This is a genomic window from Streptomyces viridosporus T7A, from assembly GCF_008704515.1.
Classification (GTDB): Bacteria; Actinomycetota; Actinomycetes; order Streptomycetales; family Streptomycetaceae; genus Streptomyces; species Streptomyces viridosporus.
Window position 1 is genome coordinate 3,251,897 of sequence record NZ_CP023700.1, and the last position, 56,569, is coordinate 3,308,465.

Below are 56,569 nucleotides of genomic sequence, written 5' to 3' on the forward strand. Positions count from 1 at the left end.
TTCGAGTCCCGTCACTCACCCTCACCGTTCAGCCGGTGATCTCGTATCGAGGTCACCGGCTGAACACGTTTCCGGGCCGTCCGACGGATCCGGGCGGGCCCCGGGGCTCGCCGGAGCCCCGGGATCTCGGGACCCGGAGCCCCGGGACCTCAGGACGAGGCCCGCTCCACCAGTTCCGTGGCCAGCACCACCTGGCTCCGGCCCAGTTCCCGGGAGGCGGGCGGGCGGCGGTCGGCGACCTCGGCGAGCAGCAGGTCGATCATCCTGCGGCCCATCTCCTCTATGGGCTGGCGCACGCTGGTCAGCGGCGGGTCCATGTGCCGGGCGATGGCGGAGTCGTCGTACCCGACCAGGGCCACGTCGTCCGGGATGCGGCGGCCCGCCTCGCGCAGGGCGTGGCGGGCACCGGCCGCGGTGACGTCCGAGGCGGCGAAGACCGCGTCCAGGTCGGGGCGGCGCTCCAGCAGGGCCTCCATCGCGCGCCGGCCCTCGCCCTCGGAGAAGTCGCCGGGCTCGATCAGCAGCTCGTCCACCTCGTGGCCCGCCTCCCGCAGGGCGTCCCGGTAGCCGTCGACGCGCCGCTGGGCGCCGTACACGTCGAGGCGGCCGGTGATGTGGGCGATGGTGCGGCGGCCCCGGCCGATCAGGTGCTCGACGGCCTGGCGGGCACCGCCGTAGTTGTCCGAGTCCACCGAGGTGAGCGTCTCCGCGGCCGACCGGGGACCGCTGATCACCGCCGGGATCTCCAGCTGGGACAGCATGTCGGGCAGCGGGTCGTCGGCGTGCACCGAGACCAGCAGCACCCCGTCCACGCGGTGGGCGGCCAGGTACTGGGCGAGCCGCTGCCGCTCCCGGTCGCTGCCCGCGAAGATCAGCAGCAGCTGCATCTCGGTGTCGGACAGCGCGGCCCCGACGCCCCGGAGCATGTCCGAGAAGTACGGCTCGGCGAAGAACCGGGTCTCCGGCTCGGGGACGACCAGGGCGATGGCGTCCGTGCGGTTGGCGGCCAGGGCGCGGGCGGCGGTGTTCGGGACGTAGCCGAGCTCCGCGACCGCGGCCTCCACGGCGGCCCGGGTGGCGTCGCTCACCCGGGGTGAGCCGTTGATCACCCGGGAGACCGTGCCGCGGCCCACGCCCGCGCGCGCCGCCACCTCTTCAAGGGTGGGCCGGCCGCCGCTCCGGCCCCGCACTCCGTGGCTCGCCATCGGCCCCGCCTTCCCTCGTGTGTCACGCTGGCCTGGAATCTAACAGCCTCGTGGCCGCTCGTGACCGCCGCCGGGAGGGCGGCACACGGACCCCAGGCTTCCGGGGGCGGCCCGGGGGCGTCCAGTTAACAGCCCGATAACTGAACGCACTTTGCCGTGTCTGCTCCCTTGACACCCCCGCCCGGACCCGGGACTCTTCAACACATCACTTGTGGGAGCGCTCCCACAGTACCTGACACATACACAACCCGCACGTTCCCCGCCCGAGCCGCAGCGAGCAAGTCACGGGCCCAACAGAGCCGTTGGCCGGGGGGTCGGCACGTCAGGGCAACAGGAGGACGCAATGCGAGCACGTACCCTCCCCCTCTCTCGGCAGCGCTCGGGCGGGGGGAAGCCCATCGTCCGCAAGGCACTGGCCGTCGCGGCCGTGGTGTCGCTGGGCACCGGGCTGCTGGCCGGCTGCGCCGACGACGGCGGAGACGACTCCGACTCCTCGTCGGGCGGTGAGGGCAGGACGACGGTCACGCTGGGCCTGTTCGGCACCTTCGGCTTCAAGGAGGCCGGCCTGTACGCCGAGTACGAGAAGCTGAACCCCGATATCAAGATCGCTGAGAACGTCATCGAGCGGAACGAGAACTACTACCCCGCCCTCCTCAACCACCTGACCACCAACAGCGGCCTGCAGGACGTCCAGGCCGTCGAGGTCGGCAACATCGCCGAGATCGTCGCCACCCAGGCCGGCAAGCTCGAGGACCTCTCCAAGGCCCCGGGCGTGAAGAAGGACAACTGGCTGGGCTGGAAGTGGCAGCAGGGCACCACCAAGGACGGCCAGACCGTCGGCCTGGGCACCGACATCGGCCCGATGGCGATCTGCTACCGCAAGGACATGTTCGAGAAGGCGGGGCTGCCCACCGACCGCGCGAAGGTCGCCGAGCTGTGGGCCGGCGACTGGGGCAAGTTCGTCGATGCCGGTGAGCAGTACAAGAAGAACGGCCCCAAGGGCACCACCTTCCTGGACTCCCCCGGCGGTCTGATCAACGCCATCCTGAGCAGTGAGGAGGAGAAGTTCTACAACTCCTCCGGCGAGGTGACCTACAAGAGCAACCCGGCCGTCAAGAAGGCCTTCGACCTGACCGCGGAGGCCGCCGAGAAGGGCCTGGTCGGCGCGCAGACGCAGTTCCAGCCGGCCTGGGACCAGACGATCGCCAACAACAAGTTCGCCGCGATCGCCTGCCCGCCGTGGATGCTCGGCTACATCAAGGGCAAGTCGCAGCCGGACGCCGCCGGCAAGTGGGACGTGGCCGTGGCGCCCAGGTCCGGCAACTGGGGCGGCTCCTTCCTGACCGTGCCCAAGAGCGGCAAGAACGTCGAGGAGGCCAAGAAGCTGGTCGCCTGGCTGACCGCGCCCGAGCAGCAGGCGAAGCTGTTCAAGGTGCAGGGCAGCTTCCCGAGCGCCCAGGCCGCCTTCGACAGCCCCGAGGTGACCGGCGCGAAGAACGACATGACCGGGGACTCCCCGATCGGTGAGATCTTCTCCGAGGCCGCCCAGCAGATCCCCGTCCAGCCGATCGGCCCGAAGGACCAGATCATCCAGCAGGGCCTGACGGACAACGGCGTCATCCTGGTGACCAAGGGCAAGTCCCCGGAGGAGGCCTGGGAGACGGCCACCAAGACCATCGACAACAACCTGGACAAGTGACCCGCATGGCCACCCGCTCCGACACCGCCGCGTCCCCCGTCGAGGGGGGCGCGGCCCCGGGCCGTCCGCCCAAGGGCCCCCTGCCCGCGGACAAGGAACGACGACGCCGGGCCAAGCTGTCCCGGCGCTGGCAGCGCGACGTGCGCTGGAGCCCGTACGCGTTCGTCTCCCCCTTCTTCCTGCTGTTCCTCGCCTTCGGCCTGTTCCCGCTGATCTACACCGGCTGGGCCTCGCTGCACCAGGTGGAGCTGACCGCCCCGACCGACATGAACTGGGTGGGGCTGCGCAACTACACCCGGATCTTCGACGACGACTTCTTCTGGAACGCGGCGCAGAACACCCTGACCATCGGCATCATCTCGACCGTTCCGCAGCTGCTGATGGCCATGGGCATCGCCCACATCCTCAACTACAAGCTGCGCGCCTCGACCTTCTACCGGGTCGCGATGCTCGCGCCGTACGCCACCTCGATCGCCGCCGCCTCCCTGGTGTTCGTGCTGCTCTTCGGGCGCGACTACGGCATGATCAACTGGGCGCTGGACTTCGTCGGGATCGACCCGGTCGACTGGCAGGGCGACAAGTGGCCCTCGCAGTTCGCCGTCTCGACGATCATCATCTGGCGCTGGACCGGCTACAACGCGCTGATCTACCTGGCCGCGATGCAGGCGATCCCGCAGGACCTGTACGAGTCGGCGGCGCTGGACGGTGCCAGCCGCTGGCAGCAGTTCCTCCACGTGACGCTGCCCTCGCTGCGCCCGACGATCCTGTTCACCGTGGTGGTCTCCACGATCGGGGCCAGCCAGGTCTTCGGCGAGCCGCTGCTGTTCGACGCCAACAAGGGCGCGTCCGGCGGCGCGGAGCACCAGTTCCAGACCCTCGGCCTGTACCTGTACGAGCAGGGCTGGGTGAACCAGCACCTGGGCCGGGCCTCGGCGATCGCCTGGACGATGTTCCTGATCCTGATCGTCATCGGCATCATCAACCACGTCATCTCGCGCCGGCTGCGCGCCAGCAGTTAAGGAGTGGTGGCCGTGACGACGACTGTGACGCCCCCCGAGACCCCGCCCGTCAAGGAGTCCAAGCGCTCGCGCCTGCCGAAGTCGGCACGGGCCGGCGGAACGCTGCACGGCGGTCCGATCGCGTACGCGATCCTGATCGTGTTCACCCTCGTGTCGCTGTTCCCGCTGGTGTGGACCGCGATCGCCGCCTCCCGGGACAACCAGCGCCTGGCGCAGACCCCGCCGCCGTTCTGGTTCGGTTCCAACCTGTTCAAGAACCTGGAGATCGCCTGGAAGGACGCCAACCTCGGTGAGGCGTTCCTCAACACCACCATCGTGGCGGGTGTCTCGGCGGCGACCATCGTCGTGCTGTCGACGATCGCCGGGTTCGCCTTCGCCAAGCTGCGCTTCAAGGGCCGCAACGCGCTGATGCTGATCGTCATCGGCACGATGATGGTGCCGCCGCAGCTCAGCATCATCCCGCTGTACATGATGGTCGCCAAGCTCGACTGGACCGACCAGCTGCAGGCGGTCATCTTCCCGTCGCTGGTGAGCGCGTTCGGTGTGTTCTTCATGCGGCAGTACCTGCTCCAGGCGCTGCCGGACGAGGTCATCGAGGCCGCCCGGGTCGACGGCGCGAGCAGCTGGCGCGTGGTGTGGCACGTGGTGTTCCCGGCCGCGCGGCCGGCGATGGCCGTGCTCGGCATGCTGATGTTCGTGCAGACCTGGAACGACTTCCTGTGGCCGTTCCTGGTGCTGACCCAGAACGGCAACCCGACCGTGCAGGTCGCCGTCGCGGCCCTCGGCCGCGGCTACACCCCGGACCAGTCCCTGATCATGGCGGGCGCGCTGCTGGGCACGCTGCCCCTGCTGCTGGTCTTCGCGATCTTCGGCAAGCAGATCGTGGGCGGCATCATGCAGGGCGCCGTCAAGGGCTGACGCCCACTCACCTCCGTACCCTCGGGGCCGGGTGACCGCCGTCCCGGCCCCCCTCATCCCCCTTCCGTCATCCGTCGGTCTTCCACGACCTGCTATGGGAGCGCTTCCATGTCTGACTCCGCCACGCCGGCGACCCCGGCGACCTTTCCTCCCGCCTTCCTCTGGGGCGCCGCGACCTCCGCGTACCAGATCGAGGGGGCGGTGCGGGAGGACGGACGTACCCCTTCCATCTGGGACACCTTCAGCCACACGCCGGGCAAGACGGCCGGCGGCGAGACCGGTGACATCGCTGTCGACCACTACCACCGCTACCGCGACGACGTGGCGCTGATGGCGGAGCTGAACCTGAACGCCTACCGCTTCTCCGTCTCCTGGCCCCGGGTGCAGCCCACCGGCCGCGGCCCCGCCGTGCAGCGCGGCCTCGACTTCTACCGCCGTCTGGTGGACGAGCTGCTGGCGCGCGGCATCCAGCCCTCCGTCACCCTCTACCACTGGGACCTGCCGCAGGAGCTGGAGGACGCGGGCGGCTGGCCGGAGCGCGACACCGCGTACCGCTTCGCCGAGTACGCGCAGATCGTCGGCGAGGCGCTCGGCGACCGGGTGGAGAACTGGATCACGCTCAACGAGCCGTGGTGCAGCGCCTTCCTGGGCTACGCCTCCGGGGTGCACGCCCCCGGCCGCACCGACCCGGCGGCCGCGCTGCGGGCCGCCCACCACCTCAACCTGGCGCACGGCCTGGGCACCAAGGCGCTGCGCTCGGTGATGCCGGCCCGCAACTCGGTCGCGCTCAGCCTCAACACCTCGGTGGTGCGGCCCCTCTCGCCCGGCGACCCGGCGGACCGGGCGGCGGCGCGCAAGATCGACGACCTGTCCGGCGGCATCTTCCACGGCCCGGTCCTGCACGGCGCCTACCCGGAGACGCTGCTGGAGGCGACCTCGTCGGTCACCGACTGGTCGTGCATCCAGGACGGCGACCTGGACCTGATCCACCAGCCGCTGGACGCGCTGGGCCTCAACTACTACACGCCCACCCTGGTGTCGGCGGCGGACCCGGACGCGAAGGGCCCGCGCGTCGACGGCCACGGGGCGAGCGACCACTCGCCGTGGCCCGCCGCGGACGACGTCGCCTTCCACCAGGCGCCGGGCGAGCAGACCGAGATGGGCTGGTCCGTCGACCCGACGGGGCTGCACGAGCTGATCATGCGCTACACCCGCGAGGCCCCCGGCCTGCCGCTGCACATCACCGAGAACGGCGCGGCCTACGACGACAAGCCCGGTGCCGACGGCACGGTGCACGACCCGGAGCGCGTCGCCTACCTGCACGGCCACCTCGCGGCGGTCCACCGGGCCATCGCCGACGGCGCGGACGTGCGCGGCTACTTCCTGTGGTCCCTGCTGGACAACTTCGAGTGGGCGTACGGCTACGACAAGCGCTTCGGCGCGGTGTACGTCGACTACGCGACCCAGCAGCGGATCCCGAAGTCCAGTGCCCTGTGGTACGCGCGGGCGGCCGGGTCGGGGACCCTGCCGGAGCCCGAGCGCTTCTGACCCTCCCCGGGAGGGGGCGGGGCGCGGTGCCGCAGGGGGGTGCCGCGCCCCGTACGGGGTCCGGACCTGCCACCGGACCCGCGGGTGCCCCGGCCGGACGGGGAACCGGCCGGGGCACCCGCTCGCCCCGTCGGCGGTGGACCGCGGTGCGGCAGCAGGCCGGCGGTCCGCAAGTCGGACGAAGTTCCCGGTCCGAGGGCCGCCGGTGCTCCCGGGGCCCGTTCGCGGGACGTGTTCAAGGCAGCGAGCGGGAGCGGTGGAAGGCCGGGACCAGCCGGCCGGGCCCGCGCCGGCGCACGGTCCCCCGGTGCCCGCGCCGCCGGGGTGCCCGCTCACGTCCGTCGAGCTGGATCCAGATCCGCACCTCGGTCCCGCCGAGCACCGACGAGCCGATCCGCACGTCCCCGCCGGTCGACTCCGCGAGCCGGCGCACGATGTCCAGGCCGAGCCCGGTCGAGCCGTCGCTGCCCGAGCCCCGGCCGCGGGCCATCGCCGCCTCGGGGTCGGGTATGCCGGGCCCCGCGTCGGAGACGAGCACGATCACCGCGTCGTCGCCGTTGTGCACGTCGACCGCGAAGGCGGTGCCCTCGGGGGTGTGCCGGAAGACGTTGCCCAGCAGGGCGTCGAGGGCGGCGGCCAGATCGGCGCGGGCCACGGGGATGCGCACCGGCCGGTCCGCACCGGCCACCCGCCACTTGCGGCCCTCGTCCTCGGCGAGCGCCGACCAGAACGCCATCCGCTCCCGGACCACCTCGGCCGCGTCGCACCCGGCGCCGGGGCCGGCGGCGGCCGTCTGCGGCTTGGCCTCCCGGGCGGTGCGGATGATGGTGTCCACCTCGCGCTCCAGCTGCTCGACCGCCGCCCGGGTCTGCTCGGCGGCCGGACCGTCGCCGAGGGAGGCGGCGTTCAGCCGCAGCACGGTCAGCGGCGTCCGCAGCCGGTGGGACAGGTCGGCGGCCAGCTCCCGCTCGTTGGCGAGCAGTTGGACGACCTGGTCGGCCATGGAGTTGAACGCCACCGCCGCCAGCCGCAGTTCGGTCGGCCCCTCCTCGGGAACCCGGGCCCCCAGCTTCCCCTCCCCCAGTTCGTGCGCCCCCTCCACCAGCCGCCGGGCGGGCCGCACCATCCGCACGCCCAGCCGGTCGGCGACCGCGACCGAGCCGAGGATCAGCGCGGTCCCGACCGCCGCGAGCACCGCCCAGGCCGTGCCGACGCCGTTGGTGACCTCGGACTCGGGGACGAACACCTCGACCACGGCGATCTCGCCGGTGCTGAGCGCGACCGGCTGGAGCAGGGCCGAGCCGCCGGGGACCGCGGAGGTGGAGGCGCGCCCCAGTTCCCGCACCGCCGCGATGTCCTCGGCGGCGGTCCGCCGGCGTCCTATCTCGAGGGCCTCGCTCCCGTCGCCGGCCGGGATGTGCACGGCCACGGCGGTGTCGGAGCCGGTGGAGGCGACGACCCGCTCGAGCTGGTCGCGGTCGGTGGTGATGGACAGCGCGGGGGCGAGGGCCGCCGCCTCCCGTTCGGCGTTGGAGAAGGCGCGGTCGCGGGCCATCTCCCGGATGACCAGCCCGAGCGGTACCGCGAACGCGATCACGACCATCGCGGTCACCGCCAGCGACACCTTCACCAACGCCCATCTCATCGCGGCGGCTCCCCTCCGGGCGCGGGGGCGGCGGGCGGCTCCAGCTTCACGCCGACGCCCCGCAGGGTGTGCAGATAGCGGGGCCGGGCGGCGGTCTCCCCCAACTTCCGCCGCAGCCAGGACAGGTGGACGTCGATGGTCTGGTCGTCGCCGTAGGACTGCTGCCACACCTCGGCGAGCAGTTCCCTGCGGGACACCACCACGCCGGGCCGCCCGGCCAGGAAGGCGAGCAGGTCGAACTCACGCCGGGTCAGGTCGAGCCGCGAGCCGTCCAGTTCGGCCTGGCGGCGCAGCGGGTCGACGGTCAGTCCGCCGACCCGGAGCACGGGGGACGGCGCGCTCTCCCCGCCGCCGGACCGGGCCCGGCGCAGCACGGCGGCCATCCGTGCCGAGAGGTGTTCCACCGAGAAGGGCTTGGTCAGGTAGTCGTCCGCACCGGCGTTCAGCAGCCGCACGATCTCCGTCTCGTCGTCCCGGGCGGTGGCGACGATCACCGGCACGTCCGTGATCCCGCGCAGCATCTTCAGGGCCTCGGACCCGTCCAGATCGGGCAGTCCGAGGTCCAGGACCACCACGTCGAAGCGGAAGTGGGCGACCTCGCGCAGCGCCTCCAGCGCCGTGCCGACGCTGCGCACGGTGTGCGAGGCGTCGGTCAGCTGCCGGATCAGCGCCGAGCGGACGAACTGGTCGTCCTCGACCACGAGAACACTTGCCATGGGCGGCACCGTACGCCATGCCGGGCGGGCCTCGTGCGGGCCTGTGGACAACTCCGGACGCCCCCGCGGGCGCGACACCGGTGGGGCGGGTGGGGCAAGATGGGCCGACGATGCGCAGAGGACTCGTACACGTGCTGGCCTGGCTGCTCGCCACGGGCGCGGCGGTCACCCTGTCGTGGTGGGGCGTCCACACGGTGATGGCGGGCACCGCCTACGACCCGCCCCGCGCCCTGCCCGTCGCGGCGGCCGACGCGACCGCCCGGGAGTCGGATCCGGTGTCGTCCTCGACGCGGCGGCCGTCGGACACCCCGGCCTCCGAGGTCCCGGGGAAGCCGTCCCCGACGCCGAGCGGGACGGCCGGCGAACCGGCCCCCGAGCCCTCGCGGACCACCCCCACGCACTCCCCCGCCTCCTCCCCCGCCCCTGCCCCCGCCACCACCGCCCCCGGCCGGGTGAGGAGTTACGACACCGACGGCGGGCGGGCGGTCTTCGACCTCGGCGAGACCTCCGCGTCCCTGGTGTCGGCGACGCCGGCGGCGGACTGGTCGATGCAGGTGTGGAAGACGGAGTCGTGGATCCGGGTGGAGTTCGCCTCGGGCGCGGACCGGGTGTCGGTCTTCTGCACCTGGCACGACGGCCCGCCGCGCGTGGAGATCGGGAACTACTGACCGGGACCGGCGCCGCTCACCGGAACACCGAGGGGGGCGGCGCGGGCGAGGCCACCGCCGCCAGGTCGGTCACCGGGGCCGCCCCGCCGGTGAAGTCCGCGAGTTCCCTGCCGTGCTGGACCCGGCCCGGGTGCGGGTCGCAGGCGGCGCGGCGGGTCAGCTCGGCGATCGGCAGGGGCGCGTCGGAGGCGACCAGGACGGCGTTGCCGAAGCGCTTGCCGCGCAGCACCGCGGGGTCGGCGATCAGCGCGAGTTCGGCGAACCGGGCGGCCGCGGTGGCGATCTGGCCGCGCAGATGCGCGAGCGGCGGCCCGTCGGCGAGGTTGGCGGCGTAGACCCCGCCGGGTCCGAGCACCCGGCGGACGTCGTCGAGGAACTCGGTCGAGGTCAGGTGGGCCGGTGTCCGGGCCCCGCTGAAGACGTCGGCGACGACGAGGCCGGCCCATCCGTCCGGCACCTTGGCGAGCCCTTCCCGGGCGTCCGCCGAGCGCACCCGGATCCGTGCCCCGGGGTCCAGCGGCAGCTCGCGGCGGACCAGGCGCACCAGCGCCGCGTCCCGCTCGACGACCTGCTGGGTGGAGCGGGGGCGGGTGGCGGCGACGTACCGGGCGAGGGTGAACGCGCCGCCGCCGAGGTGCACGGCGTGCACCGGCTTGCCGGGCGGGGCGAAGAGGTCGACGACGTGGCCGAACCGGCGCTGGTACTCGAAGGAGAGGTGGGCGGGGTCGTCCAGGTCGACGTGCGACTGCGGGGCCCCGTCGACCAGCAGCGTCCAGGCCCGCGACCGCTCCCGGTCGGGGACGAGCTGGGCGAGTCCCCCGTCGACGCTCTCGGTGACGGCTTCGGCGGCGGCCCGCCGGCGCCCGGGGTTCCTGGACCTTCCCATGGGGACATTGTCCCAGGCGTCCACCGTCGGCCGGACGGGGTCCGTCAGCAGCAGCGGTCCGCCGCCTCGATCAGTCGCTGGGCCTCGTCCAGGGCCGCCCGCAGTACCGCGGGGTCCGTCGCCGGGTCCGCCTCCCCGGGGGGCACCAGCCAGTACGAGCCCTCCACCGGCGGCCCGGGGGAGGGCCGCAGCCCGCGGCCGTCGGTCTCCGTACAGGTGCTGCCCGGCACGTCCCACGCGGCGGCCGTCCCCGGCGGGACCAGGAAGCCGAGCGTGTCGCCACCGTCGTCGTGCAGGACGGGCCCCACCGCTTCACCGGCACCGCGCCGCAGGATGTCGACCGCCTCCAGACCCTGCCGCGCGGGAACCGTGACCACGTCGCACCCGGGGGCTTCGAAGGGCGGTGCGCCGCCTGCCGCGGCCGCCCCGCGTCCGGTCGCCGGCGCGCCCGGCGGTGCGCTCGACGCCGCACCCGGCGGCGTCAGAGGATCGCTGCTCTGGCTGGTCACCATCCCGGCCTCCACCACACACATTCCTGCCTGAACACGAGCGGGTCGGGAGTCGGGGGCCTCCCGGTCCACGGGGTTCAACGCGCCGGGCCGTCAACGGCAACGGTGAAAGTGCGCCGCAAAGGATGGCAGATCATGGCGGATCGCGGATGAGATATCCGGTTTGTGGCCAAACTCCGCGTGGCGGATCCGTCACAGCCGGTACGTTCTTGCCCGCCGGAAACAGGGCGACACTTCGACAACCGGACAACTCGCCTCGAAACCGGCATGGTTCGACGGTTCGCAGAGAGGACCCGGCCATGGCGTCGTCAACGGTGCCCTCGTCCCAGCCCGACCGGCCACCCCGGCCCAACCTCGTCTTCCGGCAACTGCGCGGACCGCGCTCGCCGGCCGAGTTCGCCGCGGCGGTCCGCCGGGCCGCCCGCGAGATCGGTGAGCGGGTCAGCTGTGACGCGCGGTACGTGCACCGGGTGGAGGCGGGCGAGATCCGCTGTCCCAACTACGCCTATGAACGGGTGTTCCTGCACATGTTCCCCGGCCGCACGCTGACCGACCTGGGCTTCGCGCCCCGTTCGTCGGTCCGCGGACGCCGGGCCCGGGAGACCGGGAACACGCCTTCGGCGCGCCCCGGACGCCCGGCGGACGCCACGGGTGAGACACGCGTGGCGGACGAGCCGTATGACACACAGGACCGGTACGACACGTACACCACGTACGACACGCACGACCAAGAGGAGAGCGACGTGCTGCGTCGCGCATTCATGACCGGCGGAGGCGCCACGGTGGCCGCCGCCTCACTGGGCCCTCTCGGGTTCGCCCCGGACGCCTCGACGGCACAGCGCGCCGTGCGCCGCGCCGGGGAGAGCGACGCGGGCGCGCTGGAGGAGGCCGTCCGCCGGATCCGGCTGCTGGACGACCGGCACGGGGCGGACGGCCTCTACCGGCGCGCGGCGGCCCCCCTGCGCGCCGCCTACGCGTTGCTGGACGCCGGCGCGACCCGGCAGCGGACGGCGGACCGGCTCTACGCGGGCGCCGGTGAACTGGCCATCTCGGTGGGCTGGCTGGCCCACGACTCGGGCCGCTTCGACGACGCGCGCTCGCACTACGCGGAGGCGCTGGCGACCGCGCGGGTGACCGGGGATCCGGGCCTGGAGGCGCACGCCTTCTGCAACACGGCGTTCCTCGCGCGGGACGCGGGCCGGCCCCGGGAGGCGGTGCGGGCGGCGCAGGCCGCACAGCGGGTGGCGCGGCCGCTCGGCTCGCCGCGGCTGATGTCGCTGCTGGCGCTGCGCGAGGCGGGCGGCTGGGCCGGGCTCGCCGACCGGGCGGGCTGCGAGCAGGCCCTGGCTCGGGCCCAGGCCTACTTCGACCGCGGGCCCTCGGAGGCGGACCCGGAGTGGATGAGCTTCTATGGGGAGGCCGAGCTGGAGGGCCTGGAGGCGCAGTGCTGGTCGACCCTGGGCGACTGGCCGCGCGCCGCCCGGCACGCGCGGCGGGCGGCGGAGCTCCAGGACCCGCACTTCACCCGCAACATCGCCCTGTACACGGCCGAGCTGGCGGACGACCTGGCCCGCGGCGGACGCCCCGACGAGGCGGCCCGGGCCGGGATGCGGGTGCTGGACCTGCTGACCGAGGTCCAGTCGTCCCGGGTCCAGACGATGCTGGCGGGCACGTCCCGCGTCCTGCTCCCGCACCGCCGCGCCTCGGACGTGTCGGCGTTCCTGGACCGCCACGCCTCGTTCCCCCGCGCGGTCTGAGCGTCCGCGCGGTGTGAACGGCCGCGCGGTGTGAGCGGTCACACGCGGTCCGAGCGGCCACGAGCGGTGCAGGGAACCGCGCGGTGCGGGGGGGCCGCGCGGTGCCGAGCCCCCGGCCCGGCGCCGGCGGCCGCCGCTCAGGCCGCCAGGTGCCCCAGGTCGTTCCAGCTCTCGATGGCCGGCTCCCCGTACGCCCAGCCCAGGACCGACAGGGACGTCGGGTTGAGGCGGATGCGGGCCGCGAAGTCGAGGGGCAGGCCCAGCCAGCGGGCGCCGATGGAGCGCAGGACGTGTCCGTGGGCGAAGACCAGCACGTCCCGGTCGGCCGAGCGCGCCCAGGCCACCACCTCGTCCGCGCGGGCCGTCATCCCGGCGAGGGTCTCCCCCTCGGGGACGCCGTCGCGCCAGATGAGCCAGTCCGGCCGGGCGGCCCGTATCTCGGCCGGGGTCATGCCCTCGTACGCCCCGTAGTCCCACTCCATGAGGGTGTCCCAGGTCTGCGCGCGCTCGCCGAAGCCGGCGAGTTCGCAGGTCTCCCGCGCGCGGACCAGCGGGCTGGTGCGCACCTCGGCCTCCGGCAGCCCGTCGTACGGCGCCCGGTGCAGACGCTCGCCGAGGAGCTTGGCGCCCCGCCGGCCCTCCTCCAGGAGCGGTACGTCGGTCCTGCCGGTGTGTTTGCCGGACAGCGACCAGGCGGTCTGTCCGTGCCGGGCCAGCAGGATGCGCGGTGCCATGGGAGACCTTTCGGGAAATTCGCGGACGGAACTCCTCCATCATCGCCCACTCCGGTCACGGGCAACCCGGCGGGCGGTACCGACGTCTATCAGGGCCGAGGGTGTCTCACCGGGGACGCGCACACCGTAGAGTGACTGGCCGCCGACGGGCGTGAGAACGAAGGGGGAGGGCGATCGGATGCCGCACACCGAGAAACCGGGCATCGAGGCGGCCCCGGCGACCCGGCTGCGCTGGTGGACCGAGCTACCGCTGATCGTCCTGGTGTACGCCTGCTACTCGGCGGGGCGGCTGATCGTCCGGGGCGACGTCTCCGACGCCGTGGACCACGGTCTGGCGATCCTGCGCATCGAGAAGGCCCTGCACCTCAACGCCGAGCACCCGCTCAACCGCCTTTTCACCCGCGAACCGTGGCTGGGCATACCGGCCGACTTCTGGTACGCGTCGCTGCACTACCTGGTGACGCCCGCGGTCCTCGTCTGGCTGTTCCGGTCCCGCACGGTGCGCTACCGCGCCGCCCGCACCTGGCTGATGACGTCCACCTTCATCGGTCTGATCGGCTTCACCCTGCTGCCCACCTGTCCGCCCCGGCTGCTCGACGCGAGCCACGGCTTCGTGGACACCATGGCCCACTACAGCTCCTGGGGGTGGTGGGGCGGCGAGGCGAGCGCCCCGCGGGGCCTGGGCGGGATGACCAACCAGTACGCGGCGATGCCGAGTCTGCACGTGGGCTGGGCGCTGTGGTGCGGGGTGATCCTGTGGCAGTGCGGGCGGACGCGCCTGACGCGGACGGCCGCCGTGGTCTATCCGCTGGTGACCACGATCGTGGTGATGGGCACCGCGAACCACTACTTCCTCGACGCGCTCGCGGGGGCGGCCGTCATGGGCGTCGGACTGCTGCTGACCCCGGCCGTGATGCGGTACGCGGACCGGGTCAAGTCCCGGTTCCTGCCCCGTCCCACACCGGTCGCGGCGGACTCCTCCGGCACCCGTTCCCCGATTGTCAGTGCAGGATGCCAGACTTCCGCGGGTGAGCGATTTCCACGGCAGTGGCAGCACCAGTCGCGGTACGGACCGGAATCCGAGCCGGATGCCTCCCCCTCGGACGCCGGAGAGGAAGCTCCGGCACCGGCTCGCTGAGCTGCGCGGCCCCGAGGTCCAGGCCAAGGCGCTGGACGCGCGTGCCCTGGCCGCCCTCGCCGCCAACCCGGGCTGCAGACGGCGCGCGATCCTCGACGGCGCCGGGGTGAACAAGGCGGCGCTGGCGAGTGCGTTGGGCTCGCCGTCGGTCTTCGGGCAGTCCCAGTTCGCGTTCGTGCGGGGCAACGCGTTCGAGGCGAAGGTCAAGGCCGACGGCGGCACCGAACTGCTGCGGCTGGCCCACGAGAAGCTGGACCGCTCGGCCGAACCGCCCACCGCCGCGCGCGTGCCCGACCTGACCGCTCCCGGCCCCGCGGGGCGCCTGGAGCGTACGCGACTGGCACTGCGCGAGGCCGCGGAGGCCGCCGCCGCGGCCCCGGGCACCTGGACGCTGCTCGACCACCCGATGCTCGCGCTCGACGTCGCCGGCTCCCCCGCCTTCCTGGAGCCGGACGCGGTGGTGGTGCACCCGGACGGCAGTTGGACGGTCGTGGAGATCAAGTCCTTCCCCATGCTGGACGGCGCCGCGGACCCGTCGAGGGTCGGCGCGGCGGCCCGCCAGGCGGCGGTGTACGTGCTGGCGCTCGAGGAGGTGGCCGGCCGGCTCGACCCTCCCCCGCGGGTGCGGCACCGGATCCTGCTCGTGTGCCCCAAGGACTTCTCCAACCTGCCCACCGCGTCGGCCGTGGACGTGCGCAAGCAGCGCGCGGTGACCGCCCGTCAGCTGGCCCGGCTCACCCGGATCGAGGAGATCGCCGACACGCTCCCGGAGGGCACGTGCTTCTCGCCGGAACTGCCCGCCGAGCAGTTGACGGCGGCCGTGGAGTCGGTCCCGGCGACCTACGCGCCGGAGTGCCTGTCGGCGTGCGAGCTGGCCTTCCACTGCCGGGACCGCTCCCGCGCGGCCGGCGCGGTGACCTCCCTGGGCCGTCCGGTCCGCGCGGAACTGGGGGGCCTGACGACCGTCCGGGACGTGCTGGCGGCGGCCCACGGCCAGGCCGGCGACCCCGACGACCCGGTGGTGGCGGCACTGCGGCGCGCGGCGGCCCTGCGCGCGGAGGCGCTGGGCACCGCCGCCGCGGCCGCTCCCGCCGCCGTCCGGGAGGTGGCCCCTTGTCGCTGATCTCCACCCTCGCCCGCCTCGAGGCCGTCAGCACCGGCCGCGCCCGGCCCGCCGCCACCGTCCGGCACCGGCACCTGTCGACGCGGCCCCTGGTGTTCGTGCCGCTCACCACCGCCGGCGAGGCGGGCGCCCCGCTCGGCGCGCTGGTGGGCACCGACCGGGACGCGCCGCGGCTGCTGGTCGTCCCGCAGCCGCGCGACCGCGACCTCAGGTTCGCGTTCCTCGCCGAACTGGCCGACGTGGTCCTTCCCTACGTCGACGGATTCGCCGGCGCCGTGGAGGCGGCCGAGCGCACCGAGACCGACCCGGAGACCGGCAAGCGGGTCAAGGTCGAGGTCGAACTGTGCGCGGACGCGCCCCAGCTGATCGTGCCGAGCCGGGCGGGCATCGACCTCGTACGGCTCCTCGGCCGGTCCATGCGCTTCAGGCGCACGGCGGAGCAGGATCCCGAGACCCCGTTCCCGGCGCCGCCCCGGGTGCCGCTGCTGGGACGGTGGCTGACGCACTTCGGGGAGCGGGCCCGGGTGCCCGGCTCGTCGCTGCTGCTGGCCATGACCGACGTCCTGGCCCGGCACTGGGCGACCGGGCAGTCCACCCTGGAGGACCAGCACCTGGGGGCGCTGCTCGCCTGGATCGCCCCGCCCGAGGGACGCTCCGGCGCCGAGGCCGCGCAGGAGGCCGAGCTGGCGCGGGACGCCGACGGCCAGTTGGTGTGCCCGCCCGCGGGCCCGGCGACCGACCCGGCGTTCGACAACAAACTGCTCGCCCCGGCCATCGAGCGCTACGACCGCGCCCGCACCGCGCTCGCCGCCGCGGAGGACGGGCTGGAGGCCGACGCCCGCCTCGGCGCCCTGACCGCCGCCGAGCGGGACATCCGCGCGCTGGTGGAGAGCCGCACACGTCCCACCTGGGACGCGGTGTGGCGCGGCCTGGACCTGTTGCGGGAACTGCCCCAGGGCGCGCGCGTCGAGGAGCGGTGGACGCGCGACCGCTGGTCGTTCACCGGTCACCGGGACCGCGTCCTGGCCGGCGAGCCGCCGCAGCCGCGCCGCGACGACGCCGTCACCGCGGCCAACAAGCTCGCCGTGCGCGAGCGGGAGCAGGCCCGCCTGGAGGCCCAGGAGGCCCTGGACGATCCGCTGGTGATGGCGGGCCGGCGGCTGGCCGGGGAGGCCTTCGCGGGCGAGGTCGTCGACGTGGTGATGGCGTACAGCGAGAGCAAACGGCCCAGCCCCCGTCCGCTGGTCACCGTCCGCACGGACGACCGCCCGCACCTGGGCGAGCGGACCCGGGTGTACCGCACGCTGGGCGGCAAGCCGCAGACGGCGGAGTTCGCCGGGTACGAGGACGGCGGACCGGACGACGGCGGCGGTGACGACGGCCTCCTGATCGTCCTGCGGATCATGGACAAGATGGGCCGCGGCAAGGAGCCCGAGGAGGGGTCCGTGCCGGAGAAGGGCGACCGCGTGTGCTTCACGCTGTTCGAACACGAACCGCGCGGCGGGGCGAAGCTGCCCGATCCGGAGGAGACGCCGTGGACGCACGGCGGCCCGCCGGGCGAGGAGGCCGCCGTGCCGGAGACCGCCGACCCCGTGACCGAGGAGGACCTTCTTTGATCACCGAGGCCGTGGCCTCCCCGGCCGGTTCCGACCCCGGTGCGGCGGCCGCCCGCGCCACCGACGCGATCCTGGACGACACCCTGCACGGCACCGCGCGCGGTGTCGTCGTGGACTCCCCGCCCGGCGCCGGCAAGTCCACCCTGGTGGTCCGCGCGGCCCTGGAACTGGCCGCGGCGGGCCGCCCGCTGATGGTCGTGGCGCAGACCAACGCGCAGGTCGACGACCTGGTGCTGCGACTCGCCGAGAAGAACCCCGACCTGCCGGTCGGCCGGCTGCACAGCAGCGACACCGACCCGTACGACAAGGCGCTCGACGCGCTGGAGAACGTCCGCACGTCGGCGAAGGCGGCCGATCTCGCCGGGCTGGACGTGGTCCTGTCGACGGCGGCGAAGTGGGCGCACGTCAAGGGCGTCGAGCCGTGGCGGCACGCCATCGTCGACGAGGCGTACCAGATGCGCTCGGACGCGCTGCTCGCCGTGGCCAACCTGTTCGAGCGGGCGCTGTTCGTGGGCGACCCGGGGCAACTCGACCCGTTCGCGATCGTGGGCAGCGAGCAGTGGGCGGGCCTGTCGTACGACCCGTCCGCGTCGGCCGTGACCACCCTGCTCGCCCACAACCCCGGCCTGCCGCAGCACCGGCTGCCGGTGTCGTGGCGGCTGCCGGCCTCGGCGGCGCCCCTGGTGTCGGACGCCTTCTACCCGTACACGCCGTTCCGCAGCGGCACCGGCCACGGCGACCGCGGGCTCACCCTCGCCGTCCCGCCGGACGGTTCGGGCCCGGACCGGGTGATCGACGAGGCGGCCGAGTCCGGCTGGGGCCTGCTGGAGCTGCCCGCCCGGCACACCCCGCGCACGGACCCGGAGGCGGTGCGGGCGGTGGCGACGGTCGTGCGCAGACTGCTGGACCGCGGCGGCGCGACCACCTCCGAGCGGTCACCGGACCCCGTCGCGCTGACCGCCGGCCGGATCGCCGTCGGCACCGCGCACCGGGACCAGGCGGCGGCGGTGCGGGCGGCGCTCGCGGAGCTGGGCGTGACGGACGTCACGGTCGACACGGCGAACCGTCTGCAGGGCCGGGAGTACGACGTCACGGTGGTCCTGCACCCGCTCTCCGGCCGCCCCGACGCCACCGCCTTCCACCTGGAGACGGGCCGGCTGTGCGTGCTCGCCTCCCGGCACCGGCACGCGTGCATCGTGGTGTGCCGGGCGGGGGTGGACGACCTGCTGGACGACTACCCGTCCACGGAGCCGGTCCAGCTGGGCACGCTCGTGAAGTTCCCGGACGGCTGGGAGGCCAACCACGCGGTCCTCGCCCACCTCGCCGAACACCGCGTGCGGTGGCGGCCCTGACCCGGCCTCCGCCCACCGGACGGCGCACACCGGCCCCACCCCTCGCCGGACGGAGCCCGGCACGCCGCCGCAGGCGGCCGGTGAACACGGCCCGGACGGTTGGGGGGCCACCGCACGCGGTCCTTCGCCCACCTCACCGAGCACCGCGTGCGGTGGCGGCCCCGGCGGCGGGGCGAGGCCCTCTTGCGAAGGCGCGGGACAATGGACGGTGGCCCGCTTCCCCGAAGGCGCATCCCGGTGGATCGCCCCGGCGGGTCGACCACGACGTACGAGAAGGAGAGATCATGGCGGAGCCCACGCCGCGCCGGGACGAACCGCGGCTACGCCCCGCGCCCCTGCTGTTCGAGCCCGCGGCGTCGGCCGCCGATCCCGAGCACTTCTTCGACCTGGAGTCGATCGACGATCCGCGCGCGCTGCTGGAGCGGGCGACGGAGCTGACGCTCGCGTTCCGTGCCGCGGCGGACCGGGCGATGGAGTTCCAGGCGGTGGCGGCGGCCCAGCTGGCCGATCCCCGGCGCTTCGACCGGCTGACGACGGCCGACATCGCGGAGCGCGCCGAGTGGACCGAGGACTACGCGAAGAAGATGGTCGAGTTCGGGCGGGGCCTGATGCGCGGCGGCGAAGGCCCGGAGGACACCGACCCGGTGTGAGCCCGGTGGGTCCTGGGATTCCTGTGGGTCCTGTGGGCCCGGTGGACCCACCGCCCCGGGCTTGAACAGACGTGGCATATGCCGGGCGGGCACCCTACCCCCTCTCCCGGCACCGCGTCCCGGATTCCGGCAACCCTGGGAAACCGTTCCCTCACGGCGGGTAGATCTGTGCGGCATGAGCAGTCCACGGAATGCCTCCGACGCCGGTGGCGTCACCCCGGACGGTGCCGCCTGGCTCGCCTCGGCGGGAACGTCTCCGCGCAGCACCCTCTCGCACTGGGCGGAGCGGGCGACCGCTCCGGTCGTCCTGCCCTGCGGCGTGGCCTTCGACGTGGTGAGCGCGCCCGCGATCTTCGGGCGCCGGATGCTGGACCGGATGTGGGAGGAGGGGCCGGGTTCCGGGCCGGTGGCGGAGTTCCGGGGCCGGATGCTGCTGTTCGCGGCGCCGGGTACGGCCCAGCGGCTGCCGGTCCTGCTGGAGTGGGAGGAGTGGGGCGCGCACGACCGCGGGCACGGCCGCGCCGGCGGTGTTCCACCGCTGCTGTGCCACGGCACCGGCGACGCGGTGACGGTCCCGGCCCTCCTCGACACCACGGCCGCCGCGGTCCGCTCCGACTCGCGCTGGCTGGTCGCCCCGGACACGCGTCATCCCTGGTTACCGGGCCCGGAGGTGCTGCTCTGGGCGGCCGTACGGGCGGCTCGCGCGGCCGTGCGGATATCGATTTTTCCTCCCGCCGACCGGGATGCTAATGTCTACGACGTCAGCAGGCGCCGCTAGCTCAGTTGGTTAGAGCAGCTGACTCTTAATCAGCGGGTCCGGGGTTCGAGTCCCTGGCGGCGCACGACACGGAGAAGGCCCCCCGCGAGAGCGGGGGGCCTTCTCCGCATGCGTCCCCGTCGGTGATCACCCCGTGGTGATCTTCACCGTCCACGCCCCCGAGGCCGTGCGCCCCTCCACCTCCACCCGTACGGACTCCCCCGGCACCGTGAAGGTCTCGCCGAGGGCGACCGGGGCGTCGGCGAGGGGCGGGTAGACCGAGTCCGCCCGGCAGGCCTCGGTGTGCGGGTGGGCGTCGATGACCTCGACGGGGCCGCCGCCGGACTGGGTGGCGCTGCGCACCCGGTAGACCAGCACCCCCTGCCGGCAGGTCGCCGCGTCGTTGCCGACCGGGCCGCGGACCTCGAAGGCGAGCACGCTGTCGGCGCCGGTGCGCACGACCGCGAGCTTGACGCCCCCGCCGAGCCCGAAGGACGGCGCCCCGGCCGCGCCCGTCACCGGCACCCCCGGCCCCGCCCCCAGCGGCTCCAGCGTCAGCCGCACCGGATCGGCGCCCCGCACGCACCGCACCTGCCGGGGGTCCAGCCAGCCCAGCTTCCACTTGTGCCAGCCGAACAGGTCGGGTGCCAGCGCGAACTGGCTGCCCATCAGGTCCCAGTCGCCGACGTGGGTGTCCCAGTCGCCCTTGCCGTCCACGGGCCGGTGGTAGAGGTCGGGCAGGTCGAAGACGTGCCCGGTCTCGTGGGCGAGGACCAGCCGGTCCGGGGGGTGGTTCTCGAAGACGGTGACGATCCGGCGGATGTCGGTGCCGTCGGCCCGCAGCGGGGTGTCGAGGTTGACGACCTTCGTGGCGTCGGAGTCCACGCCCGGCGCGTCCGGGTCTGCGACCAGGTACACGATGTCGTACTTCGAGAAGTCGACCTGTCCGTCGGCCACGGCGAGCGCGTCGTGCAGATAGGCCGCCCGGTGGGGGACGGACCAGTCACGCCGTATGGCGTACGCGGTGGAGGGGAGCGGCATCCGGATCCAGTGCCGCAGGGCGTGCGGGCGCAGCGTGAACCTGCCGTAGGAGGCCCGCCGGAAGAAGTCGCTCGTGGCCGGGAAGTGGTCGGCGGCGAGTTCCTCGGGCGTGGTCAGGGGGTGCGAGTCCGGGAAGGACAGGAACACCATCACCGCGTCCAGCCGGCGGGACGGACGGGGATAGGCGGCGTTCCAGGTGTCCAGGCCCTCGGAGTGGTGCGCGTCGGTGCGGGTCAGGACGCAGGGCTCCGCGGAGAAGGGTCCGGCGGAGGAGGGGACGGACACCATCGAGGTCGCCGCGAGCGCCGACATGGTGGTGCACATCGCCGCCGTGCTGCGCAGCCGGGGCCGTACACCCGGACGGCGCAGTGCCCGGAGGGCTTCCCGGCCGAGTGCTCGTCCTCTCAGGGGGAGCTGACGCGGCACGGGGACCTCCGGGAGACGGTTCACGGGACACCGCACCCAGAGTGTGTGTGTTTGTCGTATTACGCCCTGTTCAGCTGCACCGGACGGGTGAGAATGCCGGGTCTTCCCCCGGGGGACGGCACCTGGGACGCCCCGGGCCCGTCGCACCACGCACGGAACGTCATAACTGGTCGGAGGCCTGTCGAAGCCGCCCATCGGACGGACGGAAACGGTCGGGAAGAGATGCGGGACCGCCCCGGAGACCGGACAGTATCGAAAAGGGCCCGATGTCGGCCTCTATGATCGGCAGACTTTCCTGCACGGACAGCGATCGAGTGCACTGCGGGAGCGAGAGGTGAGCGGAACGTCCGAAGGGCCGGCGCCCACAACGGAGCTCGACCGACCAGACGTCACAGAGAGTGAGATCGCTACGTCTTCCCGTACCGAATCCCTGTCGTCCCCGACCTCCCCGGCCTCCCCGGCGTCTCCGGTCTCCTCGCCGTCCCCGGCGTCCTCACCGTCTCCGACGTCCTCCCCGTCCCCCCTGTCCGTCGCGTCCCCTCCGTCCCCGGCGTCTCCGTCGTACCGCGCCGCCTTCGCGGTCGCGCCGCTCGCCATGGCCGTGGTCGACCGCGAGGGCATGGTGGTCAGCGCCAACGGCAGCCTCGCCACCCTGCTGGGCAGCGACCAGGACACCCTGACCGGTGCCGTCGCCGCCGATCTGGTGGACCTCTCCTCCGACGCCCGCATCTGGCACGCCTACCGCGAGGTGCTGCGCGGACGGCAGGCGAAGCTGCGCTGCACGCGCCGGCTGAAGCACCCCGAGGGGCACGCGCCGTGGGTGCGGGTGACGGTCGCCCCGCTGCCCGCCGACGACGAGGGCGTCCTGCTCTCGGTCACCGACCTCAGCACCCGCCGGGAGCTCCAGGCCCGGCTGCGGCACGCGCGGCTGCACGACCCGGTGACCCGGCTGCCCAACCGCACCCTGTTCCTCGAACGGCTGACGGCCGCCCTGGAGGCGGAGTCGTACGAGCGGAGCGGCACCGGCCGGATCGGGCTGTGCCACGTGGACCTGGACGGGTTCAAGGCCATCAACGACACCCTCGGCCACCGCATGGGCGACCGGCTGCTGGCCGCCGTCGCCGAGCGCCTGACGCGCTGCGCGCGGGAGACCGGCCGGAGCAGGACCGGCGCCCCGCTGGTCGCCCGGCTCGGCGGGGACGAGTTCGCCCTGCTGGTGGAGGACTCCACCGGCACCGAACAGCTCGCCGACCTCGCCGAGTCGGTGCTCGGGGCGATCCAGGTCCCCTTCGACCTCTGCGGCCAGCGGCTGTCGGTCTCCGCGTCCATCGGGGTGGTCGAGCGGCACACCGCCGGGACCACGCCCACCGCGCTGATGCAGGCCGCCGACACCACGCTGTACTGGGCGAAGGCCGACGGCAGGGCCCGCTGGACGCTGTTCGACCCGGAGCGCAACGCCCACCGGGTGACCCGCCAGGCCCTCGCCTCCGCCCTCCGCCCGGCCATCGAGCGGGGCGAGTTCGCGCTGGAGTACCAGCCGCTGGTCGGCATGGAGGACGACCGGGTGCACGGCGTGGAGGCCCTGGTCCGCTGGAACCACCCCCGGTTCGGCACCCTGACGCCGAATCGGTTCATCGGGCTCGCGGAGGAGGACGGCTCGATTGTGCCGCTCGGCCGCTGGGTGCTGCGCACCGCCTGCCGGCAGGCCCGCCGCTGGCAGGAGGAGCACCCGGAGGAGCCGCCGATCTTCGTCAGCGTGAACGTGGCGGTCCGCCAGATCCGGGACTCCGACCTGGTGGCGGACGTCGCCGGCATCCTGGCGGACACCGGTCTCGCGCCGCGGCTGCTCCAGCTGGAGCTGACGGAATCGGCGGTGATGGGCTCGTCCGGCCGGCCGCTGCAGGTCCTGCGGGAGCTCAGCGACATGGGCGTGCGCATCGCCATCGACGACTTCGGCACCGGCTACTCGAACCTGGCGAACCTCAGCCGGCTGCCGGTGTCCGTCCTCAAGCTGGACGGCGCCTTCGTCCGGGGCTTCCCCTACGAGGAGCGCTCCGCCGCCCCGCCGAACCCGGCCGACGAGGTGATCGTCGAGGCGATGGTCCAGCTCGCCCACCGGCTCGGCCTCACGGTCACCGCGGAGTGCGTGGAGACCTCGGCGCAGGCCACCCGGCTGCGCCGGATCGGGTGCGACACCGGTCAGGGCTGGCTGTACTCCCGCCCGGTGCCGCCGGACCGCATCTCCGAGCTGCTGGGCGCGTCCGGGGTTCAGGCGGGGGCCGGCAACCCGTAGGAGTCGGCGATGAGTTCGTAGGAACGCAGCCGCACCTCACCGCTGTGCGCGTTGGCCGTGAGCATCAGCTCGTCGGCACCGGTGCGCTTCTGCAGCTCGTCCAGTCCGGCGCGGACCTCGTCCGGGGTGCCGTGGACGACGTTGGCGTTCCAGGAGTCGACGAACTCCCGCTCCATGGGGGTGAAGGGGTACGCCTCCGCCTCCTCCGGGGTGGGCACCAGGCCCGGGCGGCCGCTGCGCAGCCGGACCATGTTCAGTGCGGCGGCCAGCACCTGGCGGCGGGCCTCCTTCTCGTCGTCGGCCGCGAGCGCGGAGACGCCGATCAGGGCGTAGGGCGCGTCGAGGACCTCGCTGGGCCGGAAGGCCTCCCGGTACAGGTCCAGCGCGGGGAGGGTGTTCTGCGCCGAGAAGTGGTGGGCGAAGGCGAACGGCAGGCCGAGCAGGCCGGCCAGCCGGGCGCTGAAGCCGGAGGAGCCGAGCAGCCAGACCGGCGGGCGGTGCGGGGACTGCACCCCGCCGGGCGAGGTGCCCTGCACCGGGCCGGGCACGGCGTGGATCCTGCGGTACGGGTGCCCGTCGGGGAAGTCGTCGTCCAGGAAGCGGACGAGCTCGGCGAGCTGCTGGGGGAAGTCGTCGGCGCCCTCGTTCAGCCTGTCGGTGCGGCGCAGGGCCGCCGCCGTGGCGCCGTCGGTGCCGGGGGCGCGGCCGAGGCCGAGGTCGATCCGCCCGGGGGCCATGGCCTCCAGGGTGCCGAACTGCTCGGCGATGACGAGCGGCGCGTGGTTGGGGAGCATGACGCCGCCGGAGCCCAGCCGTATGCGGTCGGTGTGGGCGGCGAGGTGCGCCAGGATCACCGCGGGGGACGAGGAGGCCACCCCCGGCATCGAGTGGTGCTCGGCGACCCAGTAGCGGTGGTAGCCGCGCGCCTCCGCGAGGCGGGCGAGGGCGGCACTGGTGCGCAGGGCGTCGCCCGCGGTGCTGCCGGCGCCCACGGTGACCAGGTCGAGCACCGACAGCGGAACGGGTGCGGTCCCCCGGGCCGTGCCTCGGATCTCGTCGGCTGCGGTGTCGTCTGCGGCCACGGTGCGGTGCCTCCTGTGTGTCGCCTGCGCGGTCGGCGCGCCGTCCGCGCGTCCTCCTCCGGCCGGCAACAGGGGACGGCCCCCGCTTATTCCGCCCGCGCCGCGGCCCCGCGGCGCGCTCACACCTGCACGATCGGCTCCCTGGTGAACAGCGCGCCCAGTTCCGGGGCGTTCACCCGGCGGTCGGCCAGGCGCAGCCCCTCCCAGACCGTGACCTGGTTGGCGGTGAGGACCGGCTTGCCCAGCTCCTTCTCCAGGGCCGGGATGTGGGCGATCGTGTGCAGGGCCGTGTCCGGCAGGAGCAGCGCCTGGGCGTCCGGGGTGTCGGCCCCGCGGGCCAGGGCGAACAGCTCGGCCTCGCCCCAGGCGCCGACCTCCGCCGCCGCGGTGATCCCGGAGCTGCGCACCCCGGTCACCTCCGCCCCGCCGGTCCGCAGGAAGTCGACGAAGAGCGCGGTCACGTCGTCCGGGTAGGTGGCCCCGACGGCGATCCGCCGCACCTCGATCTCCTGCAGCGCGTGCACGAAGGCGAAGGAGGTGGACGACGCGGGCATCCCCGCCGCCCGGGCCAGGGAGCGCACCTGCTCGTGGGCGCCCTCCCAGCCGTGCACGAAGCTGCCGCTGGTGCAGGCCCACACCACGGCCTCGGCACCCGAGAGCCGCAGGTCCCTCAGCCCGGCCCCCAGCCGCTCGGGCGAGCCCATCTCCCGCAGCACGTCCGCCCGCAGCGCGTCCGCCCGGTGCGCGTCCACGCCGACGTCGGTGTGCACCAGGTCCACCCGGATGTCGCTGCCCAGCAGCTGCTCGATGCGCGGATAGTCGTCCTCTGCGGAGTGGCCCGGGTAGAGGAATCCCAGTGCGGTCATGACCAGCCTTCCTGCTGCTTCTCCTTCTCCGGCCCCACGGCGCCGGACACCTGGCCCGGCAGCGCGGTCCCGGAGCGCGCCGTCACGTCGACCAGCGCCCGATACGGTCCTACCGCTCGGGTACCCAATCGGCGCAATGCCGCCCACCCGGTCACCTGGTTGGCCGAGATGACCGGTATGCGAAACTCTGCCTCCGGCCGCGGGATCAGGTCAGGGGCCGGCAGGTCGGCGCACGACGGGGACCGCACGTCCGCCGCGCCGTGCCGGCCGCGCACCGCCGTCCGCCGGCCCCGGTCCACCACCTCCCGGTGGGTTCCCACGCCCCGCACGCGACGGACCGCGGGAACGGCCGTGTTGACGACGGTGCGTTCGGGTGCGAGCGTGGTCAATCCGTGCGTCCCGGAGCATCCCGGACCCACAAGGACTCCTGGCCCCACGGAGACTCCCGGACCCACGGAGACTCCCGGCCATCCCGGAGGAACGGCGGCCCATGACCACTCCCACGCTGCTCGTCCTGGGCACCGATCCGCTCCCCCGTCTCGGCCGGCTCACCGGTCGGGTCCGGATCGAGCACGCCGACGCCTCGACGCTCGCCGAGCGCCTTCCGCACGCGGACGTGCTGCTGGTGTGGGACTTCACCTCCCACGCGGTCCGCGAGGCGTGGCCCGGCGAGGGCCCCCGCCCGCGCTGGGTGCACACGGCGAGCGCGGGCGTGGACCATCTGCTCGGTCCGGAGCTGGCCGCCTCCGACACGGTGGTCACCAACGCGCGCGGCGTCTTCGACCGGCCGATCGCCGAGTACGTCGCGGCCCTCGTCCTCGCCTTCGCCAAGGACCTGCCGCGGACGCTGGAGTTCCAGCGGGAGCGGACCTGGCGGCACCGGGAGACGCGCAGGGTGGCCGGAACGCGGGCCGTCGTGGTCGGCTCCGGGCCGATCGGCCGGGCGATCGCCGGTACGCTCACGGCGCTCGGCGTCACCACCGCCCTGGTCGGCCGCGCCCCGCGCGCCGGCGTGCACGGCCCGGACGACCTGGACCGGCTGATCGCCGGCGCGGACTGGGTGATCGCCGCCGCGCCCCTCACCGACCGGACGCGGGGCATGTTCGACGCCCGCCGCTTCGGCGTGATGCAGCCCTCCGCCCACTTCGTCAACGTCGGCCGCGGGCAGCTGGTCGTCGAGGAGGCGCTCGCCGAGGCGCTGCGGCGGCGCTGGATCGCGGGCGCGGCGCTGGACGTGTTCGCGTCCGAGCCGCTCACCCCCGACGACCCGCTGTGGCGGGTGCCGGGGCTGGTCGTGTCGCCGCACATGAGCGGGGACACGGTGGGCTGGCGGGACGAGCTCGCCGCCCAGTTCGTGGAGTTGTACGAGCTGTGGGCGGCGGGCAGGCCGCTGGTGAACGTGGTCGACAAGCGACGCGGGTACGTACCCGGCCCCTGACGTCCCCGGGAGGGTGGATGACCGAGCTCGCCGATGATCTCACCGCACTGAGCGCCGTACGGCTCCTCGACGGCTACCGCGGGGGCGGGTTCAGCCCGGTGGAGGTCACCCGCGCGGCGCTGCGGCGGGCCGAGGAGATCCAGCCGGAGCTGAACGCGTTCGTCCGCCTGTTCGCCGAGGACGCGCTGGAGCGGGCCCGGGCGTCCGAGCGGCGGTGGCGGCGCGGGGAGCCGTGCGGGCTGCTGGACGGGGTGCCGGTCACGGTGAAGGACCTCCTGCTGCTGCGCGGCGCCCCCACCCTGCGCGGATCGCGGGCGATCGACCCGGCGGGCGGCCGCTGGGACGAGGACGCCCCCGCGGTGGCCCGGCTGCGGGAGCACGGCGCCGTGTTCCTCGGCAAGACGACGACCCCCGAGTTCGGCTGGAAGGGCGTGACGGACTCCCCGCTCAGCGGCGTCACCCGCAACCCGCACGATCCGGCGCGCACCGCCGGCGGCTCCAGCGGGGGCGCGGCGGCGGCCGTGGCGCGGGGCGCGGGGCCGCTGGCACTGGGGACGGACGGCGGCGGCAGCGTCCGCATCCCGGCGGCGTTCTGCGGGATCTTCGCGCTGAAGCCGACGTACGGGCGGGTGCCGCTCCACCCGGCGAGCCCCTTCGGGACGCTGGCGCACGTCGGCCCGATGACCCGGGACGCGGCGGACGCGGCGCTGCTGATGGACGTGATCGCCGCGCCCGACTCCCGCGACTGGTCGGCGCTCGGACCGGCGCCGGAGTCCTTCGCGGCGGGGCTGACGGGCGGGGTGCGCGGGCTGCGGGTGGCGTACTCGCCGTCGCTGGGCGGGCAGGTGGCGGTGCGGCCGGTGGTCGCGGCGGCGGTCCGGCGGGCGGTGGAGCGGCTGGCCGGACTCGGCGCGTACGTGGAGGAGACCGACCCCGATCTCACCGAGCCGGTGGACGCCTTCCACACCCTGTGGTTCACCGGGGCCGCCCGCGCGGTCCAGCGCCTCTCCCGCAAGCAGCGGGAGGTGCTCGACCCCGGGCTGCGGGAGATCTGCGCCGCCGGGGCCCGGTGCTCGGCGCTGGACTACCTGGCCGCGGTGGACGTCCGCACGGACCTGGGGCACCGCATGGGCCGTTTCCACGACCGCTACGACCTGCTGGTCACCCCCACCCTCCCGATCACGGCGTTCGAGGCGGGCGCGGAGGTGCCGAAGGGGTCGGGCCACCACCGCTGGACGGGCTGGACCCCGTTCACCTACCCCTTCAACATGACCCAGCAGCCCGCCGCGACCGTCCCCGTCGGCACCGACGCCGACGGGCTGCCGATCGGCCTCCAGCTCGTGGCCGCCCGCCACCGGGACGCCCTGGTGCTGCGCGCGGCCCACGCGCTGTACGAGGCCGGGGTGGCGACCGGGGGTTAGGCCCGCCGGGAGCCGGGCGTCTCCCCCGCCGCGCCGGTGTGCCACGGGTCGTTGCGCTCGTGGAACGGGGCCGGGTCCACGACCGTGCCCCCGGGGCGGACCTCGCGGCCGTAGCCGTGGGACCGCGTGCCCGGTGCGGTGCCCACGCGGGAGAAAGAGCGGAGATCCCCCGGAAAGGGGAGGGACGGCCGGATTCTCCGGCGGTGGCCCGGATTCCGCGAAGGGCGGGAAAAGGGCTTGGGTCTCGTTGTGCGCTCATGTGGCGTGATGTGCGCCACCGGTCGGCGGGAGGGAATTCCAGACGGCGGCGCGGGTGCCGGGCACCCGGTCGCCGAGCAGCCGGGCCGTGCCCGCGACATCGCGTCTGACCAGCGCAATCCCGCGGCAGCGGTCAGCCGTGCGTCCCAGGGTCCCGCGCCGGTCAGGACCGCCCGGCCGCCGAACGGGGCCGGAACTGGCCGGAATAACCCGCATCGCATCGGGTAGCCGCGCCGCCATGGCTCCACCACTGCACCCATTCAGACGACACCGGAAACCCTCCGGGCCCTCACGCCGGTCGCTGCTCGCGGGGGTCGCGGCGCTCGGCGCGCTGGGTGCCGCGGGCTGTTCCCGCGTCCCCACCGAGGCCGGCACGAACGGCGGCGACCTGCTGGACCGCCTCAGGGCGACGGGCGTCGTCCGCCTGGGCATCGCCGGGGAAATACCCTTCGGCTACATCAACAAGGACGGTGAACTCACCGGCGAGGCACCGGAGCTGGCCAGGGTCATCTTCAAGCGGCTGGGCGTGGACCGGGTCCAGCCCGTGCCGACCGAGTTCGGCTCGCTGATCCCGGGGCTGAACTCCCAGCAGTTCGACGTCGTGGCCGCGGGGATGTACATCAACCCCGACCGCTGCGAACAGGTCATCTTCTCCGACCCCGACTACCAGATGCTCGACTCGTTCATCGTGCGCAAGGGCAACCCCAAGGGGCTGCACAACTATCAGGACGTCGTCGAGAAGAAGGCGAAGTTCGCCACCGGCACCGGGTACGCGGAGATCGCGTACGCGGTCGAGGCCGGGTACCCGGAGAGCGACATCCTGATCGTCCCCGACCAGGTCGCCGGGCTGAACGCGGTGGAGGCCGGGCGCGTGGACGTCTTCGCCGGCACCGCGCTCACCACCCGCGAGGTGGTGAAGAAGTCGAGCAAGGCCGAGGTCACGGAGCCGTTCCGGCCGATCGTCGGCGGTGAACCGCACGTCGACGGCGGCGGCTTCGCCTTCCGGCCCACCGAGACGAAGCTGCGGGACGCCTTCAACGTCGAACTGCGCAAGCTCAAGGAGAGCGGCGAACTGCTGCGCATCCTCAAGCCGTTCGGGTTCACCGAGGACGAGATGACGGATCTGACCGCGAAGGAGCTGTGCGGCGGATGACCTCGGGACTCTGGGAACTCGTACTCGAAGGCGTCTGGGTCACGATCCAGCTGCTCGTCCTCAGCGCGCTGCTGGCGACGGCGGTGTCCTTCGTGGTCGGTGTCGCGCGCACCCACCGGCTGTGGATCGTCCGCTTCCTCGCGGGCTTCTACACCGAGGTGTTCCGCGGGACCTCGGCCCTGGTGATGATCTTCTGGGTGTTCTTCGTGCTGCCCCCGGCCTTCGGCTGGCAGCTGGTGCCGCTGTGGGCGGGCACGCTGGCGCTCGGTCTGACCTACGGGGCGTACGGCTCGGAGATCGTGCGCGGCGCGCTCGCCGCGGTCGACCCGGCCCAGCGCGAGGGCGGCATCGCGCTGAGCTTCACGCCCTGGCAGCGGATGAGGCTGATCCTGCTGCCGCAGGCGGTGCCGGAGATGATCCCGCCGTTCTCCAACCTGCTGGTCGAGCTGCTCAAGGGCACCGCCCTGGTGTCGATCATGGGCATGGGCGACCTGGCGTTCAGCGGCAACCTGGTGCGTCTCGCGCTGCAGGAGAGCGCGGAGATCTACACCTACATCCTGCTGATCTACTTCGTGATCGCCTTCCTGCTGACCCGTCTGATGCGCGGCCTGGAGAAGAAGCTGAAGGCCGGGGTCGGCAAGGCGCCGGCCCGTGGGGCCGACGTGGAGCCGAAGCGGCCCGAGGCCAGCGGCGTGGGAGGTGCGGTCCGATGAAGTGGGACTGGAGCGCGGTCGTCGATTTCATGCCGTACTTCTGGGACGGTCTGCTGGTCACCCTGCAGATCCTGGTCCTCGGCTCGCTGATCTCGTTCGTGCTGGGTCTGGTGTGGGCGCTGCTGATGCGGGTGCCGACGCGCTGGGTGACCTGGCCGGTCGGGGCGGTGACGGAGTTCGTCCGCAACACCCCGCTGCTGGTGCAGCTCTTCTTCCTGTTCTACGTGCTGCCCGAGTGGGGGATCACCTTCTCGGCGCTGACCACCGGCGTCTTCGCCATCGGGCTGCACTACTCGACGTACACGATGCAGGTCTACCGGGCCGGCATCGAGGCCGTGCCGGTGGGCCAGTGGGAGGCGGCAACGGCGCTGAACCTGCCGCCGCACCGGACGTGGACCGTGGTGATCCTGCCGCAGGCCGTGCGCAGGGTGGTGCCCGCGCTCGGCAACTACGTCATCTCGATGCTGAAGGACACGCCCCTGCTGATGGCGATCACCGTGCTGGAGATGCTCGGTGAGGCGCGGCTGTTCTCCCAGCAGAACTTCCAGTTCACCGAACCCCTGACGGTGATCGGCGTGGCCTTCATCGTCATCTCCTACCTGGCCTCCCTTGCCCTGCGAGCCCTGGAGCGACGCCTTGTCCACTGACACCCGCACCCCGTTCGAGAAGAAGCCCGACAGCCCGCGGAGCACCGGCGAACTGATCCGCCTGGAGCAGGTCACCAAGCGGTTCGGGGACCACACGGTCCTGGACCACCTGGACTTCTCCGTGGACGCCGGCAAGCACGTCACCCTGATCGGTCCGTCCGGGTCGGGCAAGACGACGATCCTGCGGCTGCTGATGACGCTGCTGAAGCCGGACGAGGGCACCGTCACCGTCGACGGGGAGCAGCTGTTCCCCGCGCCCGAGAAGCAGGTCCGCGAGATCCGCAAGAAGATCGGGATGGTGTTCCAGCAGTTCAACCTGTTCCCGAACATGACGGTGCTCAGGAACATCACCGAGGCCCCGGTCACCGTGCTCGGCCTGTCCAAGGACGAGGCCGAGGAGCGGGCGCGGGAGCTGCTGGAGATGGTCGGCCTGACCGACCACCTGGACAAGCACCCCGGCCAGCTCTCCGGCGGCCAGCAGCAGCGGGTGGCGATCGCGCGGGCGCTGGCGATGCGGCCGCAGGTGCTGCTGCTGGACGAGGTGACCTCGGCGCTGGACCCGGAGCTGGTCGCGGGCGTCCTGGACGTGCTGCGGGACATCGCCCGCTCCACCGACATCACCATGCTCTGCGTGACCCACGAGATGAACTTCGCCCGGGACATCTCGGACCAGGTGCTGATGTTCGACTCGGGCCGGATCATCGAGGCGGGCGCGCCGGAGAAGATCTTCAGCGAGCCGGAGCACGACCGGACCCGGGAGTTCCTCAGCGCGGTCCTGTGACCACGGGGCGTACCCGGGCCGCCGTCCCGGCTCTCCGCTCCGGCGCATACCCCTGGCATATGCCAGGGGTTCTGCCGTGCAGTTGGGAGGGCCGCGTTCTTGTCAACCCCCGCTTCCGTGAAGCCGTTTGACGGCTATCGTGGAGGGGATTCGCTGACCGGATTGCGGCCCCGAGAGCGCACAGGGGGAACCGTGGCGCTGAAGCACGAGCCGACCGCCCCGCACCACTCGGTCCAGGACGCCCTGCGCGTCCTGGAGACGGTGGCGCGGCGCACCACAGGAGTCACCGACACCGAACTCGCCCGCGGGACCGGCCTCGGCACGGAGCGGTTGACCGCGCTCCTGCGGATGCTGCGCCGCGAGGCCTACGTCACGCAGACCGCCGACGGCACGTACGCCACCGGGCCGGCCTTCGCCCGCCTCGGCTCGGCCCAGGGACACGAGGAGGCCCTGCGCGACACGCTCCAGCACACCCTGGACCGGCTGCGCGACTCCGTGGGCGCCGCCGTCTACATGAGCCGGTACGTGGACGGCGAGGTCAAGGTCACGCAGTACGCCGACGGCCCGGCCACCCCGAAGGTGAACGAGTGGGTGGACTTCCGCTGCTCGGCGCACGCCACCGCGCTCGGCAAGAGCCTGCTCACCCAGCTCGACCACAACGGCCGCCGCGACCACCTCGCCCGGTACCGGATGGCCCGGCTCACCTCGCGCACCATCACCAGCGACAAGCTGCTGCTCTCCCGGCTGGAGGCGCAGCCGCCCACCGTTCCGGTCCTGGACCTCCAGGAGTACGCGGTCGGCACGGTCTGCGCGGCCGTCCCGATCACGGCCGGCTCCTCGGTGGGCTGCCTGGCCCTGTCCCTGCCGGTCCAGCACGCCCACCGGCTGCGCCGGGCCGCGGACACCCTCAACCGCAACGCGGCCCCGGTGCTGCTCTCGCTGGCGATCTAGGGGGGTGTCGTTCGGATCGTGCCGCGGGGCGCGGGACCCGCCCGTGGCGGCGTGGTCGGGAGCACCCCCGGAGCCGGGTATTATTTACTCCGTCGCCGACCGCGGGAAGCGGACGGCGGGAGTCATGCGCCGCTAGCTCAGTTGGTTAGAGCAGCTGACTCTTAATCAGCGGGTCCGGGGTTCGAGTCCCTGGCGGCGCACACCGAAGGGCCTCTCGTGGAAGCGAGAGGCCCTTGTGCGTTGCCCTCCGGCGCACGCACCGGCGCCGGAGGACCCCCTCAGAACGTGACGTCCGAGCAGGCGTAGAACGCGTTGCCCGTGTCGTGGACCGTCCACACCGCGAGGATGACGTGGTGCCCGCTCAGCCCGGACGGCAGTCGGCCGCTGTGCGAGAGCGTCTGCGGCGGCTGCTGGCCGTTGTAGGGCACCGTCAGGAACGGGGTGAGGTTGAGGTCGGACCGGGACAGCTTGTGGTTCTGGTTCCAGCCCGGCTTGGTGACGTAGTACCTGAAGTCGGTGGTGGCGTGCCTGGCCGTGAACTGCCACCGGAAGGTGTAGCTCTGACCGCCGGTCACCCGGGTGGTGGGCCAGGCCCCGCCCGAGGGCGTCGTCGGGTTGTCGAGCTGGGCGAACCGCGTGTTGTTGGCCGAACAGAGCTGTCCGTCGGCGGGTCCGGAGGCGGGGAAGCCCTTCGGCCCCTCGACGCTCTGCGGCTCCCACTGGATGGCGCCGCAGTTGCTCACTGAGCCGTTCTGGCAGAGCTTCTGCCGGCTGACCGGCAGATCGGTGTAGCCGTGGCCGCTGGCACCGCCGGAGGAGAGCACGAGCGCTCCGGTCGTGGCCAGTCCCACCGCGGCTGCGTACAACTTGGTCCGTGTGCGCATGCTGCCGCTCCTGGAGGACGTGGGGGAAGGTGAGGCGTGCAGGTAGGTCTAGACCAAGTCACAGAGTAGGGTCGTGAGCTGAGCATGTCCATACCAATCACGGGGTCCGTTCCCCGGCCGTTCACGGCCCCGTCTCCCCCCGTCCCGCGCAGAACGCCACCGTCAGGTCCTTCACCAGCACCTTGCGTTCGTAGTCGTCCAGCTCCACCAGCCCCCGCATGGTCAGCCGGGTCACCGTGTCCTCCACCGAATCCACGACCGAGGTCAGCATGCTCGCCCGGTGCTGGGCGTCCAGCGCGGCGATCCGGCGCCGGTGCATCGCGGCGGCCACCTCGGGCGCGTACTCCACCCGCACCGGCCGCACCGCGAACACCTCGAGTCCCACCGGCGCGGTGTCCTGAGCCACCAGCCGGGTCAGCGCGTCCTCCGTCACGTCCGCCGCGCCCTGTCCCGCTCCGGGCGCCGCCACCGGCACCCGGAGCAGCGCCGCCTCCACGCACTCGCGCAGGTACGTCTCGTGGTCCTCGACCACCAGCGTCGCCCGCGCGGTGTCCCGCACCCGCCACACCACCAGGACGACCACCCGCAGCGCCACCCCGCTGCGGTCGGCCGCCCGCACCGGCTCGCTGCGCCAGTGCCGCAGCCGCACGTCGGCCCGGCGGCGCAGCAGCAGCGGGTTGACCCACAGCAGCCCGGTCCGCCGGACCGTCCCCCGGTAGCGGCCGAACAGGCCGAGCACCCAGGCCTGCCCGGTCCGCCCGCGGGCCAGCCCGCCGAACCCGAACAGCCCGAGGGTCCCGGCCGCCGCGTACGCCGCCCACTGCGCGGGACCGAGCCCGGCCGCGCCGCCGTGCGCCGTGCCCCCGAGCGCCTCGGCGGCGAACGGCGGCAGCACCCCCGCCCACCGGGAGGTGGCCACGCAGCCCGCCGCCCCGCACACCCCGGCGAGCACCCCGGCGAGGCCGGGCAGCACCCGGGCGGGCCGCTCCACCAGCTCGGGGTCCACCCGGGGCACGGACCGCCGGGGCCGCAGGGCGGCCGGGCGCCGCAGGTGCGGCCGGTCGCCCGGCCGTTCCTCCGGCCGTTCCCACGGTTGCGCTCCCCCCTGCTCCGCCGCGCCCGGCCGGCGGCCGGGCATCGCGGGCCGCAGCCGCACCGGCTCCGGGCCGGAGTCGTCGCGGAACAGCAGGTGGACGGGGATCTCGGTGGTGGACTCGGTGTGGATGAGCCGGACCGGCCGGGGTGCCGCGGCACCGCCCGCGGGCTGCCCGGACTCGGGGATGTGGGAAGTGGTCGTGGTCACGCGTGCCTCCAGCCTCCGCGCCAGATGCGTCACATCGGGGATGCTCCGGGCCCGGGCCCGTGGGGTCGTGAGCCCGAGGGCCCGGTGGGTCGCGGGCCCGGAGGCCCGGTGGGCCGTGGCCCCGAGGATCCGTGGGTCATGAGAAGGGCCGCCGCCAGGTCTCCGGGCCCGGGTGGCCGTCCGCCGCGCCACCGCGCCGGCCCCGGGCGCGCTGGAAGGCCTCCGCGTCGCGGCGGTGCTCCTCGCTCCGGCGCGGCCCCGGCCCCTCGGTGGAGTACCGGCCGCACCCCTTCTCCGCCCGTCGCCTCCCCAGCCGGGCGACCCGGGCGTGGTCGGCGCCGGGCCGGAACGACGCCCGGCCCGGACAGCCCCGCACCCCGTGCGAGGAGGGCGCGAAGGGCGGTTCGGGCGCGGGGGGCACGGGTCCGGGTGGGACGGGCGGCACGGGCGCGGGCGGTACGGGCGCGGGCGGTACGGACCCGGGGGGTGCGGGCGCAGGTGGCACGGAGCCGGGCGGTACGGGCGGCACGGACCCGGGGGGCGCGGGCGGCACGGGCACGGACGCTCCGGCCGGGACGTCCCGGCCCCCGCCCGTCGCCCTGCGGTCCGCGTCCGTCCGGCGCGGTCCGGGACCGACCGCGCAGGAGCGGTCACCGCCGCGGCCGGCGAACACGCGGCCGAGCCCGGTGACGTACGCGTCGGGGGCGCCGGGGCCGAAAAGCGACGCTCCGGGGGACGGGGTCCGGCCCGGCACGGTGGGCGGTCCCGCCGTCCGCGGCGCGGTGTCCGCCGTCCCCTCGGTCACGTCCCTGCAGCGGTACGGGACGCAGCGCGCGGAGTCGTTCCGGTAGGCGTACGAAGTGGTCGCGCGGCGGGTGTGCGGGCGGGTCCGCTCGTGTGCCACGCAGGAGGTGCGCCCGGTGTCCGCCCGGCCGCCGAAAAAGACGACAGGGGATTTTCCGTAGGGGTCGGCCGCAGGGGGGAACAGCAGGATGTCACCCGGTCGGAGTTCGTCCTCGGTGTTTTTCTCCGCGCATTTCCCGAGACCGCCGTTCCATTCGTTCCCGGGCAGGCCCCACGCCATCGGAACATGACCCGAACCGTTCTGCCGACAACCGTCGGACCCGTAGGCGGACATGCCGCAGGGAACCTTCTCGGTGACCCCTTTCCGGGCCCGCTCGACCATGGCCGCGCGGGTGGTCAGGGGCATCCGCCCGAGGTTCGCGCGCGGGGCCGCACGGCCACCGGGACCGTGCAGCGGGACCCTCCGACCCTGTGGAGTGTCACACCGGTCACCTGCAAAAACGTGGGGAACGGTCGGATCGGCCGGTTGTCCGGCGGTCCGCGGGGCGGCGGACGCGGGCGCCGCGCGCACGCCGCTCACCGCGGACGCGGCGGCGGCCACCGCCGGGGTCCGGTTCGCCGCCGGACGATCCGGGGGCCGGCCGCCCGGGGAATGCGGCAGGACCCGCCGCCGGGGAACACAGCCGGGGCAGCCGCAGTCGCCCGCCGGCTCGAATTCCTCGAATACCGGTGACCCCATGCGTCGGCCCTCACACTGTTGTCGAAAAACTCCGCGCCTGTGCACGTCGGCAGTTTCGCAACCGTCTTCGTCACGCGCATGTTGACGGCCCGAATGATGTACACCCGATGGGCCGATCGGGGGGCGGCCGCCGTTCCCGGGGAGGCGCCGGCGGCCGGTGGTCGGGAGCACCCCCCGGGGTCCTGTAGAGTTGCTCCGTCAGCGCGCGCCGCTAGCTCAGTTGGTTAGAGCAGCTGACTCTTAATCAGCGGGTCCGGGGTTCGAGTCCCTGGCGGCGCACCGAACGGACGGGCTCCTCGTGCAGACGAGGGGCCCGTCGGTTTTTGGCCGGATCTCCTCTCGCGCCCGCTGAACGGGATCCTCTTGTCACACGTATGGAACAGAGGCCCCACGGGCCTCCCCCAGGGGTCACAATGGACGCCTATGACCGGTGAACGCCGTGTTTCGCACCTTGCGATCATGATGAGCACCGTAGAACCTGGGTTCTTCACTTTGCCGCGAATGTGCGGCTGGTGGGGGGCAGGGAACCGGTTGTCCCGGTTCGGGGCGAGGGACTCCGTCCAAGGGGTGGTGCCGAGGGGGGCACCGTGCAACCGGAAGACCGCCGTGCCATGTCTATAAGGTGTGGACGACGTGGAGGCGGCGGTCTACCACTGATGACGTCCGTGGAGGTCGAGGGGGACCGAGCGGACGGAAGGAAGCGACGAAACACACGGCGTCGCCGTGTGTGGGGGGATGACTCATGACGTCGACACCGACGGGCGCCCGGAGGGACGACGACCCGTCCCGGACCACCCAACTCAGGGTGCCTTCGCACCGGAACTGGAACACGGGCGCGTTCCGCCGGATCAAGAAGACGCTGCCGAGATACGACTACGAGCACTACAGCCGGCTCGCGGGTCCCCTCACCCAGCCCGATCCGAACAAGCCGTACAAGGTCCAGTACCGCTCGCTGATCGCGCAGGAGCCGCACCGCATCCGCATCGCGCTGATGCTGGCCGCGGCCCCGGTGCTGTCGCTGGTGCTGCTGGTGTGGCTGCTGCAGCCCTCGCACTGGACCGAGCGCGACTACCCGGCGTTCGAGTGGCTGCCCGCCCTCGACGTCGTCATGCTCGTCTCGATCGGTCTGATCGAGTTCTTCCGCTGCATGAACGTGCTGTCGAACGCGCACGCCACGCTGGTCGCCCGCGACCCGGTCCCGGTGGTGCCCGAGACCGGCACCCGCGTGGCCTTCCTCACCTCCTTCGTGCCCGGCAAGGAGCCGCTGGAGATGGTGACGAAGACCCTGGAGGCGGCGGTGAAGATCCGCCACCGGGGCGTCATGCACGTCTGGCTGCTCGACGAGGGCGACGACCCCGAGGTGAAAGAGGTCTGCGCGCGCCTCGGCGTGCACCACTTCTCCCGCAAGGGCATCGCGAAGTGGAACCAGCAGAAGGGCCCGCACCGCGCCAAGACCAAGCACGGCAACTACAACGCCTGGCTGGACGCGCACGGCGACGACTACGACTTCTTCGCCTCCGTCGACACCGACCACGTGCCGCTGCCGAACTACCTGGAGCGGATGCTCGGCTTCTTCCGCGACCCGGACGTCGGCTTCGTCATCGGCCCGCAGGTGTACGGCAACTACGACAACTTCGTCACCAAGGCCGCCGAGTCGCAGCAGTTCCTCTTCCACGCGCTGATCCAGCGGGCCGGCAACCGCTACGGCTCGCCCATGTTCGTGGGCACCTCCAACGCCGTGCGCATCAAGGCGCTCAAGCAGATCGGCGGGCTGTACGACTCGATCACCGAGGACATGGCCACCGGGTTCGAGATGCACCGCGCCAAGAACCCGGAGACGGGGAAGAAGTGGCGCTCGGTCTACACCCCGGACGTCCTCGCGGTCGGTGAGGGCCCCAACGCCTGGACCGACTTCTTCACCCAGCAGATGCGCTGGTCGCGGGGTACGTACGAGACGATCCTCAAGCAGTACTGGAAGGGCTGGTACTCGCTGCCGCCGAGCAAGCTCTTCAACTACACCATGATGATCATCTTCTACCCGATGTCCGCCCTGAACTGGATCCTCGCGGCGCTGAGCTGTGCGCTGTTCCTGGGCCTGGGCGCCTCGGGTGTGAACATCGACCCGACCATCTGGCTGATGCTCTACGGCAACGCCTCCGCGCTGCAGATCGGCCTGTACGTCTGGAACCGCCGCCACAACGTCTCGCCGCACGAGCCGGAGGGCTCCGGCGGTGTGGCCGGCATGGTGATGTCCGCGCTGTCGGCACCGCTCTACGCGAAGGCGCTGATCGACTCCGTCCTGCGCAAGAAGAGCAAGTTCGTGGTCACCCCCAAGGGCGACTCGGCCAGCCCGGACACCTGGTTCGGCACCTTCCGGTACCACTGGTACTTCATCCTGATCTTCGGCGGCTCCCTCGTCGCCGGCTTCGTCTACGGCAACTCGCACCCGGCGATGGTCATCTGGGCCGTGTTCGCCCTGCTGATCACGGCGGCGCCGATGTTCGCCTGGCGCCACGGCATGCGCCAGGACAAGAAGAAGCCACCGGGTGACCCTGCCGCGGACCAGCGGCAGGACGCCGAAGCGCCCCGGACGCAGCCGCTGCCGCAGATGCCGCAGCAGCACGCGCACGCCCCGCAGAACCGGCCCAGCTGGGCCGGCCCGCACGGCGGACCGGGCGGACCGGGAGGAACCGGGCACGCCCCGGGCAACGACCAGACCATGCAGATCGCCCTTGGTGGACTTGGGGGACGTAAGGAATGACTGACCGTGCAGGCCGCCGTCGAGCCCGTCGGTTCGCGATCGGCACGGCGGTGGTACTCGCGCTGGCCGGAATGAACGGGCCGTGGCTGTACCGCTTCGGGACCGAGCAGTACCACCAGTACAAGATCAACAAGCCCGAGTACAAGGCCGCCAACGGCAAGTGGGAGATCGTCGAGTTTCCCGAGGAGTACCGGCAGAACACCATCCACGCGGCGCTGCTGCGCACCGGCAAGGTGCTGCTCGTCGCGGGCTCGGGCAACAACAAGGACAACTTCGACGCGAAGAAGTACGACACCCGGATCTGGGACCCGGTCGAGGGGACCATCAAGAAGGTCCCGACCCCGAGCGACCTGTTCTGCACGGGCCACACCCAGCTCGCCAACGGCAACCTGCTGATCGCGGGCGGCACCAAGCGGTACGAGAAACTCAAGGGGGACGTGAAGAAGGCCGGCGGCCTGATGATCGTCCACAACGAGAACCCGGACAAGCCGATGACCCTGCCCGCGGGGACGAAGTTCACGGGCAAGGAGAACGGCAAGACCTTCGTCTCGAAGGACCCGGTGCTCGTCCCGCGCGCCGAGAAGAACTTCGACGAGGAGACCGGCAGGTTCCTGGGCAACACCCCGGGGTACGGCCGCGTCTACGTCGAGGCGCAGAAGGAGGGCGCCAAGTACGAGACCGGCACGCAGGACAACTACACCGTGCAGGGCCTCACCGGCGACGACGCGCGCAACACGTACGGCATCGCCGAGAAGCTCGCCCTGGACAAGAAGGACTTCCAGGGCATCGACGACGCCTTCGAGTTCGACCCGATCGCCGAGAAGTACATCAAGGTCGACCCGATGAAGGAGTCCCGCTGGTACCCGACGCTCACCACCCTGAGCGACGGCAAGATCCTCAGCGTCTCCGGCCTCGACGACATCGGCCAGCTCGTCCCGGGCAAGAACGAGGTCTACGACCCGAAGACCAAGAAGTGGACCTACACCGACAAGGTCCGCCAGTTCCCGACCTACCCGGCGCTGTTCCTGATGCAGGACGGCAAGATCTTCTACTCGGGTTCGAACGCGGGCTACGGACCGGCCGACGAGGGCCGCGAGCCGGGCGTCTGGGACGTGGAGAGCAACGAGTTCACCAAGGTCCCCGGGCTGAGCGACCCCGACCTGATGGAGACGTCCGCCACGGTGCTGCTGCCCCCGGCGCAGGACGAGAAGTACATGGTGATCGGCGGCGGCGGGGTCGGCGAGTCCAGGAAGGCCAGCGAGAAGACCCGGATCGTCGACCTCAAGGCCGACGACCCGAAGTTCGTCGACGGCCCCTCGCTGGACAAGGGCACCCGCTACCCGCAGGCGTCGATCCTGCCGAACGACGACATCCTGGTCTCCGGCGGTTCGGAGGACTACCGCGGCCGCAGCGACTCCAACATCCTCGAGGCGCGGATCTACGACACGGAGAAGAACGCGTTCCAGCGGGTCGCCGACCCGCTGGTGGGCCGCAACTACCACGCGGGCTCGATCCTGCTGCCCGACGGCCGCGTGATGTTCTTCGGCTCGGACTCGCTCTACGGCGACAAGGCCAACACCAAGCCGGGCGAGTTCGAGCAGCGCATCGAGATCTACACGCCGCCGTACCTGCACGGCGACCGTGAGCAGCCCGAGCTGTCCGACGGCCCGGAGACCATCGAGCGCGGTGAGTCGGGCACCTTCACCTCGAAGGACGCCGCGCGCGTCGAGAACGTCCGCCTGATCCGGCCGAGCGCCTCGACCCACGTCACCGACGTGGACCAGCGGTCGATCGCGCTGGACTTCGAGGCCGACGGCGACAAGCTGACCGTGACCATGCCGGAGAACCGGAACCTGGTCCAGGCCGGCTGGTACATGCTGTTCGTCACCGACGCCGACGGCACGCCGAGCAAGGCCCAGTGGGTCCAGGTGCCGTAACCGCCGTACGGCACGGCAGAGAAGCAGGAGAAAAGGGAGAGGGCGCCCTCTCCCTTTTCTCCTGCTGCGTGTTGGCCCGAAACAATCTTGCTCGTGCGCGGCACCTGGTGTGACCTCTGGGGGACGTTGCTGACGCGTGGGGTCAACGGTGGCGGGGGATACCGAAGATGACCGAGCCGACCGCATCGGACCGGACAGCCGAGGAGGTCCTCGCGGCCGCGACCGTCCAGGTCGCGTCCGCCGACGGCCACATCGGGGGCCTGGGCGTGCTGATCGCGCCCACCTTGGTGCTGACGTGCGCCCATGTCGTCCTGGGCGCCGCGCGCCTACCCCTCACCCGTGCCGAGCCGCCCGACGCGCCCCTGCGGGTCCGCCTGGTCCTGGCGGCGACCGGGGAGGAGACCGGGGCCGTCGTCCGGCACTGGGTGCCGGTGCGCGGGGACGGCGGCGGGGACGTCGCCGTCCTGGCGCTGGACCGCCCGCCGGCGGGCGCCCGGCCGGTGCTCATGGTGGCGCCCCACACCGTGTGGGACCACCGGGCGATGGTTTTCGGACTGCCGGACGACGGCACCGGGGGCGGCTGGCACACCGCGGTGCTGCGCGGCCGCACCGGCACCGGGCGGCTGCAGATGTCGCCGCTCGACGCGCAGGCGGACCCGGTCCAGCCCGGGTTCAGCGGCTCCGCCGTCTGGGACCTGGAACTGGGCGCCGCGGTGGGCATCGTGGTGTCCGTCTCGTCCTCGCGCCGCGGGCAGAGCTTCTGCATCCCGACCCGCACGGTGCTCGACGAGGTGCCGGAACTGGCCGAGTTGCTCGCCCCGGCGTCCCCGTTCCCGGGACTGCGCCCGTTCACCGAGGAGAACAGCGCGCACTTCTTCGGCCGGGACGAGGACGTCGACGCCGTCACCGCCCTGTTGTGCCCGCAGGGGCCGCCCGAAGGCTGCGTGACGCTGACCGGGCCCTCCGGGTCCGGCAAGTCCTCCCTCCTCATGGCCGGGGTGCTGCCCCGCCTGGGGGAACGGGGGACGGAGGCCGTCACCCTGCGCGCCGAGGGCCGTCTGCCGGACGTCGGCGCGGTTCGCGACGCCCTGGAACGCCACAGGTCGGCACCCGGCCTCGTGCTGGCCCTGGACCAGGCGGAAGCCCTGCTCCTGCGCCCCGAGGAGGACCTGCGCGCGCTGGTGGACCGCCTCCTGGACGCCTGCGCCCACCCCGGGGTCGGCGTCCTGGTGGTCCTGCGGACCGACTTCCAGGACGCGGCTCTGCGGCACCCGCAGTTGAGCAGACTGGTCGGCGGCGCGCCCGCCCACCAACTGGGTCTCATGACCCGCGAGCAGCTCACCGAAGTGGTCCGGCTGCCGCTGCGCGCCTTCCCCGGCGTGGAGTACGACAACGGCCTGGCCGACCGCCTCGTCGAGGACGCGGCCGGCCGTCCGGGAGCCCTGCCCCTGCTGGGGTTCGTGCTGAACACCCTGTGGGAACGGCAGACCGGTGGCCGGCTCCGCCTGGACACCTACCGCGAACTGGGCGGCCTCGGCGGCGTGCTGAGCAGCCGGGCGGACTCGGCCTGGCAGCGCGCGCTGCGCGGTGCGCCGCCCGGGGCCGCGGCCGGACTCCTGCGCGCGCTGATCCAGGTCCCGCCGGGCAGCACGACCGCGCTGCGCGCCCGGCTCTCCCGCCGCGACGCGGGCGAGGAGCAGTGGGCCATCGCCCGGAACCTGGCCGAGGCCCGCGTCCTCGTGCTCGGCGCGGACCCCGAGCAGGGCGAGACGGTCGAGCTGGCCCACGAGGCCCTGATCGAGCACTGGCAACCGCTGGCGGAGCAGTTGGAGGCTGACCGTTCGTTCCTCACCTGGCGCGGGGAACTGCGCTACGACCGGGCCCGCTGGTGGCGGGAGGGACGGCCGGACGGGGCCCTGCTGGAGGATCCCGCGCTCGGCACGGCGGAGCAGTGGCTCGCCGAGCGCGGTGACGAACTGACGGACGAGGACCGGGAGTTCATTACCGCGAGCGTCGCCCTGCGGGAACGCCAGCAGCGTGAGGCCGCGCGGTCCGAGCGCATCCGGCGGTACCTGCGGTTCCTGGGTGTGGGGGTCACCGTGCTGGCCGTGGTGGCGGCGTCGGTGGTCTCGGTCCTGTACCTGAACATGCTGGAGGAGCAGCGCCGACTGGCGTCCGACCGGCTGGCCCGGCAGGCCGCCGCCTACGACGACGTGTCGCTGGTGACCTCCTCCCTGTACGCCGCCGCCGCGTACCGCACCGCCGACCGCCCGGACGCCCGCTCCGCGCTACTGGCTCAGTACCTGCGCTTCCGGGACGTGGAGCGGATCCCGCTGGAGAACCGTGCCGAGGTCGACAGCGTGGCGCTCACCGAGGACGGCGAGCGGCTGTACGCGCTGCTGAAGGACGGCGACTTCATCGACCTGGACCTGCGGGGGAAGGAGCGGCCCAAGCCGCTCCAGCGCACCAAGAACGGCGACAGCGACCACATCGCCGTCTCGCCCGACGGGCGGAGCGTGGCCCGCGCGACCGGCTGGGGCGTGATCTCCCTCGGAGTGCGGGACACCTCCGATCCCAACCCGCGCGCCCTTCGCTTCGTCCCGCTGCGCAGGGCCGCGGTCGCCCGCGACAACCCGCGCGGCGTCCACGATCTGCGCTTCGACGGCGAGGGGAAGCGCATCCTCGCCACGATTCCCCGCGAGGGGGTCCTCGTGTGGCGCACCGAGGACGGCCGGCGCACGGGCCGCACCCTCGCCCCGCCGCGCGGCTGGGACGCGGCGCAGGCCTGGTTCGGTGCGGACGGCACGGTGGTGGCGCGGATCGTGCCCTCCGGTGCCGGCGCCGAGGACGGGCGCGGCCGGCTGGTCTCCTGGGACCTGGACCGGGGCACGCTCCACCGCCCCTGGGGCGAGCGGGCCACGGCCTCCGCGACGGTCAGCGGCAACGGACGCGTCCTGGCCACCTGTACCGAACAGGGCGTCCTCGAGGCCTGGCGGCTGGGCACGGAACCCCGCCGTTTCCGGAACTGGGAGAACAGTGCCTTCCAGGGACTGTGCCCGCTGTACGCGCCCCGCCTCGACGCGTCGGGCCGCTACCTGATCAACCCCACCGGCCGCATCGGCACCGATCTCGGCCGGGTGCGCTTCCTCGTCGTCGATCTGGAGAAGGGCTGGCCCGCCACCTTCGACACCCCCGCCGCCGCAGCCGAGGACCAAAACGTCACCGGCCGCACGTTCGCGCCGCCGGTCGCCCTCGCCGGCCCCCCGGGGAACCTGCGGGCAGCGGTCGCCGTCGGCGGGAGCGTCGTGACCGTGCGGGTCCGGCCGCCCACGGAGTTCGACACCAACGCCCTGGTCCACCGCGTCCGCACACCGGACGCACCGCACGACCGGCTGGCGGTCGTCGGGAGCGACGGCACCGTCCTGCAGCTCTGGGACCTGACCGGGCGGAAGTTCCTCGCGTCGGCGCGGGCGTCACGGCCGCTGGCCGACCTGTACGCCGCCTTCACCCCGGACGGACGGCGGCTGCTGACCGTCGCCGAGGACCGGCGCACGGTCCTCGTCTGGCGGATCTCCGGGGAGGCGGGCGGGACCGTGCTCACCGAGGAGCACGTGCTGCGGCTGCCCCTTCCGCCCGACCTCGACGCCGTCGGCCCGGATCCGCTCACGGGACTCTCTCCGGCCTGGATCAACATCGGCTTCTCCGACGACGACCACGCCGTGATCTCGGGCCTGTCGTACGTCTCCTACTGGCGACTCGACACCGGCGAAGAGACCGGAAGGAGGTTCCAGCCCCCGTTCCAGGAGAAGTACCAGATCGCCAACGAGGCGGCGGGGACCTTCGCCGGTGCCGTCCCGGGAAAACCGCAGGCGGTGGTGCGGACGGTGGACGCGATCGGGGTCTGGGACTTCGACTCCGGTGACTTCACACCGTGGTTCGAAAGAAAGGACAAGCATCGGCCGGTCCGGTCGATGCTCCTCTCCCCCGACGGCGGACATCTGGTCGTGCAGTACGCGGGGGGCGCAGTGCACCTGTGGGACGTCCGGCGGAAGAAGGAGGAAGACCCCCTCACCTACGACCGGGTGCACTGGCTCGGCCGCTTCCTGGACGATCGTGCCCTGCACACCACCACCGAGGCCGGTGAGCAGCTGGTGTGGGACGTCACGGAACGTCAGGAGCTGTACCGCTACCACGTGGGATACGGCTCGGTGGCCTCGCCGGACGCCGACGGGACGTCCCTCACGATCCTCGACGGATCGCGTACCACCGTCGTCCCGCTCGATCCCGAGCGGTGGATCGAGCGGGTGTGCACCCTGGCTCAGCGCGAACTGAACGCGGGAGAACGGCGGTTGGCGGCCGACCGCGGCGAGGTCGAGGACGTGTGCCCCCGCCGGTGACCCGGCGGGGTCAGCCGCCGGCCCGGGCGAGCTTCAGCGCGTACTCCGGCCACCACTGGCCCGCCTTGGGGCCGCCCTTGCACTCGCCGTCCGACTCGCCGGGCCGCTTCACCCACAGGTAGGCGTCGACCAGCGGGTCCGCGGTCTTCACCGTCGGGGTCTCGCCGAGCGCGCGGCCGGGCGGGTTGCACCAGCGCTCGTCCGCGGCGCCCCCGGTGTACGGGCCGTTGCCGTTGCGGCTGGTGTCGATGACGAAGGGCTTGCCGCCGATCTTGGCGGAGAGCTTCTTGCCGTAGGCGATGGAGTCCTCGGTGGAGTAGAAGTTGGAGACGTTCACCGAGAAGCCGTCGGCCCGGTCGACGCCCGCCCACCGGAGCGGCTCGAAGATCTGGTCGGGGTCGCCCCAGCCGGCGTTGCCGGCGTCCAGGTAGACCTTGGTGTTCTTCAGGGCCTTCAGCTTGGTGACGGCGCCCTTGAGGAGGTCGTAGCGCTCCTCGTGGTACTCCTCCGGGGTGCAGCCGTCCACCAGGTGCAGCACCGCGTCGGGCTCGAGGATCACGGTCGCCGGCCGGTCCCCGATGCCCTGGGCGACGTCGTCGACGAAGGCGCGGTAGGCGTCGCCGTCGGCGGCACCGCCCTGGGAGTACTGGCCGCAGTCGCGGTGCGGGATGTTGTAGAGGACCAGCAGTGCGGTGCGGCCCGCCCTGTCGGCGGCCTCGGTGAAGCCGCGGGTCTGCTCCCGCGGGTTCTCCGGGCTGATCCATTCGGCGACGGGCTGTTCGGCGATCTTGCGGATCTGCCGGGCCTCCGTCTCCTTGCCGGCCTTCTCCAGTGCGGCGACCTGCTGCGCGGCGGTGCCGTCCGGGTTGACCCAGAAGGGGTCGGCCTCCTTCGGCTGCTGCGTGATCCCCGCGCCGGCCTCCGGCTCCTCCCCCTTGCCGTCGGAGGAGGAACACCCCGTGATCAGCAGCGCCGCCCCCAGCGCCACTGCGGACGCCCACCTCCCGGCGAACGCCCCGACCCCCCTGCTGTCGTACATCCAACCCCCCTTGGGTGCACTTGTTCCAAGTGTCCGAGCCCCAATCCTGACACACGCCCGGCGGCGCCCACGAGGTCGAGCCCTCGTTGTCCGCGGGCTGTTACAGCCCGGTTCCCCGGGGCGGGGCCGGGCGCCGCCGTGAACGCCCGGACGGCGGGGCCACCTGCGGTCATCACGGAAAGCGACCGGGCTGGGACCTGGGGCGCACCGCCCCCTGGGCCCGGGCACGCCGTTCGTTCCGGAGCCGTGCCCGCCGACCCCGGCGGGGCGCGTCCGCCGACCCCGGCGGGGCGCGTCCGCCGACCCCGGCGGGGCGCGTCCGGCCGGTGCTCCGCCCGGCCAGGTGACGAGCGGGCCGTCGTGCGGGGGATGCGGGCGGGCCGTCGTGCGGATCGGTACGGGCGGGAACCCGGTCAGGCCCGGGTCGGGGTTCCGGTCGCCGGTCGGGGGACGGTTCCCGTCGGCTTTCCGGCGCGCGTCCCGGTCAGGTACGCCGAGACGATCACGTCGGCCGTGCAGCCGCCGCTCGCCCGGTCGAAGCCGCCGCCGCAGGCGACCAGCCGGAGTTCCGCCCGGCCGGCGCGGTGCGGCCCGTAGGCCTGGTGGGCGTCGAAGCGGGCCCGGTCGACGACCCGGACGTCCTCGACGGTGAACTCGGCGAGTGCGCCGTCCGCGCGCACCACCCCGATCCGCCGACCGGGCCGCAACGTGTCCACCCGGTGGAAGACGGCGGGCCGGGTCCCGGTGCCGACGTGCCCCACCAGCAGCGCGGTGTCGGCCGCCCCCGGCGCCACCCCGCCCGCGTGCCAGCCGACCACGCCCGGCTGGTCGAACGGCGGCGGATCGGGCGCCCCGCGCTCGTCCGGGCCGCGGGCGACCACCGGCGCCCGGACGCCGAGAGCGGGGATGTCGAGGCGCTGCGGCGGCGCGGTGCCCAAGGGGTGGTGCGCCGGGGGCGGGTCGCCCCGCGGCGGACGGCCGGCCGCCGCCATGTCGCCCGTGGCCGGCCCGGAGGCGCCGGCCGGGACGTCGGTCGCCTCGCGGCCCCACAGCCACAGCCCCAGCAGCAGCACCAGCCAGGCCACGCCGGCGAGCAGCCGTCCGGTGCCGGACGGGGAACGTTCCCGCTCCGCCATGGTCAGCCCGCTCCGCCGCTCCGCCGGACGCGGTCGCGCACGACGGCCACCGTCGCGGTGCCCACGAGTGCCAGGCCGACCACCGTCTGGGCCGTGCCGGGGCCGTCCTCGCGGGTGGTGTCGGCGGCCAGGCGCGCGGTGGCGCCGCCCCCGGCGTCGCCGGGGGCGGCGGGCGAGGCCGGAGCGCCCGGAGTGGCCGAAGCGCCTGCCGCGGCGGGGGGTGCGCCGGGGGCGCCCGCCGCCCCACCGGGCCGTTCCTTCCGCGCGGGGGCGACCACGAGGGTGCCCTTGCGTTCGGTCCCGTCGCAGTCCACCCGCACGTCGTACGTCCCCTCGGTGAGCGAGGGCCGGACGCGGCTCTCGCCGACGAGCACGCCGTCGGCGGCGGTGAGCCGCGCGCCCGAGACGAACGCCGGGGACACGGCGACCGCCGTCCGCTCGGCGCACCCGGCCACCGCCAGGGCGACGTGGGTGCCGGGTGCGGAAGCCGCCGGGATCACCGAGACGCCCCCGCCGTCCGCCGCGTACGCCGCCGGCGCGAGCGCCGCGGCCAGGGCGCCGGCACAGAGAGTCAACAGCAGGGAACCCATCGTGAACCTCCAGACACCTGGAGCGTCCCCCGCGGGCCACGGCACCGCACCCTCGTGGTGCCGTGATTGCTCCGTCCGGGTGGCGCCCCGGACGGCGGGGGTCCGGGCCCGGGGCCGGGCGGTGCGCGGTGCGGCTACACGAGGTCGACGAGGTCCGCGATGGAGTCCACGACCTTGGACGGCCGGTAGGGGAAGTCCTCCACCTGCTCCGGCCGGGTCAGGCCGGTGAGCACCAGGAACGTCTGCATCCCGGCCTCCATGCCGGCCAGGACGTCGGTGTCCATGCGGTCGCCGATCATCGCGCTGCTCTCGGAGTGGGCCCCGAGGGTGTTGAGTCCGGTGCGCATCATCAGCGGGTTGGGCTTGCCCGCGAAGTACGGCTGCCTGCCGGTCGCCTTGGTGATCAGCGCGGCCACCGCGCCGGTCGCCGGCAGCGGTCCCTCGGTGGAGGGGCCGGTCTCGTCGGGGTTGGTGCAGATGAAGCGGGCGCCGGCGTTGATGAGCCGTACGGCCTTGGTCATGGCCTCGAAGGAGTAGGTGCGGGTCTCCCCGAGGACGACGTAGTCCGGCTCGTGGTCGGTGAGGACGTAGCCGATGTCGTGCAGCGCGGTGGTCAGGCCGGCCTCGCCGATGACGTACGCGGAGCCGTTCGGGCGCTGGTCGTCGAGGAACTGGGCGGTGGCGAGGGCGGAGGTCCAGATGTTCTCGATCGGCACGTCCAGGCCCATGCGGCGCAGCCGGGCGTGCAGGTCGCGCGGGGTGTAGATCGAGTTGTTGGTGAGGACCAGGAAGGGCCTGCCGGACTCGCGGAGCTTCTTGATGAAGGCGTCGGCGCCGGGAATCGGCACCCCTTCGTGGATGAGCACCCCGTCCATGTCGGTGAGCCACGACTTGATGGGCTTGCGGTCTGCCATGTGCGGGATCTCCTGCCGTACGCGGTTCTCCGTGCGTCCCAGCCTAGACAGACCCGGATCTTGGGTGAACGGGTGGTCCTCGGCTCACGGCGGGGCCCGCCCCGGGATCAGCGGCGCCGGCGGGTGAGCAGCAGGGCGGCCGTGCCGCCGGTGAGCAGCGCCGCCACGGCGGCGGCGAGGAGCCGCCCGCCGCTTCCGGTACGGGCGAGCTCGTCGACGAAGGGGAAACCCGTGCCCTCGCCGGGGACCGGGGAGGCGCTGCCGGTGTCGCTCCCCGGAACGGGTCCGGCGTCGATGCGGAACCGGTAGTCGTTCGACTGCCCGACCCAGTCGCCGTCGTCCTCGTGGCGCTGCACCACGGCGGCGTTGGCGGTGACCTCGCCCGGCACGGCGTCCGGGGCGACCGCGAGGCGGACCTTCACGGTGAGGGTCCCGCCGGGCCCGACGGTGAACCCGGGGAAGCCCGCCTCCTCGTCGGCGAAGGCACCGACGAACTCGTCCCGGTCGGTGGTCTCGAAGCGGACGGGGCGGAACCGCTCGCCGTCGTGGAACTCCAGACGGAACTGCGAGGGCTTCAGCGCCCGCTCCTCGTCGACGAGCACGACGACGGGGTGGACGCCGGCGCAGGGGCGGTCGGTGGTGTTGGCCAGCTCCAGGTACCAGGTCCCGAAGCCGCCCCCGGCCGGGTAGGCGGCGGGGCCGCCGCGGAGGCGGGCGGTGAGCGGGAAGGCGCGGTCCCCGGCGGAGGCGCAGGCGGGCAGCGGGGCCTCCTCCTGCGCCGGGGCCGGTGCGTGTGCCGGGACCTGCGCACGCACCGGAGCCTGCGCGTGCGCCGGGGGGCGCGCGTGCGCCGGGGCCGCGGCGGGGAGGACGGCGGCCATCGCCGCCAGGCAGAGGGACGCGGGCGTGCAGGGTCGCATGAACACATGACTCTGCCGCACCGCCGCCGACTCCGCTCGCCGGAACCCGGCCGCCCCCGCCCGGCCGGGGCACGGCTGCGCCCGTCCGGCCGAGGGCGGACCTGACCGCGGCCCCGGGGAGGGCCCCGCTACCCGTCCCCCCGTCCGAACACCGGCGCCAGCACCAGGTGGGCCGCGCCCTCGGCGACCCCGCGGCCGTCGCCGGAGGCGAGGCGGACGGGGACGGGCGCGTCCCCCGTGCGCCGGGCCCGGGCGTCCAGGACGGCCCGCACGCCGTGCACGAACGGCTCCGGGGCCGCCTCGATCGTGCGGCCGCCGAGCAGGACGCGGTCGATGTCCAGCAGGCCCACGAGGTTCGCGGCGCCGGTGCCCAGCACCCGTGCCGCCTCCGCCGCCTCGCCCCGCGCCACGGCGGCCAGGCACAGGGCCTCCACGCAGCCGCGGTCACCGCATCCGCAGGGCGGCCCGTCCAGCTGCACCACCTGGTGCCCGAACTCCCCCGCCCCGGTCCGCGGCCCCCGGTGCACACTGCCCCCGATCACCAGCCCGGCCCCGAGCCCGGTGCCGAGGTGCAGATAGGCGAAGGACCCGCCCTCGCCCCCGACCGCCAGCCCGAGCGCCACCGCGTTGGTGTCCTTGTCGACGACCACGGGCACCGTCCCCAGCCGCTCGGCCAGCGCGTCGCGCAGCGGGAAGCCGTCCCACTCGGGGAACCCGGTCACCCGGTGCAGCACGCCCCGCTCGTGGTCGAGCGGCCCGGGCAGCGCGACCCCGACGCCGAGCAGGGAGCGTGCCCGCGGGCTCGTCCCGTCCCCCGCCCGCAGCGCCTCGACCACCGCGGCCACCCGCGCCAGCACCGCCTCCGCCCCGGCGCCCAGGTCCAGCGGGACCCGCCGCCGGGCCACCACCGTCCCGTCGAGGTCGGCCAGCACGGCCCGCAGCTCGTCCCGGTCCAGGTGCACGCCCACCGCGTGGCCCGCCTCCGGCACCAGGCGCAGGACCGTCCGCGGCTTGCCGCCCGTGGACGCCCGGCGCCCCGCCTCCGCCGCGAGGCCGTCCTCGCGCAGCCGGGCCGTTATCTTGCTGACCGCCTGCGGGGTGAGCCCGGTGCGCTCGGCGAGCTCCAGCCGGCTGATGCCCTCCGGGCCCGCCGTCCGCAGCAGGTCGAGCACGAGCGCGGTGTTGTGGCTGCGCAGGGCGAGCAGGTTGACCCCACCGGTCGCTCCGCGCATCCCTCCGCCGTTCGTCCTGTTCACCAGCCCATTGTCCCCAGCGCTTGCACTTTGGCAACAGCGTTGCGAAAGTAGGACCATGACTGGCACTCCCCTTCGCGTCGGCCTCGTCGGCTACGGCCTCGCGGGCTCCGTGTTCCACGCCCCGCTGATCGCCGCGACCGAGGGCCTCGCGCTCGACACGGTGGTCACCTCGAACCCCGAGCGGCAGCGGCAGGCCCGCGCCGAGTTCCCGGACGTCCGCGTCGCCGCGACCCCGGACGAGCTGTTCGGCCGCGCCGACGAGCTCGACCTGATCGTCGTCGCGTCGCCGAACAGGACGCACGTCCCGCTCGCCACCACCGCCCTCAAGGCCGGTCTGCCGGTCGTCGTCGACAAGCCGATCGCCGGCGCGGCGGCCGAGGCGCGCGGGCTGGCGGCGCTCGCCGAGGAGAGCGGCCTGCTCCTGTCCGTCTTCCAGAACCGCCGCTGGGACAACGACTTCCTCACCCTGCGCAAGCTGCTCGCCGAGGACGCGCTCGGCGACGTGTACCGCTTCGAGTCCCGCTTCGAGCGCTGGCGGCCGCAGCTCAAGGGCGGCTGGCGGGAGTCCGGCGACCCCGCGGAGATCGGGGGCCTGCTCTACGACCTCGGCAGCCACGTCGTCGACCAGGCGCTCGTCCTGTTCGGCCCGGTGACCGCCGTCTACGCCGAGGTGGACGTCCGCCGCGACGGAGCGCTGACCGACGACGACACCTTCCTCGCGCTCACCCACGCGAACGGCGTCCGCTCCCACCTCTACGTCTCCGCGACCACGGCCCAGCTCGGTCCGCGGTTCCGCGTCCTGGGCTCGAAGGCCGGCTACGTCAAGCACGGCCTCGACCCGCAGGAGGCCGCCCTGCGCGACGGCCTGCGGCCCGGCGCGGCGGGCGCCGACTGGGGCACGGAGCCCGAGGAGCTGTGGGGCCGCGTCGGCTCCGGGGAGTCCCCGGTGACCGGCGGCGGACGCCCCGAGCCGACCCTGCCGGGCGACTACCCCGCCTACTACGCGGCCGTGGCGAAGGCCCTGCTGGAGGGCGGCCCCAATCCGGTGACCGCGCCGGAGGCCGCCGCCGTCCTGGACGTGCTGGAGGCGGCCCGCCGTTCGGCCCTCGAGAAGGCGACGGTGACGCTGTGACCACCGACCCCACCCGCAAGCCGGAACCCACCCCGAGCGTGGAGGAGCTGGAGGCGCAGGAACGCCGCCTGGTCTTCCGTCGGTTCTCCTACGAGGAGGCCTGGGAGCTGGGCTCGCTCCTCGTCGAGATGGCCTGGGAGCGGCAGGCGCCGATCGCCATCGACATCCACCGCGCGGGCCAGCAGCTCTTCCACGCCGCGCTGCCCGGCTCCACCCCCGACAACGACGCCTGGATCGCCCGCAAGCGCCGGGTCGTGGAGCGCTACGGCCACGCGTCCTACCTGGTGGGCGCCCGCTACCGGGCCAAGGGCACCACGTTCGAGGAGTCCTCGCGCCTCGACCCGGACACCTACGCGGCGCACGGCGGTTCGTTCCCGATCACCGTCGAGGGCGTGGGGGTGATCGGCGCGGTGACGGTCTCCGGCCTCCCCCAGCTCCAGGACCACCTCATGGTGGTGGAGGCCCTGGAGCAGTTCCTGGCCGGCCGTTAGCCCCCGGTTCCCCCGTTCGGCCGTACCGGGATTACCGGCACCCCTCGCGCGGTTGGTGCCTGCCGTAGGCGTGATCAGCCACGGCAGGCACCGCACCCCGTCACGGAGGGATTCGGAGACCCATGAGCGACACCGCGGACATCCCGAAGCAGGACATCGGCCGGTACGGCATCTGGAGCATCGGGCTGCGCTCGGAGGATCCCTCCCGGCGCGGCGAGATCGCCGAGGCCGCCGCCGAGTTGGAGGAACTCGGCTTCGGCGCGGCCTGGCTGGGCGGCAGCAGCGCCGTCCGCCACGCGGTGCCGCTCGTCGAGGCGACCTCGACGCTCACCGTCGGCACCAGCATCCAGAGCATCTGGCAGTACACGGCGCAGGAGGCCGCCGCGGCCTTCGCCGAGCTGGAGGCGGCCCGTCCCGGCCGGTTCCTGCTCGGCATCGGCGTCAGCCACGCCAAGCTCGCCGACCAGTACCGCCGCCCCTACTCGGCCCTCGTCGCCTACCTCGACGCCCTGGACGCGGCCGGGGTCCCGGCCGGCCGCCGGGTCGTCGCCGCCCTCGGCCCGAGGAGCCTGGAGCTCTCCCGCGACCGGGCGCTCGGCGTGGTCCCGTACCTGGTCACCCCGGAGCACACGGCGCGGGCGCGCGGCATCCTCGGCGAGGCCCCGCTGCTGGCGCCCGAGTTGAAGGTGATCCTCGAACCGGAGCCGGCCCGGGCCCGCGCGCTGGCCCGCACGAGCCTGGCGCCGTACCTCGCGCTGCCCAACTACACGGACAACTTCCTCCGTCTGGGCTTCACCGAGGACGACCTGGCGGACGGCGGCAGCGACCGCCTGGTCGACGCGGTGTTCGCGTGGGGCGAGGAGTCCAGGATCCGCGACCGCGTCGACACCTTCCTCTCGGCGGGCGCGGACCACGTGGCGCTCCAGATCGTCGACGACGAACCCCGCGACTCCCTGCCGAGGCAGGCCTGGCGCACCCTGGCCTCGCTGCTGGCCTGAGGACGGAGGGGCGCGGGACCGTATCCCCCCGCGCGGCGGGGCCGTGTCCCCGTGCGGCCCCGCCGCGCGGGCGCGACCGGCCGCGACGGACCCGCGGCCGGCGACGCACCGCGCTCCCCCGCCCCGTGGTCCCCCGGCTCCCCCGCCCCTTGGTCCCCCGGCTCTCCGGCTCTCCGGCTCTCCGGCTCTCCGGCTCTCCGGCTCTCCGGTGGAGCGTTACGCGTCCTTGAGCTCCTGCCGCTGCCGCCCGAGCCCCTCGATCTCCAGCTCCACCACGTCCCCGGCGCGCAGGAACGGCTTCGGCTCCGGCCGCCCCAGCGCCACCCCCGCCGGCGTACCGGTGTTGATGACGTCCCCCGGGTACAGCGTCATGAACCGGCTGACGTAGCGCACGACCTCGCCCACCGGGAAGATCTGCTCGGCGGTGGTGCCGTCCTGCTTCAACTCCCCGTTGACCCAGAGCCGCAGGGACAGGTCCTGCGGGTCGGCGACCTCGTCGGCGGTCACCAGCCACGGCCCGAGCGGGTTGAAGGTCTCGCAGTTCTTGCCCTTGTCCCAGGTCCCGCCCCGCTCGATCTGGAACTCCCGCTCGGAGACGTCGTGCGCGACGGCGTACCCGGCGACGTGCGCGAGCCCCTCCCGCGCCGACTCCAGGTACCGCGCCGTGCGCCCGATGACGACGGCCAGCTCGACCTCCCAGTCGGTCTTGGCCGACCCGCGCGGCACCAGCACCGTGTCGTTCGGGCCGACGACCGTGTCCGGCGCCTTGAGGAAGACCACCGGCTCGGCGGGCGGCTCGGCGCCCGTCTCGCGTGCGTGGTCGTGGTAGTTGAGGCCGATGCAGACGATCTTGCCGATCCGTGCCAGCGGCGGTCCGATCCGCAGCCCCGCCCCGTCCAGCGCGAGCAGCTCACCGGTGTCGGCGGCGGACCGGATCCGGTCGAGCGCCGCCTCGTCGGCGAGCAGCTCGCCGTCGATGTCCGCGACGAGCCCCGAGAGATCCCGCAGGATCCCGTCGGCGTCGAGCAGCGCGGGCCGCTCCCGGCCCGCCGTGCCGACTCGCAGCAGCTTCATGGTCACGTCTCCCTCGGTCGCGGGTCCGCCGAGGCACGCGGCCCGGGTGCGGCGGGCGCCCGCGGTCCTCGGAGGACCGGTCGATCCTCCAGGGCGAACGCCCGGCCCGCAATACCCCGTTCACGTGCTGGACCCGCACCGCGGGCACGGGCCCGGGCCGCCCCCGGGCCCGTGCCCGCGGCCGCCAGGGGTCTTCATCGGCTGTCACCGGCCGTCATCGGTACAGGACGGCCCGCTCCACCACGCTCCACGTCGTGCTGGTGACCACGTACAGCGCGGCGGCCAACGGCACCACGGCCACGGTGACCAGGGTCAGGAAGGACATGAAGGGCAGCGCCCTGGTCATCGCGGCCATCCCCGGCACCTGCTGCTCCCCACTACCGCCCCCGGCCGCCGCCGCGTTCGCGGCCATCGACCGCTTCGTCAGCCGGTAGCCGAAGGCGGCGACGACGGCGACCAGCGCGAACAGTCCGGCGTAGACGAGCCCCGGACCGCCGAACGGGCCGCCCGCGCCCAGCGCGTCGGTCCACCGCCCGCCGAGCGGCGCGGCGAACAGCTCGTGCCCGAGCAGTTCGTTGTCCCGTCCGCCGATCGTCCCGCTGGAGAAGAGGTGGTACAGCAGGAAGAACGCCGGGAGTTGGAACAGGCTCGGCAGGCACCCGGACAGCGGCGACACCTTCTCCCGGGCGTGCAGGTCCAGCACGGCCCGCTGGAGCTTCTCGGGGTTCCCGCCGTGCCTGCGGCGCAGCTCGGCGATCTTCGGCTGGAGCGCGGCCCGGGCCTTCTGCCCGCGTGCGGCGGCCCGGGACAGGGGGTGGACGAGGAGGCGTACGAGCGCGGTGAACAGGACGATCGCGGCGGCCGCCGCCGAGGCGCCGAACAGGGGATGGAGCAGGTCGGCCAGGCGCTCGACCAGGCTGGCGAAGACGGACATGGGTGAGCCCTCCGGGGGTCTCGTCGTGCCGGAGGTCCCGGGCGCACCGGGACCGGAAGACGGGATGACGGCATGACGACCCGCGCGGGGCGTGGTGGACGGACGGAACAGGTGCCCTGTGCGCCTACGTGCCCTGCGCGGCGGTCGCCGGCAGGGCGTGTCCGGGTGCCCGGGGCCGGGTGCGCCCCCGGGCGTCGGGGTCGCGTTGCGGCAGGAAGGCGGTGCGCCGGTCGCGGTCGCGCAGGGCCGT

At 73.6% G+C, this 56,569-nt stretch carries 49 protein-coding genes and 4 tRNA genes (2 of these 53 cut by a window edge); 30 read left to right on the forward strand and 23 right to left on the reverse strand.

The genetic code is table 11. From position 1 onward, the window contains the following. Window positions 1-20 (forward strand) — tRNA-His (locus CP969_RS15050); it begins 53 nt to the left of the window's first position. Between the two features lie 129 nt (window positions 21-149). On the opposite strand, the gene CP969_RS15055 is transcribed toward CP969_RS15050, so the two are convergent. Continuing rightward, complete coding sequence (locus CP969_RS15055) at window positions 150-1,205, reverse strand: LacI family DNA-binding transcriptional regulator (protein WP_004987714.1); 1,056 nt, start codon at window positions 1,203-1,205, stop codon at window positions 150-152. Between the two features lie 343 nt (window positions 1,206-1,548). Between CP969_RS15055 and CP969_RS15060 the strand changes: the two genes are divergently transcribed. The 4 genes from CP969_RS15060 (at window position 1,549) to CP969_RS15075 (ending at window position 6,389) form a co-directional block, all read left to right on the forward strand. Then, the gene (locus CP969_RS15060; protein ID WP_016826150.1) at window positions 1,549-2,904 is read left to right on the forward strand and encodes an ABC transporter substrate-binding protein; all 1,356 of its coding nucleotides are present in this window, start codon (window positions 1,549-1,551) and stop codon (window positions 2,902-2,904) included. A 5-nt stretch (window positions 2,905-2,909) separates the two neighbouring features. Continuing rightward, window positions 2,910-3,923 (forward strand): carbohydrate ABC transporter permease, encoded by a 1,014-nt coding sequence (locus CP969_RS15065; RefSeq protein ID WP_026085161.1) that lies wholly within the window; start codon window positions 2,910-2,912, stop codon window positions 3,921-3,923. A gap of 12 nt (window positions 3,924-3,935) precedes the next feature. After that, window positions 3,936-4,841, forward strand: a complete 906-nt coding sequence (locus CP969_RS15070) for a carbohydrate ABC transporter permease (RefSeq protein ID WP_026085160.1) — start codon at window positions 3,936-3,938, stop codon at window positions 4,839-4,841. 108 nt (window positions 4,842-4,949) lie between these two features. Next, entirely contained in the window at window positions 4,950-6,389 is a 1,440-nt protein-coding gene (locus CP969_RS15075) for a GH1 family beta-glucosidase (protein WP_016826147.1), read from the forward strand. A gap of 235 nt (window positions 6,390-6,624) precedes the next feature. Here CP969_RS15075 and CP969_RS15080 read toward each other — a convergent pair whose 3' ends face one another. Both CP969_RS15080 and CP969_RS15085 read right to left on the reverse strand, forming a co-directional pair. After that, window positions 6,625-8,034 (reverse strand): sensor histidine kinase, encoded by a 1,410-nt coding sequence (locus tag CP969_RS15080; protein ID WP_150474933.1) that lies wholly within the window; start codon window positions 8,032-8,034, stop codon window positions 6,625-6,627. After that, entirely contained in the window at window positions 8,031-8,750 is a 720-nt protein-coding gene (locus CP969_RS15085; RefSeq protein WP_171817500.1) for a response regulator transcription factor, read from the reverse strand. The genes CP969_RS15080 and CP969_RS15085 overlap by 4 nt, the downstream gene beginning before the upstream one ends. 110 nt (window positions 8,751-8,860) lie before the next feature. Between CP969_RS15085 and CP969_RS15090 the strand changes: the two genes are divergently transcribed. Then, entirely contained in the window at window positions 8,861-9,418 is a 558-nt protein-coding gene (locus tag CP969_RS15090) for a hypothetical protein (protein WP_026085158.1), read from the forward strand. Between the two features lie 16 nt (window positions 9,419-9,434). On the opposite strand, the gene CP969_RS15095 is transcribed toward CP969_RS15090, so the two are convergent. Together CP969_RS15095 and CP969_RS15100 are read right to left on the reverse strand one after the other, a co-directional pair. Then, entirely contained in the window at window positions 9,435-10,304 is an 870-nt protein-coding gene (locus CP969_RS15095; RefSeq protein ID WP_004987697.1) for a spermidine synthase, read from the reverse strand. A gap of 44 nt (window positions 10,305-10,348) precedes the next feature. Further along, window positions 10,349-10,816 carry a hypothetical protein gene (locus tag CP969_RS15100; RefSeq protein WP_039831629.1) on the reverse strand — a complete coding sequence of 156 codons (468 nt, stop codon included), beginning with the start codon at window positions 10,814-10,816 and terminating at the stop codon, window positions 10,349-10,351. 296 nt (window positions 10,817-11,112) lie between these two features. Here CP969_RS15100 and CP969_RS15105 point away from each other — a divergent pair, with 296 nt between their 5' ends. After that, entirely contained in the window at window positions 11,113-12,570 is a 1,458-nt protein-coding gene (locus CP969_RS15105) for a hypothetical protein (protein WP_026085156.1), read from the forward strand. A gap of 137 nt (window positions 12,571-12,707) precedes the next feature. Here CP969_RS15105 and CP969_RS15110 read toward each other — a convergent pair whose 3' ends face one another. Next, on the reverse strand, window positions 12,708-13,304 hold the full coding sequence (locus CP969_RS15110; protein ID WP_004987693.1) for a histidine phosphatase family protein: 597 nt from the start codon (window positions 13,302-13,304) through the stop codon (window positions 12,708-12,710). Window positions 13,305-13,482: 178 nt separating this feature from the next. Between CP969_RS15110 and CP969_RS15115 the strand changes: the two genes are divergently transcribed. The 7 genes from CP969_RS15115 (at window position 13,483) to CP969_RS15145 (ending at window position 20,025) form a co-directional block, all read left to right on the forward strand. Continuing rightward, complete coding sequence (locus CP969_RS15115; protein ID WP_016826141.1) at window positions 13,483-14,442, forward strand: phosphatase PAP2 family protein; 960 nt, start codon at window positions 13,483-13,485, stop codon at window positions 14,440-14,442. Then, the gene (locus CP969_RS15120; RefSeq protein WP_150474934.1) at window positions 14,393-15,565 is read left to right on the forward strand and encodes a hypothetical protein; all 1,173 of its coding nucleotides are present in this window, start codon (window positions 14,393-14,395) and stop codon (window positions 15,563-15,565) included. Before CP969_RS15115 ends, CP969_RS15120 begins: the two co-directional genes overlap by 50 nt. After that, entirely contained in the window at window positions 15,556-17,181 is a 1,626-nt protein-coding gene (locus CP969_RS15125) for a hypothetical protein (protein ID WP_016826140.1), read from the forward strand. The genes CP969_RS15120 and CP969_RS15125 overlap by 10 nt, the downstream gene beginning before the upstream one ends. Further along, complete coding sequence (locus CP969_RS15130) at window positions 17,178-18,533, forward strand: AAA domain-containing protein (protein ID WP_004987685.1); 1,356 nt, start codon at window positions 17,178-17,180, stop codon at window positions 18,531-18,533. The genes CP969_RS15125 and CP969_RS15130 overlap by 4 nt, the downstream gene beginning before the upstream one ends. Before the next feature lie 284 nt (window positions 18,534-18,817). Further along, window positions 18,818-19,183 (forward strand): hypothetical protein, encoded by a 366-nt coding sequence (locus CP969_RS15135; RefSeq protein WP_004987681.1) that lies wholly within the window; start codon window positions 18,818-18,820, stop codon window positions 19,181-19,183. Window positions 19,184-19,358: 175 nt separating this feature from the next. Next, the gene (locus tag CP969_RS15140) at window positions 19,359-19,961 is read left to right on the forward strand and encodes a bifunctional DNA primase/polymerase (RefSeq protein WP_026085154.1); all 603 of its coding nucleotides are present in this window, start codon (window positions 19,359-19,361) and stop codon (window positions 19,959-19,961) included. Then, window positions 19,952-20,025: transfer RNA gene (locus CP969_RS15145), tRNA-Lys, on the forward strand. Before CP969_RS15140 ends, CP969_RS15145 begins: the two co-directional genes overlap by 10 nt. A gap of 62 nt (window positions 20,026-20,087) precedes the next feature. Here the strand turns inward: CP969_RS15145 and CP969_RS15150 are convergent. Continuing rightward, on the reverse strand, window positions 20,088-21,305 hold the full coding sequence (locus CP969_RS15150) for a M6 family metalloprotease domain-containing protein (RefSeq protein ID WP_016826139.1): 1,218 nt from the start codon (window positions 21,303-21,305) through the stop codon (window positions 20,088-20,090). A gap of 436 nt (window positions 21,306-21,741) precedes the next feature. On the opposite strand from CP969_RS15150, the gene CP969_RS15155 reads away from it, so the two are divergent. Then, the gene (locus CP969_RS15155) at window positions 21,742-23,700 is read left to right on the forward strand and encodes a putative bifunctional diguanylate cyclase/phosphodiesterase (RefSeq protein WP_039831155.1); all 1,959 of its coding nucleotides are present in this window, start codon (window positions 21,742-21,744) and stop codon (window positions 23,698-23,700) included. On the opposite strand, the gene CP969_RS15160 is transcribed toward CP969_RS15155, so the two are convergent. From CP969_RS15160 to CP969_RS15170, 3 genes are all read right to left on the reverse strand, one after another. Then, window positions 23,676-24,782 (reverse strand): LLM class flavin-dependent oxidoreductase, encoded by a 1,107-nt coding sequence (locus CP969_RS15160; RefSeq protein ID WP_016826137.1) that lies wholly within the window; start codon window positions 24,780-24,782, stop codon window positions 23,676-23,678. The genes CP969_RS15155 and CP969_RS15160 overlap by 25 nt on opposite strands. 119 nt (window positions 24,783-24,901) lie before the next feature. Then, on the reverse strand, window positions 24,902-25,648 hold the full coding sequence (locus tag CP969_RS15165) for a maleate cis-trans isomerase family protein (RefSeq protein ID WP_016826136.1): 747 nt from the start codon (window positions 25,646-25,648) through the stop codon (window positions 24,902-24,904). Beyond that, window positions 25,645-26,037, reverse strand: coding sequence for a hypothetical protein (locus tag CP969_RS15170; RefSeq protein ID WP_016826135.1), 393 nt, complete (start codon window positions 26,035-26,037; stop codon window positions 25,645-25,647). The genes CP969_RS15165 and CP969_RS15170 overlap by 4 nt, the downstream gene beginning before the upstream one ends. Window positions 26,038-26,138: 101 nt before the next feature. Here CP969_RS15170 and CP969_RS15175 point away from each other — a divergent pair, with 101 nt between their 5' ends. Next, on the forward strand, window positions 26,139-27,086 hold the full coding sequence (locus CP969_RS15175; protein ID WP_016826134.1) for a D-2-hydroxyacid dehydrogenase: 948 nt from the start codon (window positions 26,139-26,141) through the stop codon (window positions 27,084-27,086). A 17-nt stretch (window positions 27,087-27,103) separates the two neighbouring features. Then, window positions 27,104-28,507 carry an amidase gene (locus CP969_RS15180; protein WP_016826133.1) on the forward strand — a complete coding sequence of 468 codons (1,404 nt, stop codon included), beginning with the start codon at window positions 27,104-27,106 and terminating at the stop codon, window positions 28,505-28,507. On the opposite strand, the gene CP969_RS34615 is transcribed toward CP969_RS15180, so the two are convergent. After that, window positions 28,504-28,653, reverse strand: coding sequence for a hypothetical protein (locus tag CP969_RS34615; RefSeq protein WP_016826132.1), 150 nt, complete (start codon window positions 28,651-28,653; stop codon window positions 28,504-28,506). The genes CP969_RS15180 and CP969_RS34615 overlap by 4 nt on opposite strands. A gap of 350 nt (window positions 28,654-29,003) precedes the next feature. On the opposite strand from CP969_RS34615, the gene ehuB reads away from it, so the two are divergent. The 6 genes from ehuB (at window position 29,004) to CP969_RS15215 (ending at window position 33,210) form a co-directional block, all read left to right on the forward strand. Then, window positions 29,004-29,918 carry an ectoine/hydroxyectoine ABC transporter substrate-binding protein EhuB gene (gene ehuB, locus CP969_RS15190; protein WP_016826131.1) on the forward strand — a complete coding sequence of 305 codons (915 nt, stop codon included), beginning with the start codon at window positions 29,004-29,006 and terminating at the stop codon, window positions 29,916-29,918. Then, window positions 29,915-30,631 (forward strand): ectoine/hydroxyectoine ABC transporter permease subunit EhuC, encoded by a 717-nt coding sequence (gene ehuC, locus CP969_RS15195; protein ID WP_004987650.1) that lies wholly within the window; start codon window positions 29,915-29,917, stop codon window positions 30,629-30,631. Before ehuB ends, ehuC begins: the two co-directional genes overlap by 4 nt. Beyond that, complete coding sequence (gene ehuD / locus CP969_RS15200) at window positions 30,628-31,278, forward strand: ectoine/hydroxyectoine ABC transporter permease subunit EhuD (protein ID WP_016826129.1); 651 nt, start codon at window positions 30,628-30,630, stop codon at window positions 31,276-31,278. The genes ehuC and ehuD overlap by 4 nt, the downstream gene beginning before the upstream one ends. Next, window positions 31,268-32,059: an ectoine/hydroxyectoine ABC transporter ATP-binding protein EhuA gene (gene ehuA / locus CP969_RS15205; RefSeq protein ID WP_004987644.1), complete on the forward strand. Its 792-nt coding sequence runs from the start codon at window positions 31,268-31,270 to the stop codon at window positions 32,057-32,059. Before ehuD ends, ehuA begins: the two co-directional genes overlap by 11 nt. 192 nt (window positions 32,060-32,251) lie before the next feature. Beyond that, window positions 32,252-33,010, forward strand: a complete 759-nt coding sequence (locus CP969_RS15210) for an IclR family transcriptional regulator (protein WP_016826128.1) — start codon at window positions 32,252-32,254, stop codon at window positions 33,008-33,010. 126 nt (window positions 33,011-33,136) lie between these two features. After that, window positions 33,137-33,210 (forward strand) — tRNA-Lys (locus tag CP969_RS15215). Between the two features lie 78 nt (window positions 33,211-33,288). On the opposite strand, the gene CP969_RS15220 is transcribed toward CP969_RS15215, so the two are convergent. The 3 genes from CP969_RS15220 to CP969_RS15230 form a co-directional block, all read right to left on the reverse strand. Then, window positions 33,289-33,894: a lytic polysaccharide monooxygenase auxiliary activity family 9 protein gene (locus CP969_RS15220; RefSeq protein WP_004987638.1), complete on the reverse strand. Its 606-nt coding sequence runs from the start codon at window positions 33,892-33,894 to the stop codon at window positions 33,289-33,291. 121 nt (window positions 33,895-34,015) lie between these two features. Then, window positions 34,016-35,197: an SPFH domain-containing protein gene (locus tag CP969_RS15225; protein WP_026085151.1), complete on the reverse strand. Its 1,182-nt coding sequence runs from the start codon at window positions 35,195-35,197 to the stop codon at window positions 34,016-34,018. Window positions 35,198-35,333: 136 nt separating this feature from the next. After that, a complete protein-coding gene (locus CP969_RS15230) occupies window positions 35,334-36,740 on the reverse strand; it encodes a peptidoglycan-binding protein (RefSeq protein ID WP_026085150.1) in 1,407 nt (468 codons plus the stop codon). A 205-nt stretch (window positions 36,741-36,945) separates the two neighbouring features. Here CP969_RS15230 and CP969_RS15235 point away from each other — a divergent pair. The 4 genes from CP969_RS15235 (at window position 36,946) to CP969_RS15250 (ending at window position 45,835) form a co-directional block, all read left to right on the forward strand. Beyond that, window positions 36,946-37,019 (forward strand) — tRNA-Lys (locus tag CP969_RS15235). 463 nt (window positions 37,020-37,482) lie between these two features. Next, window positions 37,483-39,501, forward strand: a complete 2,019-nt coding sequence (locus CP969_RS15240) for a glycosyltransferase family 2 protein (RefSeq protein WP_016826125.1) — start codon at window positions 37,483-37,485, stop codon at window positions 39,499-39,501. After that, complete coding sequence (locus CP969_RS15245; RefSeq protein WP_004987623.1) at window positions 39,498-41,438, forward strand: radical copper oxidase GlxA; 1,941 nt, start codon at window positions 39,498-39,500, stop codon at window positions 41,436-41,438. The genes CP969_RS15240 and CP969_RS15245 overlap by 4 nt, the downstream gene beginning before the upstream one ends. Before the next feature lie 167 nt (window positions 41,439-41,605). Beyond that, entirely contained in the window at window positions 41,606-45,835 is a 4,230-nt protein-coding gene (locus tag CP969_RS15250; RefSeq protein ID WP_016826123.1) for an nSTAND1 domain-containing NTPase, read from the forward strand. Window positions 45,836-45,845: 10 nt separating this feature from the next. On the opposite strand, the gene CP969_RS15255 is transcribed toward CP969_RS15250, so the two are convergent. The 6 genes from CP969_RS15255 to CP969_RS15280 form a co-directional block, all read right to left on the reverse strand. Continuing rightward, window positions 45,846-46,874, reverse strand: coding sequence for a glycoside hydrolase family 6 protein (locus CP969_RS15255; protein WP_026085149.1), 1,029 nt, complete (start codon window positions 46,872-46,874; stop codon window positions 45,846-45,848). A gap of 413 nt (window positions 46,875-47,287) precedes the next feature. Next, complete coding sequence (locus tag CP969_RS15260) at window positions 47,288-48,010, reverse strand: class F sortase (protein WP_016826121.1); 723 nt, start codon at window positions 48,008-48,010, stop codon at window positions 47,288-47,290. Window positions 48,011-48,012: 2 nt separating this feature from the next. After that, entirely contained in the window at window positions 48,013-48,585 is a 573-nt protein-coding gene (locus CP969_RS15265; protein WP_451636890.1) for a hypothetical protein, read from the reverse strand. A gap of 149 nt (window positions 48,586-48,734) precedes the next feature. Then, window positions 48,735-49,514 carry an HAD-IIA family hydrolase gene (locus CP969_RS15270; protein WP_004987615.1) on the reverse strand — a complete coding sequence of 260 codons (780 nt, stop codon included), beginning with the start codon at window positions 49,512-49,514 and terminating at the stop codon, window positions 48,735-48,737. A gap of 107 nt (window positions 49,515-49,621) precedes the next feature. Continuing rightward, window positions 49,622-50,434 carry a hypothetical protein gene (locus tag CP969_RS15275; protein WP_171817499.1) on the reverse strand — a complete coding sequence of 271 codons (813 nt, stop codon included), beginning with the start codon at window positions 50,432-50,434 and terminating at the stop codon, window positions 49,622-49,624. A gap of 128 nt (window positions 50,435-50,562) precedes the next feature. Then, window positions 50,563-51,666, reverse strand: coding sequence for an ROK family transcriptional regulator (locus CP969_RS15280; protein ID WP_016826118.1), 1,104 nt, complete (start codon window positions 51,664-51,666; stop codon window positions 50,563-50,565). Between the two features lie 79 nt (window positions 51,667-51,745). Between CP969_RS15280 and CP969_RS15285 the strand changes: the two genes are divergently transcribed. The 3 genes from CP969_RS15285 (at window position 51,746) to CP969_RS15295 (ending at window position 54,311) form a co-directional block, all read left to right on the forward strand. Further along, window positions 51,746-52,822 carry a Gfo/Idh/MocA family protein gene (locus CP969_RS15285; protein ID WP_016826117.1) on the forward strand — a complete coding sequence of 359 codons (1,077 nt, stop codon included), beginning with the start codon at window positions 51,746-51,748 and terminating at the stop codon, window positions 52,820-52,822. Next, entirely contained in the window at window positions 52,819-53,313 is a 495-nt protein-coding gene (locus tag CP969_RS15290; protein ID WP_016826116.1) for a heme-degrading domain-containing protein, read from the forward strand. Before CP969_RS15285 ends, CP969_RS15290 begins: the two co-directional genes overlap by 4 nt. 122 nt (window positions 53,314-53,435) lie before the next feature. Continuing rightward, on the forward strand, window positions 53,436-54,311 hold the full coding sequence (locus CP969_RS15295) for a TIGR03620 family F420-dependent LLM class oxidoreductase (protein ID WP_016826115.1): 876 nt from the start codon (window positions 53,436-53,438) through the stop codon (window positions 54,309-54,311). Between the two features lie 216 nt (window positions 54,312-54,527). Here the strand turns inward: CP969_RS15295 and CP969_RS15300 are convergent, their stop codons facing one another. The 3 genes from CP969_RS15300 to CP969_RS15310 all read right to left on the reverse strand — a co-directional run. Then, window positions 54,528-55,385 carry a fumarylacetoacetate hydrolase family protein gene (locus CP969_RS15300; protein WP_016826114.1) on the reverse strand — a complete coding sequence of 286 codons (858 nt, stop codon included), beginning with the start codon at window positions 55,383-55,385 and terminating at the stop codon, window positions 54,528-54,530. Window positions 55,386-55,599: 214 nt separating this feature from the next. Beyond that, on the reverse strand, window positions 55,600-56,319 hold the full coding sequence (locus CP969_RS15305; RefSeq protein ID WP_004987599.1) for a YidC/Oxa1 family membrane protein insertase: 720 nt from the start codon (window positions 56,317-56,319) through the stop codon (window positions 55,600-55,602). 124 nt (window positions 56,320-56,443) lie between these two features. Continuing rightward, window positions 56,444-56,569: the 3' portion of a DUF6412 domain-containing protein gene (locus CP969_RS15310; RefSeq protein WP_016826113.1), read on the reverse strand. It continues 225 nt past the right edge of the window; only the last 126 of its 351 coding nucleotides appear in the window; its start codon lies beyond the right edge, outside the window; it ends in the stop codon at window positions 56,444-56,446.

Coding starts and splice junctions, on each gene's coding strand:
- CP969_RS15165 (WP_016826136.1), bottom strand. CDS start 25,648: ATGACCGCACTGGGATTCCTCTACCCGGGCCACTCCGCAGAGGACGAC.
- CP969_RS15175 (WP_016826134.1), top strand. CDS start 26,139: ATGACCACTCCCACGCTGCTCGTCCTGGGCACCGATCCGCTCCCCCGT.
- ehuB (WP_016826131.1), top strand. CDS start 29,004: ATGGCTCCACCACTGCACCCATTCAGACGACACCGGAAACCCTCCGGG.
- CP969_RS15260 (WP_016826121.1), bottom strand. CDS start 48,010: ATGGCGGAGCGGGAACGTTCCCCGTCCGGCACCGGACGGCTGCTCGCC.
- CP969_RS15110 (WP_004987693.1), bottom strand. CDS start 13,304: ATGGCACCGCGCATCCTGCTGGCCCGGCACGGACAGACCGCCTGGTCG.
- CP969_RS15285 (WP_016826117.1), top strand. CDS start 51,746: ATGACTGGCACTCCCCTTCGCGTCGGCCTCGTCGGCTACGGCCTCGCG.
- CP969_RS15115 (WP_016826141.1), top strand. CDS start 13,483: ATGCCGCACACCGAGAAACCGGGCATCGAGGCGGCCCCGGCGACCCGG.
- CP969_RS15135 (WP_004987681.1), top strand. CDS start 18,818: ATGGCGGAGCCCACGCCGCGCCGGGACGAACCGCGGCTACGCCCCGCG.
- CP969_RS15100 (WP_039831629.1), bottom strand. CDS start 10,816: ATGGTGACCAGCCAGAGCAGCGATCCTCTGACGCCGCCGGGTGCGGCG.
- CP969_RS15085 (WP_171817500.1), bottom strand. CDS start 8,750: ATGGCAAGTGTTCTCGTGGTCGAGGACGACCAGTTCGTCCGCTCGGCG.
- CP969_RS15120 (WP_150474934.1), top strand. CDS start 14,393: ATGCCTCCCCCTCGGACGCCGGAGAGGAAGCTCCGGCACCGGCTCGCT.
- CP969_RS15245 (WP_004987623.1), top strand. CDS start 39,498: ATGACTGACCGTGCAGGCCGCCGTCGAGCCCGTCGGTTCGCGATCGGC.
- CP969_RS15105 (WP_026085156.1), top strand. CDS start 11,113: ATGGCGTCGTCAACGGTGCCCTCGTCCCAGCCCGACCGGCCACCCCGG.
- ehuC (WP_004987650.1), top strand. CDS start 29,915: ATGACCTCGGGACTCTGGGAACTCGTACTCGAAGGCGTCTGGGTCACG.
- CP969_RS15140 (WP_026085154.1), top strand. CDS start 19,359: ATGAGCAGTCCACGGAATGCCTCCGACGCCGGTGGCGTCACCCCGGAC.
- CP969_RS15220 (WP_004987638.1), bottom strand. CDS start 33,894: ATGCGCACACGGACCAAGTTGTACGCAGCCGCGGTGGGACTGGCCACG.
- CP969_RS15230 (WP_026085150.1), bottom strand. CDS start 36,740: ATGGGGTCACCGGTATTCGAGGAATTCGAGCCGGCGGGCGACTGCGGC.
- CP969_RS15095 (WP_004987697.1), bottom strand. CDS start 10,304: ATGGGAAGGTCCAGGAACCCCGGGCGCCGGCGGGCCGCCGCCGAAGCC.
- CP969_RS15180 (WP_016826133.1), top strand. CDS start 27,104: ATGACCGAGCTCGCCGATGATCTCACCGCACTGAGCGCCGTACGGCTC.
- CP969_RS15090 (WP_026085158.1), top strand. CDS start 8,861: ATGCGCAGAGGACTCGTACACGTGCTGGCCTGGCTGCTCGCCACGGGC.
- CP969_RS15270 (WP_004987615.1), bottom strand. CDS start 49,514: ATGGCAGACCGCAAGCCCATCAAGTCGTGGCTCACCGACATGGACGGG.
- CP969_RS15150 (WP_016826139.1), bottom strand. CDS start 21,305: ATGTGCACCACCATGTCGGCGCTCGCGGCGACCTCGATGGTGTCCGTC.
- CP969_RS15075 (WP_016826147.1), top strand. CDS start 4,950: ATGTCTGACTCCGCCACGCCGGCGACCCCGGCGACCTTTCCTCCCGCC.
- CP969_RS15065 (WP_026085161.1), top strand. CDS start 2,910: ATGGCCACCCGCTCCGACACCGCCGCGTCCCCCGTCGAGGGGGGCGCG.
- CP969_RS15280 (WP_016826118.1), bottom strand. CDS start 51,666: ATGCGCGGAGCGACCGGTGGGGTCAACCTGCTCGCCCTGCGCAGCCAC.
- CP969_RS15060 (WP_016826150.1), top strand. CDS start 1,549: ATGCGAGCACGTACCCTCCCCCTCTCTCGGCAGCGCTCGGGCGGGGGG.
- CP969_RS15300 (WP_016826114.1), bottom strand. CDS start 55,385: ATGAAGCTGCTGCGAGTCGGCACGGCGGGCCGGGAGCGGCCCGCGCTG.
- CP969_RS15080 (WP_150474933.1), bottom strand. CDS start 8,034: ATGAGATGGGCGTTGGTGAAGGTGTCGCTGGCGGTGACCGCGATGGTC.
- CP969_RS15275 (WP_171817499.1), bottom strand. CDS start 50,434: ATGCGACCCTGCACGCCCGCGTCCCTCTGCCTGGCGGCGATGGCCGCC.
- CP969_RS15055 (WP_004987714.1), bottom strand. CDS start 1,205: ATGGCGAGCCACGGAGTGCGGGGCCGGAGCGGCGGCCGGCCCACCCTT.
- ehuD (WP_016826129.1), top strand. CDS start 30,628: ATGAAGTGGGACTGGAGCGCGGTCGTCGATTTCATGCCGTACTTCTGG.
- CP969_RS15240 (WP_016826125.1), top strand. CDS start 37,483: ATGACGTCGACACCGACGGGCGCCCGGAGGGACGACGACCCGTCCCGG.
- CP969_RS15255 (WP_026085149.1), bottom strand. CDS start 46,874: ATGTACGACAGCAGGGGGGTCGGGGCGTTCGCCGGGAGGTGGGCGTCC.
- CP969_RS15295 (WP_016826115.1), top strand. CDS start 53,436: ATGAGCGACACCGCGGACATCCCGAAGCAGGACATCGGCCGGTACGGC.
- CP969_RS15305 (WP_004987599.1), bottom strand. CDS start 56,319: ATGTCCGTCTTCGCCAGCCTGGTCGAGCGCCTGGCCGACCTGCTCCAT.
- CP969_RS15250 (WP_016826123.1), top strand. CDS start 41,606: ATGACCGAGCCGACCGCATCGGACCGGACAGCCGAGGAGGTCCTCGCG.